General features: G+C 71.5%; 59 protein-coding genes and 1 pseudogene (1 of these 60 only partly in view). 41 read left to right on the top strand and 19 right to left on the bottom strand.

Annotated elements, in window-relative coordinates:
• Positions 1-89 precede the first annotated feature (89 nt).
• The 11 genes from ABKW26_RS03620 (at position 90) to ABKW26_RS03570 (ending at position 12,951) form a co-directional block, all read left to right on the top strand.
• Positions 90-1,238 carry an ROK family transcriptional regulator gene (locus ABKW26_RS03620; RefSeq protein WP_348591069.1) on the top strand — a complete coding sequence of 383 codons (1,149 nt, stop codon included), beginning with the start codon at positions 90-92 and terminating at the stop codon, positions 1,236-1,238.
• Positions 1,239-1,331: 93 nt separating this feature from the next.
• A complete protein-coding gene (locus ABKW26_RS03615; protein ID WP_348591068.1) occupies positions 1,332-2,591 on the top strand; it encodes an extracellular solute-binding protein in 1,260 nt (419 codons plus the stop codon).
• Positions 2,592-2,692: 101 nt separating this feature from the next.
• A complete protein-coding gene (locus tag ABKW26_RS03610) occupies positions 2,693-3,544 on the top strand; it encodes a sugar ABC transporter permease (protein ID WP_348591067.1) in 852 nt (283 codons plus the stop codon).
• Positions 3,541-4,362, top strand: a complete 822-nt coding sequence (locus tag ABKW26_RS03605; protein ID WP_348591066.1) for a carbohydrate ABC transporter permease — start codon at positions 3,541-3,543, stop codon at positions 4,360-4,362. The genes ABKW26_RS03610 and ABKW26_RS03605 overlap by 4 nt, the downstream gene beginning before the upstream one ends.
• A 64-nt stretch (positions 4,363-4,426) precedes the next feature.
• Positions 4,427-5,206: a glucosamine-6-phosphate deaminase gene (gene nagB, locus ABKW26_RS03600; protein WP_348591065.1), complete on the top strand. Its 780-nt coding sequence runs from the start codon at positions 4,427-4,429 to the stop codon at positions 5,204-5,206.
• Positions 5,191-6,144: an ROK family protein gene (locus ABKW26_RS03595; RefSeq protein WP_348591064.1), complete on the top strand. Its 954-nt coding sequence runs from the start codon at positions 5,191-5,193 to the stop codon at positions 6,142-6,144. Before nagB ends, ABKW26_RS03595 begins: the two co-directional genes overlap by 16 nt.
• Before the next feature lie 243 nt (positions 6,145-6,387).
• Positions 6,388-7,593: a LacI family DNA-binding transcriptional regulator gene (locus tag ABKW26_RS03590; protein ID WP_348591063.1), complete on the top strand. Its 1,206-nt coding sequence runs from the start codon at positions 6,388-6,390 to the stop codon at positions 7,591-7,593.
• 1 nt (position 7,594) lies between these two features.
• Positions 7,595-8,923 (top strand): extracellular solute-binding protein, encoded by a 1,329-nt coding sequence (locus ABKW26_RS03585; RefSeq protein WP_348591062.1) that lies wholly within the window; start codon positions 7,595-7,597, stop codon positions 8,921-8,923.
• Between the two features lie 8 nt (positions 8,924-8,931).
• Positions 8,932-9,873 carry a sugar ABC transporter permease gene (locus tag ABKW26_RS03580; RefSeq protein WP_348591061.1) on the top strand — a complete coding sequence of 314 codons (942 nt, stop codon included), beginning with the start codon at positions 8,932-8,934 and terminating at the stop codon, positions 9,871-9,873.
• Entirely contained in the window at positions 9,870-10,769 is a 900-nt protein-coding gene (locus tag ABKW26_RS03575; RefSeq protein WP_348591060.1) for a carbohydrate ABC transporter permease, read from the top strand. The genes ABKW26_RS03580 and ABKW26_RS03575 overlap by 4 nt, the downstream gene beginning before the upstream one ends.
• Before the next feature lie 70 nt (positions 10,770-10,839).
• The gene (locus ABKW26_RS03570; protein ID WP_348591059.1) at positions 10,840-12,951 is read left to right on the top strand and encodes a beta-galactosidase; all 2,112 of its coding nucleotides are present in this window, start codon (positions 10,840-10,842) and stop codon (positions 12,949-12,951) included.
• A gap of 21 nt (positions 12,952-12,972) precedes the next feature.
• On the opposite strand, the gene ABKW26_RS03565 is transcribed toward ABKW26_RS03570, so the two are convergent.
• Positions 12,973-13,260: a DUF1905 domain-containing protein gene (locus ABKW26_RS03565; protein WP_348591058.1), complete on the bottom strand. Its 288-nt coding sequence runs from the start codon at positions 13,258-13,260 to the stop codon at positions 12,973-12,975.
• Between the two features lie 161 nt (positions 13,261-13,421).
• On the opposite strand from ABKW26_RS03565, the gene ABKW26_RS03560 reads away from it, so the two are divergent.
• Together ABKW26_RS03560 and ABKW26_RS03555 are read left to right on the top strand one after the other, a co-directional pair.
• Entirely contained in the window at positions 13,422-14,090 is a 669-nt protein-coding gene (locus tag ABKW26_RS03560) for a hypothetical protein (protein ID WP_348591057.1), read from the top strand.
• The gene (locus ABKW26_RS03555; RefSeq protein WP_348591056.1) at positions 14,080-14,322 is read left to right on the top strand and encodes a helix-turn-helix transcriptional regulator; all 243 of its coding nucleotides are present in this window, start codon (positions 14,080-14,082) and stop codon (positions 14,320-14,322) included. Before ABKW26_RS03560 ends, ABKW26_RS03555 begins: the two co-directional genes overlap by 11 nt.
• A gap of 34 nt (positions 14,323-14,356) precedes the next feature.
• On the opposite strand, the gene ABKW26_RS03550 is transcribed toward ABKW26_RS03555, so the two are convergent.
• Positions 14,357-14,890 carry a VanZ family protein gene (locus ABKW26_RS03550; RefSeq protein WP_348591055.1) on the bottom strand — a complete coding sequence of 178 codons (534 nt, stop codon included), beginning with the start codon at positions 14,888-14,890 and terminating at the stop codon, positions 14,357-14,359.
• 315 nt (positions 14,891-15,205) lie between these two features.
• Between ABKW26_RS03550 and ABKW26_RS03545 the strand changes: the two genes are divergently transcribed.
• The 5 genes from ABKW26_RS03545 to ABKW26_RS03525 are packed head-to-tail and all read left to right on the top strand — an operon-like array spanning position 15,206 to position 19,926.
• The gene (locus ABKW26_RS03545) at positions 15,206-16,174 is read left to right on the top strand and encodes an ATP-binding cassette domain-containing protein (protein ID WP_348591054.1); all 969 of its coding nucleotides are present in this window, start codon (positions 15,206-15,208) and stop codon (positions 16,172-16,174) included.
• A complete protein-coding gene (locus ABKW26_RS03540; protein WP_348591053.1) occupies positions 16,171-17,058 on the top strand; it encodes an ABC transporter permease subunit in 888 nt (295 codons plus the stop codon). Before ABKW26_RS03545 ends, ABKW26_RS03540 begins: the two co-directional genes overlap by 4 nt.
• Complete coding sequence (locus ABKW26_RS03535) at positions 17,055-17,858, top strand: hypothetical protein (RefSeq protein ID WP_348591052.1); 804 nt, start codon at positions 17,055-17,057, stop codon at positions 17,856-17,858. The genes ABKW26_RS03540 and ABKW26_RS03535 overlap by 4 nt, the downstream gene beginning before the upstream one ends.
• A gap of 32 nt (positions 17,859-17,890) precedes the next feature.
• Positions 17,891-19,231, top strand: a complete 1,341-nt coding sequence (locus tag ABKW26_RS03530) for a histidine kinase (protein WP_348591051.1) — start codon at positions 17,891-17,893, stop codon at positions 19,229-19,231.
• Entirely contained in the window at positions 19,228-19,926 is a 699-nt protein-coding gene (locus ABKW26_RS03525) for a response regulator transcription factor (RefSeq protein WP_348591050.1), read from the top strand. Before ABKW26_RS03530 ends, ABKW26_RS03525 begins: the two co-directional genes overlap by 4 nt.
• Positions 19,927-19,980: 54 nt before the next feature.
• Here the strand turns inward: ABKW26_RS03525 and ABKW26_RS03520 are convergent, their stop codons facing one another.
• Positions 19,981-20,604: a helix-turn-helix domain-containing protein gene (locus ABKW26_RS03520; protein ID WP_348591049.1), complete on the bottom strand. Its 624-nt coding sequence runs from the start codon at positions 20,602-20,604 to the stop codon at positions 19,981-19,983.
• Here ABKW26_RS03520 and ABKW26_RS03515 point away from each other — a divergent pair.
• A pseudogene (locus ABKW26_RS03515) lies at positions 20,603-21,463 on the top strand (DMT family transporter); the annotation flags it as partial. The gene ABKW26_RS03520 and the pseudogene ABKW26_RS03515 overlap by 2 nt on opposite strands.
• 171 nt (positions 21,464-21,634) lie before the next feature.
• On the opposite strand, the gene ABKW26_RS03510 reads toward ABKW26_RS03515, so the two are convergent.
• Positions 21,635-22,483 (bottom strand): alpha/beta hydrolase, encoded by an 849-nt coding sequence (locus ABKW26_RS03510; RefSeq protein ID WP_348591048.1) that lies wholly within the window; start codon positions 22,481-22,483, stop codon positions 21,635-21,637.
• Positions 22,484-22,599: 116 nt separating this feature from the next.
• On the opposite strand from ABKW26_RS03510, the gene ABKW26_RS03505 reads away from it, so the two are divergent.
• Complete coding sequence (locus ABKW26_RS03505) at positions 22,600-23,175, top strand: TetR/AcrR family transcriptional regulator (protein WP_348591047.1); 576 nt, start codon at positions 22,600-22,602, stop codon at positions 23,173-23,175.
• On the opposite strand, the gene ABKW26_RS03500 is transcribed toward ABKW26_RS03505, so the two are convergent.
• The 5 genes from ABKW26_RS03500 to ABKW26_RS03480 form a co-directional block, all read right to left on the bottom strand.
• A complete protein-coding gene (locus tag ABKW26_RS03500; protein ID WP_348591046.1) occupies positions 23,135-23,806 on the bottom strand; it encodes a DUF6226 family protein in 672 nt (223 codons plus the stop codon). The two genes, ABKW26_RS03505 and ABKW26_RS03500, sit on opposite strands and share 41 nt — an antisense overlap.
• A 25-nt stretch (positions 23,807-23,831) precedes the next feature.
• Positions 23,832-24,362, bottom strand: coding sequence for an SRPBCC domain-containing protein (locus ABKW26_RS03495; protein ID WP_348591045.1), 531 nt, complete (start codon positions 24,360-24,362; stop codon positions 23,832-23,834).
• Between the two features lie 674 nt (positions 24,363-25,036).
• Positions 25,037-25,573: a DUF305 domain-containing protein gene (locus ABKW26_RS03490; RefSeq protein ID WP_348591044.1), complete on the bottom strand. Its 537-nt coding sequence runs from the start codon at positions 25,571-25,573 to the stop codon at positions 25,037-25,039.
• A 228-nt stretch (positions 25,574-25,801) separates the two neighbouring features.
• A complete protein-coding gene (locus ABKW26_RS03485; protein WP_348591043.1) occupies positions 25,802-27,010 on the bottom strand; it encodes a cation:proton antiporter in 1,209 nt (402 codons plus the stop codon).
• Between the two features lie 159 nt (positions 27,011-27,169).
• Complete coding sequence (locus ABKW26_RS03480; protein ID WP_348591042.1) at positions 27,170-27,664, bottom strand: GNAT family N-acetyltransferase; 495 nt, start codon at positions 27,662-27,664, stop codon at positions 27,170-27,172.
• Positions 27,665-27,721: 57 nt separating this feature from the next.
• Here ABKW26_RS03480 and ABKW26_RS03475 point away from each other — a divergent pair, with 57 nt between their 5' ends.
• Entirely contained in the window at positions 27,722-28,606 is an 885-nt protein-coding gene (locus ABKW26_RS03475) for an alpha/beta fold hydrolase (RefSeq protein ID WP_348591041.1), read from the top strand.
• Between the two features lie 19 nt (positions 28,607-28,625).
• On the opposite strand, the gene ABKW26_RS03470 is transcribed toward ABKW26_RS03475, so the two are convergent.
• The 5 genes from ABKW26_RS03470 to ABKW26_RS03450 form a co-directional block, all read right to left on the bottom strand.
• Complete coding sequence (locus tag ABKW26_RS03470; protein ID WP_348591040.1) at positions 28,626-29,453, bottom strand: alpha/beta fold hydrolase; 828 nt, start codon at positions 29,451-29,453, stop codon at positions 28,626-28,628.
• Between the two features lie 76 nt (positions 29,454-29,529).
• Positions 29,530-29,997, bottom strand: a complete 468-nt coding sequence (locus ABKW26_RS03465) for a hypothetical protein (RefSeq protein ID WP_348591039.1) — start codon at positions 29,995-29,997, stop codon at positions 29,530-29,532.
• Positions 29,997-30,377 carry a hypothetical protein gene (locus ABKW26_RS03460; protein ID WP_348591038.1) on the bottom strand — a complete coding sequence of 127 codons (381 nt, stop codon included), beginning with the start codon at positions 30,375-30,377 and terminating at the stop codon, positions 29,997-29,999. Before ABKW26_RS03460 ends, ABKW26_RS03465 begins: the two co-directional genes overlap by 1 nt.
• 47 nt (positions 30,378-30,424) lie before the next feature.
• Positions 30,425-30,655, bottom strand: a complete 231-nt coding sequence (locus ABKW26_RS03455) for a hypothetical protein (protein WP_348591037.1) — start codon at positions 30,653-30,655, stop codon at positions 30,425-30,427.
• Positions 30,655-31,314 (bottom strand): hypothetical protein, encoded by a 660-nt coding sequence (locus tag ABKW26_RS03450; protein ID WP_348591036.1) that lies wholly within the window; start codon positions 31,312-31,314, stop codon positions 30,655-30,657. The genes ABKW26_RS03455 and ABKW26_RS03450 overlap by 1 nt, the downstream gene beginning before the upstream one ends.
• Before the next feature lie 346 nt (positions 31,315-31,660).
• Between ABKW26_RS03450 and ABKW26_RS03445 the strand changes: the two genes are divergently transcribed.
• Positions 31,661-32,872 (top strand): hypothetical protein, encoded by a 1,212-nt coding sequence (locus ABKW26_RS03445; protein ID WP_348591035.1) that lies wholly within the window; start codon positions 31,661-31,663, stop codon positions 32,870-32,872.
• Between the two features lie 449 nt (positions 32,873-33,321).
• Positions 33,322-33,663 carry a CPBP family intramembrane glutamic endopeptidase gene (locus ABKW26_RS03440; RefSeq protein WP_348591034.1) on the top strand — a complete coding sequence of 114 codons (342 nt, stop codon included), beginning with the start codon at positions 33,322-33,324 and terminating at the stop codon, positions 33,661-33,663.
• Here ABKW26_RS03440 and bla read toward each other — a convergent pair.
• Entirely contained in the window at positions 33,653-34,612 is a 960-nt protein-coding gene (bla, locus tag ABKW26_RS03435; protein WP_348591033.1) for a class A beta-lactamase, read from the bottom strand. The two genes, ABKW26_RS03440 and bla, sit on opposite strands and share 11 nt — an antisense overlap.
• Positions 34,613-34,729: 117 nt before the next feature.
• Here bla and ABKW26_RS03430 point away from each other — a divergent pair, with 117 nt between their 5' ends.
• From ABKW26_RS03430 to ABKW26_RS03420, 3 genes are all read left to right on the top strand, one after another.
• Entirely contained in the window at positions 34,730-35,818 is a 1,089-nt protein-coding gene (locus ABKW26_RS03430) for an alkene reductase (RefSeq protein ID WP_348591032.1), read from the top strand.
• 96 nt (positions 35,819-35,914) lie between these two features.
• Positions 35,915-36,751 (top strand): aldo/keto reductase, encoded by an 837-nt coding sequence (locus ABKW26_RS03425; protein ID WP_348591031.1) that lies wholly within the window; start codon positions 35,915-35,917, stop codon positions 36,749-36,751.
• Between the two features lie 2 nt (positions 36,752-36,753).
• The gene (locus ABKW26_RS03420; protein ID WP_348591030.1) at positions 36,754-37,353 is read left to right on the top strand and encodes a DUF4334 domain-containing protein; all 600 of its coding nucleotides are present in this window, start codon (positions 36,754-36,756) and stop codon (positions 37,351-37,353) included.
• 52 nt (positions 37,354-37,405) lie between these two features.
• Here ABKW26_RS03420 and ABKW26_RS03415 read toward each other — a convergent pair whose 3' ends face one another.
• Both ABKW26_RS03415 and ABKW26_RS03410 read right to left on the bottom strand, forming a co-directional pair.
• Positions 37,406-38,683 carry a type II toxin-antitoxin system HipA family toxin gene (locus ABKW26_RS03415; protein ID WP_348591029.1) on the bottom strand — a complete coding sequence of 426 codons (1,278 nt, stop codon included), beginning with the start codon at positions 38,681-38,683 and terminating at the stop codon, positions 37,406-37,408.
• Positions 38,673-38,921: a helix-turn-helix domain-containing protein gene (locus tag ABKW26_RS03410; protein WP_348591028.1), complete on the bottom strand. Its 249-nt coding sequence runs from the start codon at positions 38,919-38,921 to the stop codon at positions 38,673-38,675. Before ABKW26_RS03410 ends, ABKW26_RS03415 begins: the two co-directional genes overlap by 11 nt.
• A gap of 86 nt (positions 38,922-39,007) precedes the next feature.
• On the opposite strand from ABKW26_RS03410, the gene ABKW26_RS03405 reads away from it, so the two are divergent.
• The 7 genes from ABKW26_RS03405 (at position 39,008) to ABKW26_RS03375 (ending at position 49,244) form a co-directional block, all read left to right on the top strand.
• Positions 39,008-39,520 carry a DUF1877 family protein gene (locus ABKW26_RS03405; protein WP_348591027.1) on the top strand — a complete coding sequence of 171 codons (513 nt, stop codon included), beginning with the start codon at positions 39,008-39,010 and terminating at the stop codon, positions 39,518-39,520.
• A gap of 46 nt (positions 39,521-39,566) precedes the next feature.
• A complete protein-coding gene (locus ABKW26_RS03400; protein WP_348591026.1) occupies positions 39,567-40,055 on the top strand; it encodes a GNAT family N-acetyltransferase in 489 nt (162 codons plus the stop codon).
• An 83-nt stretch (positions 40,056-40,138) separates the two neighbouring features.
• Entirely contained in the window at positions 40,139-41,413 is a 1,275-nt protein-coding gene (locus ABKW26_RS03395; RefSeq protein ID WP_348591025.1) for an endo-1,4-beta-xylanase, read from the top strand.
• A 122-nt stretch (positions 41,414-41,535) separates the two neighbouring features.
• The gene (locus ABKW26_RS03390; RefSeq protein ID WP_348591024.1) at positions 41,536-42,471 is read left to right on the top strand and encodes an ATP-binding cassette domain-containing protein; all 936 of its coding nucleotides are present in this window, start codon (positions 41,536-41,538) and stop codon (positions 42,469-42,471) included.
• Positions 42,468-43,175 carry an ABC transporter ATP-binding protein gene (locus tag ABKW26_RS03385; RefSeq protein ID WP_348591023.1) on the top strand — a complete coding sequence of 236 codons (708 nt, stop codon included), beginning with the start codon at positions 42,468-42,470 and terminating at the stop codon, positions 43,173-43,175. The genes ABKW26_RS03390 and ABKW26_RS03385 overlap by 4 nt, the downstream gene beginning before the upstream one ends.
• A gap of 10 nt (positions 43,176-43,185) precedes the next feature.
• Positions 43,186-46,503: an FtsX-like permease family protein gene (locus tag ABKW26_RS03380; RefSeq protein WP_348591022.1), complete on the top strand. Its 3,318-nt coding sequence runs from the start codon at positions 43,186-43,188 to the stop codon at positions 46,501-46,503.
• Entirely contained in the window at positions 46,500-49,244 is a 2,745-nt protein-coding gene (locus ABKW26_RS03375; protein ID WP_348591021.1) for an FtsX-like permease family protein, read from the top strand. The genes ABKW26_RS03380 and ABKW26_RS03375 overlap by 4 nt, the downstream gene beginning before the upstream one ends.
• A gap of 9 nt (positions 49,245-49,253) precedes the next feature.
• On the opposite strand, the gene ABKW26_RS03370 is transcribed toward ABKW26_RS03375, so the two are convergent.
• Both ABKW26_RS03370 and ABKW26_RS03365 read right to left on the bottom strand, forming a co-directional pair.
• Positions 49,254-49,772: an SRPBCC family protein gene (locus ABKW26_RS03370; protein WP_348591020.1), complete on the bottom strand. Its 519-nt coding sequence runs from the start codon at positions 49,770-49,772 to the stop codon at positions 49,254-49,256.
• 12 nt (positions 49,773-49,784) lie between these two features.
• Positions 49,785-50,300 (bottom strand): hypothetical protein, encoded by a 516-nt coding sequence (locus ABKW26_RS03365; protein ID WP_348591019.1) that lies wholly within the window; start codon positions 50,298-50,300, stop codon positions 49,785-49,787.
• 150 nt (positions 50,301-50,450) lie between these two features.
• On the opposite strand from ABKW26_RS03365, the gene ABKW26_RS03360 reads away from it, so the two are divergent.
• The 8 genes from ABKW26_RS03360 to ABKW26_RS03325 all read left to right on the top strand — a co-directional run.
• Positions 50,451-50,753, top strand: coding sequence for an SAV_915 family protein (locus ABKW26_RS03360; RefSeq protein WP_348591018.1), 303 nt, complete (start codon positions 50,451-50,453; stop codon positions 50,751-50,753).
• Entirely contained in the window at positions 50,750-51,040 is a 291-nt protein-coding gene (locus ABKW26_RS03355; protein WP_348591017.1) for a hypothetical protein, read from the top strand. The genes ABKW26_RS03360 and ABKW26_RS03355 overlap by 4 nt, the downstream gene beginning before the upstream one ends.
• Positions 51,040-52,206 (top strand): hypothetical protein, encoded by a 1,167-nt coding sequence (locus ABKW26_RS03350; protein ID WP_348591016.1) that lies wholly within the window; start codon positions 51,040-51,042, stop codon positions 52,204-52,206. The genes ABKW26_RS03355 and ABKW26_RS03350 overlap by 1 nt, the downstream gene beginning before the upstream one ends.
• A gap of 350 nt (positions 52,207-52,556) precedes the next feature.
• The gene (locus tag ABKW26_RS03345; RefSeq protein ID WP_348591015.1) at positions 52,557-53,141 is read left to right on the top strand and encodes a hypothetical protein; all 585 of its coding nucleotides are present in this window, start codon (positions 52,557-52,559) and stop codon (positions 53,139-53,141) included.
• A gap of 34 nt (positions 53,142-53,175) precedes the next feature.
• Positions 53,176-53,757 carry a GNAT family N-acetyltransferase gene (locus tag ABKW26_RS03340; RefSeq protein WP_348591014.1) on the top strand — a complete coding sequence of 194 codons (582 nt, stop codon included), beginning with the start codon at positions 53,176-53,178 and terminating at the stop codon, positions 53,755-53,757.
• Positions 53,754-54,149, top strand: coding sequence for an MmcQ/YjbR family DNA-binding protein (locus ABKW26_RS03335; RefSeq protein WP_348591013.1), 396 nt, complete (start codon positions 53,754-53,756; stop codon positions 54,147-54,149). The genes ABKW26_RS03340 and ABKW26_RS03335 overlap by 4 nt, the downstream gene beginning before the upstream one ends.
• Positions 54,150-54,163: 14 nt before the next feature.
• Entirely contained in the window at positions 54,164-54,601 is a 438-nt protein-coding gene (locus ABKW26_RS03330) for a hypothetical protein (protein WP_348591012.1), read from the top strand.
• Between the two features lie 92 nt (positions 54,602-54,693).
• On the top strand, positions 54,694-55,052 hold the 5' portion of the coding sequence (locus tag ABKW26_RS03325; protein WP_348591011.1) for a hypothetical protein. It continues 262 nt past the right edge of the window; only the first 359 of its 621 coding nucleotides appear in the window; it begins with the start codon at positions 54,694-54,696; its stop codon lies beyond the right edge, outside the window.

Genomic DNA, 55,052 nt, shown 5'->3' with positions numbered 1-55,052 from the left:
CACCGAGTATGTATGTACGCTGTACTTACTATATGGCACGCAAAACACCCAGCACAGACATGCGGAGGACCGCCCTGCGAGGCGGCCCCGTGGCATCGAAGATCCTCCCCTCCGACGCCCGTGTCCACCACCGTGCCCTCATCCTCCAGCACCTCTTCGACGGCGGACCCGTGAGCCGCGCCGACCTCGCCCGGCTCACCGCCCTCACCCGCGTCACCGTCTCCGACGTCGTCGCCGACCTCATCGAGGACGGGCTCGTCGTCGAGCTCGGCCTGCGCCCCGGCTCCCACGTGGGCAAGCCCGCCACCCTCGTCGGCGTCAACGCCTCCGGCGCCCACGTCGTCTGCCTCGACCTCTCCGGCGACAGCGTCCTGCGCGGGGCGCTCTACGACCTCGACGGGACCGTCGTCAAGACCTCCCAGATCACGCTCAGCGGCGACACCGGCGAAGCCGCCGTCTACAAGACGCTCACCCTCGCGAAGCGCCTCGTCAAGGCAGCGCCCGGACGCGTCCTCGGCGTCGGCGTCGGCACCCCCGGCGTCGTCAGCCTCGACGGAGTCGTGCGCCGCGCGCCCAACCTCGGGTGGACCGACCTCGGGCTGCGCGAGCGCCTCCAGGAAGAGCTCGGCTTCCCCACCTACGTCGCGAACGACGCAGACACCGCCGCGCTCGCCGAGGACACCTTCGGCAAAGGCTCCGGCTCCGGCCTCATCCTCGTCGAGATCAGCCACGGAGTCGGCGCCGGCATCCTCCTCGACGGCGCCCTCCTGCGCGGGCCCGACGGCACCGCCGGCGAGATCGGCCACGTCAACGTCATGGCCGCCGCCGCGCTCGCGGCCGCTGCGGCCGGCACCGAGCCGAGCACCGACGAGGGCCCGGAGTGCTCCTGCGGCCGTCGCGGCTGCCTCGAGGCGTTCCTCTCCGTCCCGCGCCTGCGCGCCCGGATCCGCGGGCTCGACGAGGCCGACGCCGACGCCGAGCTCGCCGTCGCCGGCCGACAGCTCGGCCGGATCCTCGCCCCCGTCACGCAGGCGCTCGGTCTGCGCGACGTGGTCCTGTCCGGTCCCGACGAGCTCCTCAGCGGGGCCTTCCTCGAGTCGGCCGAGGCCACGGTCGTCGCGCTCACGCGACCGTTCGGCGACGAGCACGTCCGCCTGCGGATGTCCGCGCTCGGTCACGACGGCGTCCTCGCAGGCGCCGCCGCACACGTCCTCGCCGGAGAGCTCGGGCTCTCCTGACGGGGCGCACACCCCAGACTGCCCCACCGCCCGTTCATCACTCAGCTGGTCCCCACCCCCGGCCCTCCCGGCCACCTCGAAAGGACAGGAACGATGAAGATGAAGCTCATCCCCATCGCAGTGTTCGGCACCGTCGCCGCACTGGCACTCGGTGCCTGCAGCAGTGACGGCTCGACCACAGGAACCGACGGCAACGACGCCGGCGGAGACACGGAGATCACCCTCTGGCTCGCCGGCGAGGACACGCCCGTCGAGCTCACCGACTGGCTCACGACCGAGTTCGAGGCCACCACGGACGCCACGCTCACCGTCGAGCGCGTCGACTGGGGCGAGCTCCTCCCGCGGCTCCAGACCTCGCTCGGCAACACCGACGAGACCCCGGACGTCGTCGAGATCGGCAACACCCAGGCACCCACGTTCGCCTCGGTCGGGGCCTTCACCGACCTCACCGGCGAGCTGGAGAACCTCGGCGGCGACGCCATCGGCCCGCAGGGCTTCGTCGAGGCCGGCACGGTCGACGACAAGGTCTACGCCGTCCCGTACTACTGGGGCTCGCGCTACGTCTTCTACCGCACCGACGTGCTCGAGGCGGCAGGCATCGCCGTGCCGACCACGCTCGACGAGTTCAACGCCGCCGCGGCCGCACTGACCACCGACACCCAGTCGGGCTTCTGGCTCCCCGGCCAGGACTGGCGCAACGGCATCAGCTGGATCTTCGCCAACGGCGGCGACATCGCCGTCCAGGAAGACGGCCAGTGGGTCGGCAAGCTTTCCAGCCCCGAGTCCATCGAAGGCCTCACACAGCTCAAGGCGATCTACGACGGCGCGTCGAAGGCCCCCAAGGACGGCGAGGACGCCGAACCGTGGACAGCCTTCAACAACGGTGACGCCGCCATGTTCATGGCACCGGGCTGGGCCCGCTGGAGCGTCGCCGAAGAGCTCACCGAGACCACCGGCGCGCTCGCGCTGCCCGGCGTCGACGGCGGGGCAGCACCGGTCTTCGCCGGCGGCTCGAACATCGCCATCTCCAAGGCGTCGCCCAACCAGGAGCTCTCGCTCGAGCTGCTCCAGCTCATCTACAGCGACGAGTACCAGACGATGCTCGCCGAGAACGGCCTCGGCCCGGCGAACTCCGCGTTCAACGACCTCATGGGCGGCGGCGAGCAGGACCAGTTCACGGTCGCTGCCCTCGCTGCCGCGGAGAACGCCAAGCTCACGCCGGCAGCCGCGAACTGGGCCGCCGTCGAGCAGTCCAAGGTCATGGAGGAGTTCTTCGCCAAGATCGCCCAGGGTGGCGACATCGCCACCGAGGCGGCAGCAGCGGACGCCGCTCTCGAAGAGGCGTTGAACTGACCAGTACCCTCGGCGTCGCTCGCTCGACCGAGGCTCGCACGACGACGGCGGCCGCCAACCGCCGTCGTCGTGCCCTGGCGCCGTACCTGTTCCTCCTCCCCGTGGCGCTCGTCCTCCTGCTCGCGCTCGGCTACCCGCTCGTGCGCCAGCTCGTCATGTCCTTCCAGGAGTTCGGGCTCGCGCAGCAGTTCGGCGTGGCCGCCCCCGAGTGGGTGGGGCTCGCCAACTACCAGGCGCTCTTCGCCGACCCGGTCGTGTGGGGCGTCATCGCCCGCTCCATCGCCTTCTGCGCGGTCAACGCCGGGCTGACGATGATCCTCGGGACCGCCGTCGCGGTCCTCATGACCAAGCTCAGCGGACCCGTGCGGCTCATGCTCCAGACCGGCCTGCTCCTCGCGTGGGCGATGCCCGTCATCGCCGCCATGACCGTGTGGCAGTGGCTGTTCGACACCCAGTACGGCGTCATCAACTGGGCGCTCGTCCAGTCCGGCTTCGAGGGCTTCGCCGGCCACTCGTGGCTCCTCAACCCGCTGTCCTTCTACTTCGTCGCGACCGTCATCGTCGTGTGGATGAGCGTGCCCTTCGTCGCGTTCTCCCTCTACGCCGCCCTCACCCAGGTCTCCGACGAGGTCCTCGAGGCCGCACAGCTCGACGGTGCCGGCGGATGGCAGCGCTTCCGCCACATCCTCATCCCGACGATCATGCCGATCATCTACGTCGTCAGCCTCCTGCAGATCATCTGGGACCTGCGCGTCTTCGCGCAGATCTACTACCTCCAGGGCGCCGGCGGCCTGCGCAGCGAGACCGACCTCCTCGGCACGTACATCTACAACCTCGGCATCGGGCAGTCCAACTACGGCATGGCGTCCGCCGTCGCGACGTTCATGCTCCTGCTCACCCTCGCCCTGACCATCGGGTACGTCCGCAAGCTCGCCAACGAGGAGGACGCGTGACGCGCCATCGCTCGCTCTTCAACGTCCTCGGGGTGCTCGTCTGCCTCGTGTGGGTGTTCCCCGTCTACTGGATGGTCAACTCGGCCTTCCTGTCGCCCGAGCAGGTGCGCGCGTCGACGCCGACATTCGTGCCCTTCGGCGGCGACTTCTCAGCCTTCGGCCGCGTGTTCGACGCGAGCTTCGTCAGCTCGATGCGCCTGAGCCTCGTCGTGACGTTCCTCGTCGTGGCGATCGCGCTCGTCTTCGCGTTCCTCGCCGCGCTCGCCGTGAGCCGGTTCCGCTTCGCCGGGCGACGCGGCTTCATCCTCACGGTGCTCATCGTCCAGATGATCCCCGCCGAGGGGCTCTTCATCTCCCAGTACAAGATGCTGGAGTCATGGTCGCTCCTCAACTCCATCGCGGGCCTCTCGCTCGTGTACGTCGCGATGGTCCTCCCCTTCACGGTGTGGATGCTCCGCGGCTTCGTCGAGGGCATCCCGGTCGAGCTCGAGCAGGCTGCGATGATCGATGGTTGCGGCCGGACCAGGGCGTTCTTCGCCGTGACGTTCCCGCTGCTCGCACCGGGTCTCGTCGCGTCGGGCGTGTACGCGTTCCTCCAGTCGTGGAACGAGTTCACACTGGCCACGGTGGTCATGAGCCCGTCGAACCGGACCGTGCCGCTCTGGCTGCGCGGGCTCACCACGCAGTCGAACGCGGCCATCGACTGGCCGGGAGTCATGGCGGGCGCCCTGCTCGTCGCCGTGCCGGTCATCGTGTTCTTCGTCATCGTGCAGAACAAGATGACGTCCGGGCTCGTGGCCGGCGCGGTCAAGGGCTGAGCGGTCAGGGGTTGAGCGGCATGTCACGCGTGCACATCATCGAGTCGATCGGAAGGACAGCATCATGGAGGTCGTGATCAGGGGCACGACGGCGGAGCTCGGCGCGCTGGCAGCCGACTCGGTCGAGCACCTCGTCAGGACGCACGACGCGCCGGTCCTCGGGCTGGCGACGGGCTCGTCGCCCCTGCCGATCTATGCCGAGCTCATCCGCCGGCACGAGGCCGGGTTGAGCTTCGCGCACGTCCGCGCGTTCTCGCTCGACGAGTACGTGGGCCTGCCGCTCGGCCACCCCGAGTCGTACCGGGAGGTGATCCGGCGCGAGCTCACCGCGCAGCTCGACATCCTCGACGAGAACGTCCAGGGCCCCGACGGCGCGAGCGACGACATCGCCGGCGCTGGTCCGCGGTACGACGCGGCGATCCGCGACGCCGGAGGGGTGGACCTGCAGATCCTCGGGATCGGCAGCGACGGGCACCTCGCGTTCAACGAGCCGGGCTCGTCCCTCGCGTCGCGCACCCGCGTGAAGACCCTCACGCAGCAGACGCGCGAGGACAACGCGCGCTTCTTCGACTCAGCCGACGAGGTGCCGCACCACGTCCTCACCCAGGGCCTCGGGACGGTCCTCGAGGCCCGGCACCTCGTGCTCATCGCCGCCGGCGAGAGCAAGGCCGAGGCGGTCGCCGCGATGATCGAGGGACCGCTGAGCTCCTTCTGCCCCGCGTCGGTGGTCCAGCTCCACCCGCACGTCACCGTGCTGCTCGACGACGCGGCCGCGTCCCGTCTGCGCCTCGCCGACTACTACCGGTACGCGTACGACAACAAGCCCGCGTGGCAGGGTCTGTGAGCGGGGCTCTCGTCCTCGCGCTCGACGTCGGGGGGACGAACATGCGCGGCGAGGTGCTCGACTCGCGCCTCGGCGCACCCGTGGCGAGCCTCTCGCTCCCCACCCCGGAGCGCGACGGCGAGGCGACCCTCTCGGCCATCGAGATCCTCTGCCGCCGGTTGCTCGACGAGCTGACGCCCGCGCAGCGCGACCGCGTCGAGGTCGTGGGGCTCGGCGTGCCCGGGATCGTCGACCCCGTCAAGGGCGTGGTGCGGCTCGCGGGGAACCTCGGCTGGGTCAACATGCCGGTGGCCGCGCGGCTCACCGAGCGGCTCGACCTGCCCGTCCTCGTCCACCACGACGTCACCGCAGCCGGGCTCGCCGAGCAGGTGCTCGGAGCCGGGTCCGGGGTCGAGGACCTGCTCGCCGTCTTCATCGGGACGGGGATCGCCGCGACCATCGTCGTCGGCGGGAAGGCCGTGGCCGGCGGGTTGCACCAGGCCGGGGAGATCGGGCACGTGCCCATCACGCCCGACGGGCTGCTCTGCCCGTGCGGACAGCGCGGCTGCCTCGAGATGTACTCCTCGGCGCGCGCGATCGGGCGGGCGTACGGCGAGGTGACCGGGAACCCGGACGCGACGTCGCTCGACGTGGTCAACGCTCTCGGTTCTGATTCGCGTGCCGATGCCGTGTGGTCCGACGCGCTCGACGCCCTCGCGCACGGGCTGCTCGGGGCGATCACCCTGCTGTCGCCGTCCCGGGTGGTCGTCGGTGGCGGGCTCTCGGGGGCCGGGTCCGTTCTCGTGGAACCGCTCCGGGCTCGGCTGGTGGCGCGTGCGCGGGTCGCCGCGATCCCCCCGATCGTCACCGCCCGGCTCGGTCAGCGCGCCGGAGTGCTCGGGGCGGCGCTCGCGACGTTCCGCCAGCTCGCCGTGACCCCGGAGCGCCTCCCGGCCTGAGCCGTCTGCTCCGGAGTCCGGTGTGGGCTGCCCACCGGCCCACCGGCCCACCGGCTCGACGGGGCGTGCGCTCGAGGATGGAACGTCGGCTCCGGCGCACGCTCCGTCCTCAAGAGCACGCCTCGTCCTCCCGGTGTGCGTGCGCGGTGCTGTTCGGGGGACGGACTCGCTCTTGACTACGTAGTCAGGGTGTGTGACTCTCGTCTCCTGACTACGTAGTCAACGGGTGGCAAAGGAGCCAGGATGACCGAGAGAGCATCGTCTCAGGGCGTACAGCCTGAGAGTGCGCAGCCCCAGAGCGCGCAGGCACCGGGTGAGCAGGTTCCGAGCACGCCGGCACAGCGCACGCAGCGTGGCGCACCGCGCCCCCCGGCGATGACCGACGTGGCCCGCGCCGCCAACGTCTCCCAGAAGACGGTCTCGCGCGTCGTCAACGGCGAGCCCAACGTCTCCGACGAGGTCCGCGCCCGCGTGCAGGCCGCGATCGACGAGCTCGGCTTCCGGCCGAACGGCGCTGCCCGCGCCCTCGTCACCGCGCGGAGCCGCGTCATCGGCTTCGTCTCCACCGGCAGCACCCTCTTCGGTCCCACCTCGATGGCGGTCGGCGTCGAGCAGGCCGCTCGGGATGCCGGGTACACCGTCGCCGTGGTCCACACCCGCAGCGGTGACCCGCTCGACATCGGCGAGGCGCTCGACGAGCTCGCCTCGCGCGGGGTCGACGGCATCGTCGTCTCCGAGCCGGCCGACTCCCTCCGACCCGTGCGGCACACGCCGCCGGGCGTGCCCGTCCTCGCGCTCGAGCACCGCCCCGAGGCGAACGACGACTGGATCCTCGTCGGAGCCGACGACCGCCAGGGTGCGCGCGCCGCGACAGAGCACCTGCTCGCGCTCGGCCACCGGACGGTCTGGCACGTCGGCGGCCCCGAGGGCTGGGGAACCACCCACAACCGGCGCAGCGGCTGGCAGGACGCCCTCGAGGAGTCCGGCTGCGCGGTCCCGGAGGTCGTCCACGGTGACTGGACGGTCGGCTCCGGCTACGAGGCCGGCGTGCTCCTCGCGTCGCGCCCCGACGTCACCGCCGTCTTCGTCGCGAACGACGACATGGCGATCGGCCTCGTCCGCGCCTTCGAGCGCGGGGGGCTCGACGTGCCCGGTGACGTGAGCGTCGTCGGCTTCGACGACATCGCCGTCGCGTCCTACCTCCACGTCCCGCTCACCACTGTGCGCCAGGACTTCGGCGAGATCGCCCGTCAAGGGATGCGCCGCCTGCTCGCAGAGATCGAGGGGCGTCCCGTGGCGTCCCGCCGCTCGGCCGTGCAGGTCACCCTCGTCGTGCGCGAGTCCACGGCGCCTCCGCACCCGGACCGAACGCCCGTGCACCGGGCGCCCCAGGCGCCCACCCCGGTACCCGACCTCGACCCGGTCCCCGACCACGACGAGGAGAGCTGACATGGCACTGACCCGCCGCGAGCTGCTCCGCGGAGCGCTCCTCCTCGGTTCCGCCGCTGCCATCGGCACGACGGCCGGCTGCGCCCCGGGCGCCTCGACCACTCCGATCACGTCCGGACCCGTCGACCTGCTCCTGTGGACGCACGACGAGGGCTACATGAAGTTCTTCGAGGGCTCCCTCGACCTCGCCGCGTCCCTCACGCCCTACGAGTACTCGCTGCGCTCCACACGCATCGGGGCCACCGACCTCGTGACCAAGCTCATCGCGCAGGCTGTCGCCGGCCAGGGAACGCCCGACATCGCGGGCCTCGAGCTCGGCAACTTCGCACGCCTCCTGCGCGGCGAGCTCGCCCCCGAGCTCCTCGCCCCGCTCGACGACGCGGTCGCCGACGTCCGCGACGACCTCATCGAGGCGCGCTTGGCCCCCTTCACGCACGACGGGTCGCTCTACGCGCTCGACTCGGACGTGCCGATGGTCGTCTACTACCGCCGCGACGATCTCTTCGCCGAGCTCGGCGTCCCCACGGAAGCGGACTCCTGGGAGGACTTCGCGTCCTTCGGCAAGGGCTTCTACGAGAAGACCGGCCGGTCCCTCGGCGCGGTGGCGACAGGGACGGACCTCGGCCAGGTCATGCAGATCTTCTGGATGCTCCTCCTCCAGCGCGGCGGAGGCCTCTTCGACGCCGACGGCGAGCTCGCCATCGAGACGCCCGAGGCGGAAGAGGTCCTCACCTTCCTCGTCGACGGCGTGCAGTCCGGCTTCCTCACGACGGTGTCCGACTTCTACGGTCCCTCGATGCAGACCGCCCTCAAGGACGGCACCGTCATCGGCTTGTGGATGGCCAACTGGTACGAGGCCTACGGGCTCAAGCCCAACGTGCCCGAGCAGGCCGGGTCGTGGCGCATCGGCCCCCTGCCCCCGTTTCAGGGCGGCGGCGGACGCACGAGCGTCGGCGGCGGCACGGGTTTCGCCGCGATCAGCGGCTCGGTGAAGACCGACGCCGCGACGGGCCTCGTCACGGCCGCGTACCTCGAGCCGGAGCAGCAGGTCCGCCGCTTCACCGAGCTCGGGTACCTCCCGACCCGCCGGTCGGTCTACGCCGACGAGCGGCTGCTCGCCTCCGAGGACGAGTACCTCGGTGGCCAGCGCGCCTTCGAGGTCTTCGCGTCCCTCGTCGACGACGCCCCGCCCGTCTACCTCAGCGCGGACATCCTCATCCTCCAGACGGCGCTCTCGGGCGCCCTCGTCGACGCGTACCGCGGACGCAAGCGCCCCTCCGAGGCGCTGTCCGACGCCGCCGCGACCTTCCGCAGCCAGGCCTCTCGATAGGTATCGACATGACCACCACGACCACCAGCGGCGCCGTCGCCGCACCACCGCAGGCTGCCCGTGCCCGCACGGGCGGCGTCTCCGCCGCCACGCAGCGCGCGCCGTACCTCTTCATCGCGCCGTTCTACGTCCTCTACGTCCTGTTCATGATCGTGCCCGTGGGCGCCGCCATCTACCTCAGCCTCACCTCGTGGGTGGGGCTCGGGACGCCGACGTTCGTGGGCCTCGACAACTACTCCGGGCTGCTCACGGACTCGAGCTTCTGGACCGCTGCCGGAAACTCCGGCATCTACGTGGCGTTCTCGCTCCTGGTCATCGTGCCGTGCTCCCTGCTCATCGCGCAGGCGCTCAACACCAAGGGCCTGCGCGCCAGGGATCTCTTCCGGGTGACCTTCTTCGTTCCTATGGTCGTCTCGCCGATCGTCGTCGCGCTGATCTTCTCGATGATGCTCGACCGCGAGTACGGGCTGGTCAACAGCATGCTCTACTCGCTCTTCGGGGTTCCCGGCATCGACTGGCTCTCCGACCCCGAGTGGGCCAAGGTCTCCGTGAGCTTCGTGCTCCTGTGGCGTTGGGTCGGGTACCTGACGATCTTCTTCCTCGCAGGCCTGCAGGCTGTGCCGCGCGAGCTCTACGAGGCCGCCGAGCTCGACGGCGCCGGGGCGGTCCGGAAGTTCACCACCGTGACGCTCCCGTCCATCAAGCCCGTCACCGCGTTCGTCGTCGTCACGTCGTTCATCTCCGCCGCCCAGCTCTTCGACGAGCCGTACCTGCTCACCAAGGGTGGACCCGGGGAGGCGACCCTGTCGGTCGCGATGTTCATCTACCGCGCCGCCTTCGAGCGGCAGCAGTTCGGGTACGCCGCCGCCGCGGGTGTCTTCCTCTTCGTCATCGTGTTCGCCGTCAGCCAGCTGCTCAACCGGGCGCTGCAGATCGGGAGGGCCTCATGAGCGCCACGACCGTCACCACGCCGTCCGCCGGCGCTCCTGCCGCACCCCGTGGCCGCACGACCAAGGCTCCGAGCCGCCTCACCCCGAGCCGGGCGGCGCTCTACTGCCTCCTCGTCGTGCTTCTCGCGATCTTCGTCCTCCCGATGCTCTTCGCGGTCTCCGGCTCGTTCAAGCCGCGGGCTGACATCTTCGGCGAGCCGCTCCGGCTCATCCCGTCGACGGCGACGCTCGAGAACTACCGCAGCCTGCTCTCGAGCCAGCCGTTCTGGAGCTGGTTCGGCATGAGCGTCGGCGTCGCGACGGTGGCCACGGTCGTCTCCGTGTTCGTCTGCGCGCTCGCCGGCTTCGCGTTCGCCAAGTACCGCTTCCGGGGCAAGCAGCTGCTCTTCACCATCATGTTCAGCTCGCTGTCGGTGCCGTTCGCGGTGATCCTCGTCCCGCTCTTCGTCCTCCTCGTCAAGACGGGCCTCGGCTCGCCGTACTTCGCGCTCATCATCCCGTGGGTGGCGCCCGCGTTCGGGATCTTCATGATGCAGCAGTACATCGTCCAGTCGATCCCGGACGAGATCCTCGAGGCGGCCCGCATCGACGGCTGCACCGAGTTCGGCATCTTCCTGCGCGTGGTCCTGCCGCTCCTGCGTCCCTCGCTCGGCGCGCTCGGCGTGTGGAGCTTCCTCCAGTCGTACAACAGCTTCCTCTGGCCGCTCGTCATCGTCTCCGACGTCACCAACTACACGCTCCCGCTGGGCCTCAACATCCTCTACGCCTCGGAGAACCGCGCGTTCGACCTCGTCCTGCCGGGCGCTGTCCTCGCGTCGGTGCCGATGCTCATCGTCTTCCTCGTGCTGCGCAAGCAGCTCCTCGAGGGACTCTCCGCCGGGGCCGTCAAGGGTTGACCAGCCCGCCCCCAGATCTCGCGGCCGGTCGCCGCACCGCACCTGAGCCACCTGCAACCCGAAGGACACCATGACCCACCAGCACACCGACCGCGTCCTGTTCGGCGCCGCCTACTACCTCGAGTACCAGCGCTCGCCGCGTCTCGACGTCGACCTCGACCGCATGGTCGAGGCCGGGTTCACCCTCATCCGGGTGGGCGAGTCGGTGTGGTCGACGTGGGAGCCGGAGGACGGGGTCTTCGACCTCGACTGGCTCCAGCCGGTCCTCGACGGCGCCCACGCGCGGGGGATCTCGGTGATCCTCGGGACGCCCACGTACGCGGTGCCGATGTGGCTCGCACGCAAGCACCCGGAGATCGCCGGCGAGCGGAAGACGGGCCAGCCGTCCGGCTGGGGCGCGCGCCAGGAGGCCGACTTCAGCCACCCCACGTTCCGGTTCTACGCCGAGCGCGTGGTGCGCCGCGTCGTCGAGCGCTACGCGGACCACCCCGCCGTCGTGGGCTTCCAGGTCGACAACGAGCCCGGCAACGAGCTCTTCCACAACCACAGCGTGTTCCAGCGCTTCGTCGACGAGCTGCGCCACGAGTACGGCACGGTCGAGCGCCTCAACGCCGAGTGGGGACTGACCTACTGGTCGCACCGCCTCTCCACGTGGGCGGACCTCTGGACGTCCGACAACAACGCGCAGCCGCAGTACGACCTCGCGTGGCGCCGCTTCCAGGCACGCCTGACGACGGAGATGATCGGCTGGCAGGCCGACGTCGTGCGGGAGTACGCGCGCCCCGACCAGCTCGTCACCACGTGCATGGCCTACGACCGTCCTGCCCTCGAGGACGACGCGGTCGCCGCCGTCCTCGACGTCACGGCCGGCAACCCGTACTACCGGATGCAGGACCACCTCGCGCTGCCCGACCAGGCCGACCCGGACACCACCCAGCAGTGGTTCACCACCGGCACGTGGAGCGTCTACCGCACGGCGGACCGCATGTACTCCTCGCGCCAGGAGCCGTTCCTCGTCACGGAGACCGCCGCGTCCTCCATCTGGGGATCGAGCCTCAACGAGACGCCGTACGACGGCCAGATCCGTCAGGCCGCCTGGGCCCTCGTCTCCCGCGGGGCGAGCGCCATCGAGTACTGGCACTGGCACTCCCTGCCCTACGGCACGGAGACCTACTGGGGCGGCGTCCTGCCGCACAGCAACGAGCCCGGCCGCGTCTACCGCCAGGTCGCCGCGCTCGGGGCCGACCTCGCGGCCGCCGGCGAGGCCGTCGTCGGCCTCGTCCCCGAGGCGGACCTCGGCATCCTCTACGCCAACGACTCCAAGTGGGCCCTGGCCTTCCAGCCGCCCTTCGGCGGCACCCAGCCGGACGACCGCTCCTACGAGAAGATCGTCGACGCCTGGTACCGGGCCGCCTTCGACGCCCGCCGCCAGGCCCGCGTCATCCACCCACGCCACCTCTTCGCCCGCACGCCCGCCGACGTGGTCGCCGAGCTTCCCGCGCTCGTCGTCCCCGGCTTCTACGTCGCGTCCGACGAGCAGCTCGACTGGCTCCGCGACTACGCCGCCGCGGGCGGGCACCTCGTCCTCGGCATCCGCTCCGCGTACGCCGACACCGAGGCCCGCGCGCGCGACGACCGCCAGCCCGCCCGCCTCGCCGAGGCCGCCGGCGTCTCCTACGACGAGTTCTCGACCGTCGGAGCCCTGCCCGTGCGTGGCTCGGACGGCCTCTCGCTGCCCGACGGCGCGACCGCCACGCGCTGGGTCGACGGCCTCGTCGCCGACGACGGCACCGACGTCCTCGCCACCTACGACCACCCGCACTTCGGCCGCTGGCCGCTCGCGACCACGCGCGTGCACGGCGACGGACGGATCACCGTCGTCGGCACGCAGCCCTCGCCCGCGCTCGGCGAGGCGCTCGTGCGCTGGGTCGTGCCGGTCGCGCTCGCGGACCCGTGGATCGCCGGGGTCGACCGCCCGGAGTCGGTGACGGTCACCGGTGGGAACGGGGCCGAGGGGCGCGGGACGGTGCGCTTCGTCCACAACTGGTCGTGGGAGCCCGCGACGCTCACGCTCCCGGTCGCGGCCGAGGACCTGCTCGCGGACGGTCGCCCGGTGCTCGGGGCCGGGACCGAGATCGCCCTCGGACCGTGGGACGTGCGGGTGCTGCGCGAGCAGGGCTAGCGGACGGGGTGGGTGGTCGCATCAGGTCAGCCGCTCGGTCAGGTGGACGGTGACGTCGTCGCCGACATCCTTGCCGAGCTTCTTCCGGAGCTTCGCGCTGATCGAGAGCATGTGACCGCCCGCCCCAGTCGGCATGAGCCCGAGGGTCAGCGGCTCGTCGTCGACCGTCGCGACGACCTTGATCGCCTTGCCGGTGCCGAACAGCTCCACCGAGCCCGGGACCTCGACGCAGGACCACACGTCACCCTTGACCTCGAGCCCGATGGGGGCGGTAAACCTGACGTCGATCGGACCTGGACCGGTGCTCATGACGACGACCTCTCGCGGGGTGGTGGTGAGTGTGGCGGCGATCCGACTCAACCACACACGCGACGTCCGTGTCTCCGGCGCGAGCCCTTGCGTGTCGAGGTGATCGACCTCTAGGTTTATCGATCTCGATAACATCGGCATCGATAAGCCAGGGGGAAGCCATGGAGACGACCATCGACACGGACGAGGACGTCCGCGCGACCCCACGGCGGAGTATGCGGATCGCGCTCAGATCGGCGTCGGTCGCTCTGGTCGCGGCCGGCAGCATCGCCCTGGCGGACGGGCTGGCGCAGATGTGGTCCCGCGGGATCACGGCCCGTTACCTCCTCACGATCGGCGGAGGGGACCCGCGTCAACCGGCTGACGCCCTTCCGCAGTTCCTCCAGCTCATCAACCTGAACGAGGACGTCCTCTACCTCGAGGACCTCCCTCTCGGGGTCCGGCTGCTGTGCATGTCGCCCGCGCTGGTCGCAGGGAGCACGGCGTTCGTCGCGTCGCTGTTCGTCGTCCGGCTCGTGCGCGCCGTCGCTCGAGGCGATGCCTTCGGGCGCCGGCCGCGTCGCGCGCTCGGCGTCGCGGGGATCACCTGCCTGGCCGGCGGGCTGCTCCAGGGCCTGCTCGACACGGCGGCGGTCGCGCGCCTCGTCGCGCTCACCGGGCAGAGCCTCGATGCCGACGGCACGATGCTGTCCGACGTCTACCGGGTCGTGAGCCTCGAGGTCCCGCACTGGCCCGTCCAGACCATCCTCGTCGGGGCCGTCGGCTGCATCCTGCTCCTCGCCTTCCGGGCGGGCGCCGAGCTCCAGGAGGAGGCCGCGGGTGTCGTCTGACCCACCCGCCGACGTGGTGTGCCGGCTCGACGCGCTCCTCACCGAGCGGGGGATGACCCTGACCGAGCTCTCCCGGCGCACCGGGATCACCATGGCGAACCTGTCGATCCTCAAGAACAACAAGGCGAAAGCCGTCCGGATCTCGACGCTCCGGGCTTTGTGCGACGTGCTCGACGTGACTCCGGGGGACATCTTCGTCGTCGCGGACGGGACGGGGCGGCGCGGCGCCTAGGTCGGAGCTCGTCGCGCAGCTGCATCGTCGCGGGCTACGACGGACGCCGACCTGCCCGCTCGGCATCGCGGGGCGCGTCTCCACCGTCACGCCCCGCCCGTCGGTCAGCCAGCAACAGCCCGAGCGACGCGAGCGCCGCACCGAGCCCGGCGCCGACCGTGTTCGCCACCCAGTCGGTCGACGTGCAGGAACGGCCGATCATCGGGAGACCGAGCTGGAGCAGCTCGATGAGCAGGGACGCACCGGTGCCGATGGCGAACGCCGACCACGGCCGCCGGGTCGCGGCGGTCAGGGCGAGGGTCAGGGGGACGAACAGGATGATGTTGGCCAGCGGCTCCACCCGGAGGAGATCCCGCGGTGCGAAGGCGAGCTCGCACATCATGTCGGCTCTCGGCGCAGCGGGCAGAAGGGTGAGCGCTGCCAGCAGGACGCCGGACACGAGCACGAGCCCCCACGCGGCGCGGGGCCGCGTCCGCAGCCAGCCCGCCGTCGTGGGGGCGGCGAGCAGCAGGACGACGATGCAGGCTCGGGCGAGCTCGGGGTACTGAGCGAGGAGGGAGGCGGCCATCCCCGGCTACTCCGCCGGAGCGGCGTCACGAGATCGCCAGCGGAGCAGGAGCCCTGCGGATGCCCTCGGCAGGTCCGACGCCTGCTCTCGCGTCTGGGAGTGTCTCATCCCTCGACTGTACCGAGGGCGCCCGTCGCGGCGAGAACGCCCTCGCAGCGCGCAGCACCTACGGCTGACCGGCTCATCCTCGAGGAGGAGGCGAACCCACCGCGGATCTCGGCCGCCGGGAGGTCCTCGCGCCCGGGTGCTCTCCGTAGCGTCGACGGCGGACGGGTCGGCACCATGTGACGGCCCGCCGCCGACGACGGGAGAGTCATGATCGAGGTAGAAGCGTTGACGAAGCGCTACGGGACCACCACGGCGGTGGACGGGCTGAGCTTCACGGCCCGCCCCGGCACCGTGACCGGGTTCCTCGGCCCCAACGGTGCCGGGAAGTCGACGACGATGCGCGTGATCGTGGGGCTCGAGCGCCCCACGGCGGGCACCGCGACCGTCGGTGGGATGCGCTACGCCGACCTGCCCGCGCCGCTGCACGCGGTGGGCGTCATGCTCGACGCCCGCTCCGTGCACCCAGGGCGCACGGCGGTCAAGCACCTCCTCGCCCACGCGCGGACACACGGCATCGGGCGCGCCCGCGTCGACGAGGTCATCGCGATGACCGGCCTGGAGTCGGTCGCCCGCCGCCGGGCCGGGACCTTCTCGCTCGGCATGGGACAGCGGCTCGGCATCGCGACGGCGCTGCTCGGCGACCCTGAGACGCTCATCCTCGACGAGCCGGTCAACGGCCTCGACCCGGACGGCGTGCTCTGGGTCCGCAGGCTCGTCCGCGACCTCGCGGCCGAGGGACGGACGGTCCTCCTCTCGTCCCACCTCATGCACGAGCTCGCGCTGTGCGCCGACAGGGTCGTCATCATCGGCCGCGGCCGCCTGCTGGCCGACGCGACGGTGCAGGAGATCGTGGACCGCTCCGAGCGCGCCGGCACCGTCCGCGTGAGGACGGCGAGCCCGGAGGTGCTCGCGCGGGCGCTGCTCGCGCTCGGCGCCGACGTCGCGCCGCAGGGTCCCGGCGTGCTCCACGTGCGTGGGACGACGGTCGACGAGGTCGGCGCCGCCGCCGGACGCTGCGGGGCCACCGTGCTCGAGCTCTCGACCGAGGGCGGATCCCTCGAGGAGGCCTACCTCCAGCTCACCGCGGACTCCGTCGAGTACCACGGCCGCGCCGGCGACCAGCACCACGGCCGCTCCACCGCCGACGTCTCGGCCCCCATCGGAGGCTCCCGATGACGGCTCCCGCCGCACTCTCCGCCCGCGCACGAGGCCGTGACGCTGCCGCCGTGCACCGTGGTCCGACGTTCCCTCGCGTCGTCGCCTCGGAGTGGACCAAGGTGCTCAGCCTGCGCTCGACCGCCTGGATCGCGATCGTCACCGTCGTGGTGTCGTGGGTCGTCACGTACCTCTCCGCGAACGCCTCGTCCGGGGACCCGGGCTTCGACCCGTCGGCCTCGCTGCCCGACGGGCTCGCACTCTCCCAGATCGGCACCCTCGTCCTCGGTGTCCTCGTCGGGACGGGTGAGTTCCGCACCGGGGCGTTCCGGACGACGTTCACGGCGGTCCCGCGCCGGCTGTCCGTCCTCGCCGCCCGGACTGTCGTGGTGGCGGTCGTCGGTGCGCTCGTCGCGGCTCTGGCCCTCGTCGCCGCCGTCCTCGGCGTCCTGCCCGCGGCACGCTCCCGAGACATCCCGCTCGACCTCACCGCGGACTGGACGCCCCAGATGCTCCTCGGGTCCGCCCTCATGCTCCTCGGCATGGCGGTGCTCGGCCTCGCGATCGGGTCGCTCCTGCGGCGCACCGTGCCGGCGATGACGCTCGCGCTCGCGCTCGTCTTCGTCGTGCCAGTCGCGCTCAGCCTGGCGTCCGAGCTCGTCGCGGGACCGCCGACGGGGCCGGCGCCCGTCGAGACGGACGTGGTCGAGCTCGACCCGGTGAGCACCGCCGTCGCGCTCCTGCCCGGCGACGCCGCGTTCCGCATGACGACGGACCCCGAGGCCGGCGGCGTCGACGGTGCTCCTGACCTCGGTCCGGTCGGCGGCGGGCTCGTCTTCGGCGCGTGGATCCTCCTACCGCTCGTCGCGGCCGGCGTCCGCCTGCGCACCCGGGACGTGACGTGAGGCCGGCCCGGGCGGTCAGCCTCCCGCGGGTCCTCGCGTCGGAGTGGACCAAGGTCACGAGCGTCGGCTCCACGGTGTGGACGGCTCTCGGTGTGGTGCTCACGGCTGCGGGCGTCGCGGTCGGGCTCGGGATGTTCGTGCGCGTCGGAGACGGCACGAGCGGGGTGTCGCTCGTCGTCTCCGGGGTGGTCGTCGCCCAGCTCGCGGCCCTCGTGCTCGGTGTGCTCGTCGGGACCGCCGACTACGCGACGGGCTCGTCGACCACCACCTACACGGCCGTCCCGCGGCGCCTGCCCGTGCTCGCCGCGCAGACGCTGCTCACGGCCGCCGTCGCGGTCGTCACCGCGGTCGTCGCTCTCGGAGCGGCCGTCCTCGTGACCGTCGCGCAGCGGGACGCCACCGGCCTCGCGCTCCTCGAGACGGACGGCTCGTCGCGAGCCCTCGTGGGGTTCGTGGCGTACCTGACGGCCGTCGCTCTGCTCGGTCTCGCAGCGGGTGCGCTCCTGCGCAGCCCGGCCGCGGCGCTCGTCGGCGGCGTGGTGCTCCTCGTCGTGCTCGACCAGGTCCTCGCCGCCAACCCGGGACGCGTCGCCGACACGGCACGCGCGCTCCTGCCCGGGGTCGGCGCCCGCCTGGTGCGCGACGACGCCCAGCTTGCCTCAGTCGAGGCGGCGAGCCTCGGCCCGCACCTCGGGGCGTGGGGCGCGGGCCTCGTCCTCGCGGCCTGGGTGCTCGGGCTGCTCGTCGTCGCCGCGGTCCGGCTGCGCACCGACGACGTGCTCACGGGGGTGCGCCGGTGAGGGGAGCCGTCGACGGTGAGAGGGTAGGCCACATGCCCGCGCACCCTTCCGGCCGCCGTCGCCCGTGGATGGTCCACGCCGTGACCGGTGCGGTCGTCCTGCTGCTCGGCTGCGTCACGGCGGCGCTCGCGTGGTCGACCGTCGACGGCATCATCCGCCTCGGCATGTTCCCTCCCGGTGCGTCGCAGCTGTGGACGGTGCCCACGGCGTGGCTCGTCGGGACCGTGCTCGGAGCCGCTCTGCTGACGGCTCGGCGGGCACGGCCCCTCGCGGTCGTCGTGGCGCTCACCGTCCTCGGTATCCTCTCGATCGTCCTCACGGGCGTCCTCGGGATCCTCGGCGTCTGCCTCGCGATCGCCCTCTACTCCGTCGCGACCGAACGCTCCGCGCCCGTCACGTGGGGGACGGGGGCGGTCGTGCTCTGCGTGCTCGCGTTCGTGTCCTGGAACTGGCAGGACATCGGTGTCGGCGAGATCCTCCTCTGGGGCAACATGCCGCTGCCGGCCGACGCCGAGCCTGCTCGCCAGCTTGCCGAGCCGGAGTTCTCCCCGGGCCGGCGGTCCGCGTCGGCGACGCTCCTCCTCGTGCTCCTCCTCGGCGCGGTCGCCGCCGGCTCGGCCGTGCGGGCCAGGCGGCTCGACGCGCAGGCGGGCGTGGACCGCGAGGCGGCGGCGGCGCGGGACCACGAGGCGAGCGCCGCGCTCGGCCGCGCCTCGGAGCGAGGCCGCATCGCCCGCGAGATGCACGACATCGTCGCGCACAGCGTGTCCGTGATGATCGCCCTGTCCGACGGGGCGGGCGCCGCGCTGGACCGTGCTCCCGACCGCTCGCGCGAGGCGCTCCTCGAGCTCTCCCGGACCGGGCGGGCGGCGCTGGCCGACATGCAGCGGGTCCTCGGGGTGTTCGACCCCTCGGACGAGGACGCATCGGGGGCCGAACGGACGACGCCGACGGAGACCGACCTGCGGACGATCGTCGACCGGTACCGCGCCGCGGGTCTCCCGCTCACCGCGACCGGCCTCGACGTGGTGCTCCCGGCGGACACCTCGGTGCGCCTCGCGCTCGTGCGCATCGTCTCCGAGGCGCTGACGAACGTCCTCCGGCACGCCCCCGGCACCGCATCCGTCGAGGTCCGCGTCCGGCGCACCGCGTCCGTCGTCGAGGTCGAGGTGCTCGACGACGGCGGCACGCGACCGGTGGTGGGCGGTGGGACGGGTCGAGGTGTCTCCGGCATGCGTGAGCGCGCCGCGCTCCTCGGCGGCCGGGTCGACGTGGGCCCCCGGCACGACGGAGGATGGCGCGTGCACGTCGTGCTGCCCTGCGACGGCGACCTCGACGAACGCGACGACGACGGAGACGGAGGCGACCGATGACGACCGTGCTCCTCGTGGACGACCAGGCGCTCCTGCGCATGGGCCTGCGCCTCGTCATCGAGTCCGAGACCGATCTCGAGGTCGTCGGGGAGGCGTCCGACGGGGCGGTCGCGGTGGAACAGGTCGCCGCGCTGCACCCGGACGTCGTGCTCATGGACATCCGCATGCCTGGCACGGACGGCATCGAGGCCACCCGGCGCGTCGTCGCGGAGCACCCCGCGACGCGGGTGCTCGTGCTGACCACGTTCGACGTCGACGAGGCGGCCTTCGCAGCGCTGCGCGCGGGAGCCAGCGGCTTCCTCCTCAAGAACTCCCGGCCGGAGGAGCTCGTCGAGGCGATCCGGACCGTGGCGTCGGGGAGCTCGGTCGTCGCGCCGCGGATCGTGCGCCGCATGCTCGACCTGTTCGCCCCGCACCTGCCCGACGGCGCGGCCACCGACGGCGCGGCCACCGACGCCGACGGTCCGGACGTGCTCGACCCGCTCCTGCGCACGCTCACCCCGCGTGAGCTCGACGTGCTGCGCTGTGTCGCGGAAGGGCTGTCGAACGCCGAGATCGCGGAACGTCTCGTGCTGTCCTCGACGACGGTGAAGACCCATGTGGGCAACATGCTGGCCAAGCTCGGCGTGCGGGACCGGGTGCAGGCCGTGATCCTCGCGTACGAGAGAGGTCTCGTCGGGTCGCGTCGGGCGTGAGGCTGGAGCTCCGGCCGTGCGCGCCCTCCTCTTCCGTCACCCGACGACGGCCGCTCACGAGGTCGGGGAGCTCCTGGCGATCGTCGCTCCCGACGCCGCGAGCAGCGACGACGCCGCGTCCCGCGCGGCGGCGAACGGTTCGGCGAAGGTGTCCATCCCGACCGTCACGAGGCCGCCTTCGTAGAGGAGCATGAGCGTCCTGGCCGCCCGGTCGGCACCGGCGACGCCCGCCTCCAGGCAGAGCTGCTCGAAGACGTCGTGCATCCATCGCTTCTGGCGGGTGGTCTCGACGGCGACCGGATCGTCGGGGTCGCTCGTCTCCGCGTGGGCGTTGATGGCGCTGCAGCCCTTGGCGCTGTTCTCGACGGCCCACCGACCGGAGACGTCGAACACCGCGAGGATGCGGTCCACGCTGCCCTCCTGCTCGCGCTCGAGCTCGCGCTCCAGGTGCTCGCGCCAGCGGGCGTCACGCCTGCGGAGGTAGGCGACGGCCAGCGCCTCCTTCGACCCGAAGCGGTCGTAGAGCGTCTTCTTGGTGACCCCCGCGGCGGCGGCGATGGCGTCGACGCCGACCGCGTGGATCCCCTCGCGGTAGAAGAGGTCGGACGCCGCGGCCAGGAGCTGCTCGGCACCGGGCGTGTAGCGCGGCATCTCCTCGGGCTGGTTCGTGGTCCGCATGCGATCGACTATACCGCTCTGTATAGTCGACGTCATGAGTACACCGATCGGTATACCCCAGCGTCTGCTGCTCGTCGGCGCGTCGGTCGCCTTCGTCCTGACCTGGAGCTCCGGATTCGTCATCGCGAAGGTCGGCACGGACACCGCACCGGTCCTCACCGTGCTCTTCTGGCGGTACGTCGTCGGGGCGATCCTCCTGGCCTGCACGGTGGCGCTCAGGCGCCGGGCGCAGCCCGTCCGCATGCCGCTCTGGCACGACGTGCGACCGCACCTCGGCATCGGCCTCTTCGCCCAGCTCGGCTACGTCCTGCCGATCTACATGGCGGTCGGCGCCGGGGTCGCCGTCGGCACGACCGCGCTCATCGACGCTGTCCAGCCGCTGCTCGTCGCGACGTTGGTCGGCCCCCTCCTCGGGCTGCGGGTCCGGGCGCTGCAGTGGGTCGGCCTGGTGCTCGGAGCTGTCGGGGTCGTCCTCGTCGTCATGGCGGACGCCTCGGCGTCCGTGTCGCCGACCCCCGCCTACCTGCTGCCGGCGGCCGCGCTGGCCAGCCTCGTCACCGCGACGTTCCTCGACCGCCGGACCAGCGCCCGGCTCGGCGTCTTCGCGACGCTCGCCACCCATGCCGCCGTCACGCTGCTGGCCGTGACGGTCCTCGCGGCGGCCGCCGGGGCCCTCGTCCCGCCGACCACCGTGAGCTTCTGGGCCTCGACCGTGCTCATCGCCGTGTTCCCGACGCTCGTCGCCTACGCGCTCTACTGGTACCTGCTGCGCCGCCTCGGTATCACGGTGCTCAACGCGCTGCTCTACCTCGTGGCCCCGACCACCGCGGTCGCCGGCGCCCTGCTCTTCGGGGACCCGTTCACGCCGGCCACGGTCGCGGGCCTCCTGCTCGGCGCGGTCGCGGTAGGGCTGGTCGTCGCGCCGCCGCGTTCGACAGGGCGTGCTCTCGAGGGCGGGGCGTCGGCTGCAGAGCACGTCCCGTCCGCAAGAGCACGCCCTGCACGCCCCGTCGGGCGACGGGCGGTTGGGTCAGCGGGCCAGCAGGGCCTTCAGGGCGGCGTTGACCTCGTCGGCGTGGGTCCACAGGAGGCCGTGCGGGGCGCCCTCGACCTCGACGTACGTCGCCTCGGGGAAGTACTCGGCGAACGGGCGTCCGGTCGAGTCGATCGGGAGGATGCGGTCGCCCGTGCCGTGGAGGATGAGCGTGGGCAGCCCGGCCGTGCGGACGGCCGCGACGTCGGCCCGGAAGTCCGTGAGCCACGAGGGGACCACGGCGTAGGCGGCATCGGGGGCGCTCGCGGCTGCGGTGGCCCAGCTCGCACGGACGGCCTCCTCGCTGATGCGGGACCCGAGGTTCTCGTCGAGGTTGTAGAAGTCGGCGAAGAAGTTCGTGAACCAGGCGAAGCGGTCGGCGCGGGCCGTCTGGGCGATGCCGTCGAAGACGGACTGCGGGACGCCGGTGGGGTTGTCGTCCGTCTGGAGCAGGAAGGGCTCGAGGGAGGCGAGGAAGCCGAGCCGGCTCAGGCGCTCGGTGCCGTAGGTGCCGACGTAGCGGGCGACCTCGCCGGTGCCCATCGAGAACCCGACGAGGGTGACGTCATGGAGGTCGAGGGTCTCGAGGAGCGCGTGGAGGTCCGCGGCGAACGTGTCGTAGTCGTAACCGGTGGCCGGGTGGCTGGACTTCCCGAAGCCGCGGCGGTCGTAGGCGACGACACGGTGGCCGGCGTCGAGGAGTGCGCGCGTCTGACGCTCCCAGGATCGACCGTCGAGCGGGTAGCCGTGGATGAGGACGACGGGGGCGGCGTCGGCGGGGCCGTGGTCCTCGTAGTAGATGTCGATGCTGGCGGAGTTCTCGGTCCCGGTGGTGACGTACGGCATGTGTCTGCTCCTGTCCGATCGAGAGGAGAGCGGTCGTTCTCCCCGATGTCGACTACACTAGAGAACGAGCGTTCTCCCCGCAACCCCCAGTTTGGTGAATGGTGAAAGAAGTCCTCATGACCGAGCCGAGCATCCGCGACACCGTCGTCGCGACAGCCGACGACCTCTTCTACTCCCGCGGTGTCCAGGCGGTGGGCATGGACGAGCTCCGCACCGGAGCCGGGGTCTCCCTCAAGCGTCTCTACCGCGAGTTCCCGTCCAAGGACGCGATCGTCCTCGCCGTCCTCGAGCGGCGCGCGCACTCCTGGCAGGAGTGCCTCTCCCGCGAGGTAGACGCGGCACCGACGCCCCGCGAGAAGCTCCTCGCCATCTACGACTACCTCGTCGGATGGACCGGCGAGGACACGTTCCGTGGCTGCGGCTTCATCAACACCTTCGGCGAGCTCGGCTCCGTGAACCCGGACGTCGCCGAGGCGGTGCGTGCCCACAAGGAGGGCTTCGCCGACTACGTCGCAGGCCTCGCGGCCGACGTGGGTCTCGATCCGGGCGTCGCACCGCAGCTCGTCCTCCTCGCCGAGGGCGTCCAGACCATGGCCGCCATCACGCACGACGCCACCTGGGCGGCGACCGCGCGCGCGGGCGCCACCACGCTCATCGACGCCGGGCTGGCCACGGCTTCCAGCCGTCGCTGAGCCGCGCGAGCCGGCGACGCGCAGCGCGGGCGCGGCGGACGGGGTCCGGGCCACCGACGAATCCGCCGCCGCCGTTCTCCGCGCCGTCGGCGGAGAGGACGCGGTAGGTCACCGCCGTCCGGACCCACGGCGGGCCCGGCATCCAGCGCCGCGCGACGGTCTCGACGAACCGTCCCTCGACGACCGCGAGCACGTCGCTCTCCATCTCGCCCGCGAGGAGGAGGACGTCGTCGTCGCACGCGTCGCAGCCGCAGTCCGGGTAGGGGAAGTCCTGCAGCGCACCGGCGTGGACGACGACGTGCGGGAAGCTCGTCAGCACCACGGTGAGCGGCGCGGCGTCCGGGTCCGAGGGTGTGATCCGGACGGCTCGCACGGCGTCGGCCTGCGAATGGAGCAGGTCGGCGGCGTGCGCGAGATCGTCGCTCGCCTCTGCGTCGTACTCGCTCACGAGGTGGTCGACGAGCGCCTGCGCCACCTCGTGCAGCGGGGCGAACCGCTCCGGGTGCATCGTCGTGCTGTACGCCTCGCCCGGTGCCTCGTCCTCCCACCGGTCCCCGTAGGGGATCGGAGCCCCGGCCGCGTCGCGATAGACCGGTGCCGGGGTCAGTGCGGGTCGGGAGTAGGGCGTCATCGCGCCACTCTAGGGGGTGTGCGCCTCAGGCGAGCGAGGCCTCGTATCGAGCCTTGAGGGCTTCCCAGCCGTAGTCCAGCGCCCGGGAGCCGACGACCCGCTCGACGTCGTGCCCGTCGAGAACCGCGTCGAGGACCGCGAGGCAGATGTGCCAGCCCGCTGCGAGGGCACCGTCGTCGGCGCGCTTGTCGAACGTGTGCTCCAGGGCGAGGCGCGCGCCGCCCGCGGCGGGCTCGAGCGTCCAGCGCAGGATCTGGTCCCCGCACCGGTGGACGAGCTCCCTCGGCGCGTCGCAGACGAGGACCTCCGCGTCGACGCCTGGGTCGGTCGGGTGCTGGCGGCACGTCGCGGGCCCGGTGGAGGTGAGCGGTCGGTCGGGGACGACCGGTGACCAGCGGTCCACGTGCTCCGGGTCGACGAGCATCGGCCAGACGGCGTCGACCGGCTGCGGCAGCACGCGGTGCATGAACAGCACCCAGCGACCTCCCTCGTTCGTGAGCGTCGCCTCGACGGGCGTCGACTCGATCCGGTCCGTGATGAGCGGCGATTCGTCCATGCATCCAGCATGCCTTCTCTGCGAGACTTGGCGAGCGCGCTCGCGGCAGTCAGGAGAGTCGTGGCGTCGGCGTCGGCGTCAGCCATCGGAGAGGACCTGACCATGGACGACCCTGGCGTGCGGCCGACGCCGAGCTCCCCGCCCCGGCAGTTCCCGCCCCGGCAGTTCCCGCCCGGACGGCACCCGACCGAACAGCCCGCGAGCGGTGGCGTGCCCTGCACATCGTGTGGAAGTGGGTCGTCGTCGGGGCTGTCGTGCCGAGCGCACTGTGGGCCGGGGTCGTCGTCGTCGGCGCCTTTGTCACCGGCCTCGAGGCGATGGTCCAGGGGATCGGCTACCTGTTCCTCCTCGTCATCATGGTCGGCCCGCCCGGTGCGCTGGTCGGCCTTGTGCTCGGGCTCGTGGACCACCGTCTCGGGCACGCCGTCGAGCGGCGTCCGCGGAGCCGGCGCGCGGTTGCAGGCGCGACCGTCGCGATGTTCCTCGTCATCGCCGCCGCCATCCGGGTGCTCATGCTGTTCACGACCTCCGGGGTCGGCGAGGTGGCCCTCGTCACCACCTGCCTGGCGTACGCGGCGCTCCCCGCACTCGTCACGCTGCGCCGCTACCGGCGGCTCTCTTCCACTCCGTGGGCCGGACGGCGCCGGGCCGCGCCCACGGCGCGGCCGAGCGCGTCAGCCCGTGGCGCAGTCTCGATCGGCAGACGCCTCGAACGTCGGGACGGGGCGCGCTTCGGCCTCCTCGGGCGTCGTGGCCAGACCGTTGCGGTCGATGTCCTCGATCAGCCAGTCCATCTCGTCGATCTCGCGCCGCTGGGCTTCGCTGATCGAGGCGGCGAGCTCGCACACGCGCACGTCGGCGATCTCGGCCCGCTCGGAGCGCGTGATCGCCAGCGAGTGGTGAGGGATCATCGCGCTCATCCAGCTCGAGTCCTGCACCGTCGTCTGGCTACGGTCGAGGAACACCCCGCCCGCGAGCAGCACGACGCCCGCGGTCACGATGGCGATGTTGGCCTTGGCGCTCTTGTACATGTTGAGCATCCAGCCGAGCATCACGAGAGCCATCGCCCCACCCATGGTCAGTGCCATGAACACCCGGCTCTGGCTGAAGCGCACGTGGCTCCACTCCCAGGAGCCCACGAACATCACGAAGTACATGACGACCATCCCCGTGAGGATCATCGCCGCGAAACGGAGATACATACCTCTCATCTGGTGCGACTTCTCGTCGCTACGCTGGCCGTCTGTCTCCCGCTCGTCATGCATGGTCATCGGACCGCTCCCTTCGCCGTCGCGTCGCCCGTTCCCGCTGACGCACGGCCTGCTGGTCCGACCGACGGAGCCGTCGTGGTCATCGGTCCCGGCGGCGGCGGGTGAGGCGCACACTGTGCAGAGACATCTCCACGGTAGGCACGGACGACGCGACACGCACCGCGACGGTCACTCGTCGTGAGAGGCCCGTGAGTAGGCGTGGCGTCCTGGGGCGGCTGTCACGCCGAACGCGACGACGCTCGTCGCGATCGCGAGCGTGCCGGCTGCGAAGAATCGGGAGTCGTGGATCCCCTGGTCGAGGCTGTGGGCCACGTAGAAGATCGCACTCACCCCGATCGGGCCGAACCAGCCCGCGAAGGCAGCGTCGCGCCGGCTCAGACCGAGAGGCCGGCGCAGCGCGAGCACGACCGGCAGCCGGCGCAGCAGCAGGACGGCGGCGACGAACGCTACGGCCGGCAGCCCGAGCGCGCCCCACTCCTGCCACGGCAGGACGGCGCCGAGCACGACGAAGAGCGGGATGACGGCGAACCGGTTGATCGCCTCGTCCACGTGGTCCTGGACACCACGCTCACCCGAGCCGATGGCGCGGTTGTAGGCGAGGCCGGCGACGAACACGGCAAAGACCCCGTCGGTGTGCGCAACCCGTGCCACTCCGAGCGCGGCGACCGCGAGCAGCAGAGTGAGCACCAGATCGGGCCCGGAGTCGAGGTCGTCGTGCCGGGTGGCCCACCGCACCCCCAGACCGGTCAGGGCACCGACCGCCACGCCGACCAGCGCTCCACCGACGACCTCCCAGACGATCCTGCCCGTGACCCCGAGCGCGCTGGTCCCGGGCACGGCCACGGTGAGGGCGATCGCGACCAGCGGTAGCGCCAGCCCGTCGTTCGCACCGCTCTCCGTGGTGAGCAGCTTGCGCAACCTCGACGGGAGGTCGCGCTCGGCGGGACCTCCCGTCACGACCGACGCGGCGAGCACCGGGTCCGTCGGGCACAGGCACGCGCCGACCACGGCGGCCAGCGCGAGGGGGAGTCCGAGCAGAAGAGCCGCCGCTCCCGACAGCAGGGCCGTCGCCGGCATGACCACGCCCAGGAGCAGGAGGACGGGAGCGATCAGGCTGCGGAGCTCGGTCGACGGGTATCGCAGCGCCGCGGCCATCACCGACCAGGACAGGAGCAGCCTCGAACCCTCGAGCAGCAGGACGTCGCGCGTCGCGGGCTCGAGCGCGACGAGCCCGAGCACGGCGGGTCCGACGAGCACGCCGAGGACCAGCCCGACGAGCGGCTCGCTCAGCGGCAGCTCACGCAACCGGCGGCTGGTGAGAGCCAGCACGACCGCGACCGCACCGACGCAGGCGTACATCAGGTGCAGACCGTCCATCCTCACAACCCTCCCAGCGGCGCGCAGCTCCACCCCATGAGAAGCCGTCGACGCCGGCGGTGCAACCAGGACGCACGAAGACGGGGCGAGGGATGCGCCGCGCAGCCTCCGCCGATGCAAGTGCTGGGTGTGGTGGACGTCGAGACCGGCGACCCCGCACTACGTCGCAGGCCTGCCGGGGACGACGGTCGCGCGGTCGGGACGACCGATCAGGCGCCCGAGGCACACGTTCTCGGGGCTGTCGCTGTAGTACCCGAACGCCGGGATGGGCTCGTAGCCGTGCGAGCGGTAGAGGCCGAGGGCGGCGGGGTGCTTCTGGTTGGACTCGAGGATCATCTCCGTCATCCCGGCGTCGACCGCCGAGGCTTCCAGCCATGCGAGGACCTGCCGCGACAGGCCGCGACCGCGCTGCTCGCCGACGACGTACATGCGCTTGAGCTCGGCGCGACCGTCGTCGCACAGCCGCCAGCCGCCCATCGCGACCGGCACGTCGTCCTCGTAGCCGAGCGCGAAGGCGCCGCGGGGCGGGGCGAACTGTCCCGGGTCGGCGGGGGCGAGGTCCGGGGTGCCGTAGATGCCGACGTACTCCGCCTGGAGCCGCCCGACGAGCGCCTGGACGTGCGGGTGGTCGTACGGGCGGCGCTCGATCTGCATGCGCACAGCCTAGTGAGCGATCGATACGATCGAGGGCACCACCGACGGAGGAGCCGCATGCCCAGCGAACGCACCGAGATCCGCTCGCTCCTGGGGATCGGAGCCCCTGACGAGCGCCACCCGAGCGACGTCGTCCGGGGCGAGCGCGAGCGGCACGGCGACGTCGGCATCGAGCGGCTCGTCCTCGCGTCCCCGGACGGCCACGACGTCCCGTGCCTGTTCCTCACGCCGTGGGAGGGGGCGCCGTCGAGCGCGGTCGTCGCCGTCCACCAGCACGGTGACGACTACGTGCACGGCAAGAGCGAGGTGGCGGGCATCGCCGGCGATCCCCAGCTGGCCTACGGCGCGGCTCTCGCGCGGGCGGGCGCGGCGACGATCGTGCCCGACCTCCTCGGCTTCGAGGAGCGTCGGCGGCCGGGCACCGACCCGCGTCGGGCAGAGCAGATGGACGCCTGGTACCGCGTGACGCGCGGCGCCACGCTCCAGGGGCAGCACACGCTGGACGTCGCCCTCGCGACCTCCTGGCTGCTCCAGGAGGTGGGGGTGCCGCGTGCGGGCATCGTCGGTCACTCGCTCGGTGGGCAGGTCGCGCTGTTCGGCCTCGCGTGCGACCCGCGCCTCGCGGCGGGCGTCGTCAGCTGCGGGGTCGGGACGCTCGCGGGGCTGGAGCGCGACGCGATCGCGCACAACCCCGCATGGTTCGTCCCCGGGCTGCAGAGCGCCGGCGACGTCCACCTGCTGGCACGGGCCCTCGACGGTCAGCGGGCCCGCGTCCTCGCGGGCCGGGACGACGCCCTCTTCCCGGTCGCCGACGTCGAGGCAGTCGCCGGTCCGTTCGCCCCGGGAGTCTGCGAGCTCGTGGTCTTCGACGGCGGCCACACCTTCCTCGACCCCCTCCGGGCCGAGAGCCTCGCCTGGCTGCTGGAGACGTTGCGGGCTTGATCCGGAAGGCGATGCACGGTCACGGACCGGCGAGGATCTCCTGCGCGAGCCGCTCCGGCGCCACCTCGGGGATCCAGTGCCCCTCGTCGAGCTCGACGAAGCGGTACGGCGCCGAGACGTAGCGTCGCGTCAGCTCGGCGGCGCGCCGGCCCAACGCCTCGTCGTGACGGCCCCACACGTACGTGGTGGGGACCCGGACAGCCGGGTCGTTCGCGGGCATCGGGGAGCCGCCGGGCAGCCATGCCCCGCGGTACCAGTCCAGCGCGGCGGTCAGCGCGCCGGGCTCCGACATCGTCTCGGCATACCGGCTCGCGAGCGCGGGTGGGACCCCGCCTGCTCTCACGAGGCCCGCCACCCGGCCTTCGAGGAACCGCTCGGGAAGCACGGGCAGCTGGAAGAACGCCATGTACCAGGACTTGAGGACCTGGGTGGACGTCACCATCGCGGTCCGCAAGGCCGAGGGGTGCGGGGTCGAGACGGCTGTCAGACGGGTGAGCCGCTGCGGAGCGACGAGCGCGAGGTGCCAGGCGACCGCGCCGCCCCAGTCGTGGCCGACCACGTGGAACCGGTCGGCGCCGGCCGCGTCGGCCACGGCGAGCGCGTCGCGGACGAGCTCGGCGATGCGGAACGCGCCGCGGCCCTGGGGGCGGGCGCCGGGCGAGTAGCCGCGCTGGTCCGGGGCGAGCGTGCGGAACCCGGCCGCATGGAGGTGCGGCACCACACCGTCCCAGCTCGTGCGGTTCGCCGGGAAGCCGTGGAGGAGCAGGACGACCGGACCGTCCAGCGGGCCGGCGTCGGTGACGTCGAACGTGAGACCCGCGCGGGTGACGTGCGTGATGCGGTTCATCCGTTCGATGCTGGCACAGGGGTCGGCAGGCGGCGAGCCGGACAACCGTCCACCGAAGGAGGAGGCCCGAGGTTCCTCATTCTGGCCGACGCGGCGCGACCGCTCCGTTCCCTAGCGTCGGAGCATGACCACCACCGCACGCCCCGCGTCCGTGACCCGAGCCGACGCTCCCCGCCGCCCCGTGCGGTGGGGAGCGGTGGCCCTCTTCGTCCTCCTCTCCTTCGGCATCGCGTGGCTCATCAGCCTCCCGCTGTGGCTCGGCGACGGGCTGGAGAGCTCCCTCGCGATGCCTGTCGCCGCCGTCGTCCTCGGGACCCGCACGGCAGCCCCAGCCGCGTACCTCGGCCTGACGGGAGGCGTCGGATGGCGCAGGACGAAGCCGACCGCGCAGCGTGTTGCCGGAGATCACGGGCACCAGCACGCGGTCGTCGTTGGGGGTGGTGACGAGCTCGCGGCGCAGCAGCGTCGTGGTGCCGCGGGTTTCCTCACCGTGGGCGATGGAGGACAGCGCGGTGATGGTTCCCGTCCAGGTGATGGTGCGCATCAGACGCCAGCTACCGCTTCGACGGGGACGGCGCGCGCGGAGCGCACGGCGTCGGCCACGATGCGTGTTCGCAGGAGCAGGGCTTCGGTCTCGTACCTCAGGACCTCGAGCACGGGCAGCGCTTCGGCGCGCAGCAGCTCCTCGAGCTCGGCCCTCTCGTCCGTGGTGCGGGGTGTCGATCCCACGTCGCCGGCGACGTCACGCCACCACCGCCGCAGCGTGCCCGCACGGTAGGTCGCGATGATGATGCGGTCGGGCAGGAGGCTGCTCCAGTACGTCTTGCGGTACTGCGTGACCCATCCCCCGGACCAGTCGATGCCGTAGTGCACCAGGAGCAGCAGTCGCTCGGCCGTGCCTGCAGGTCCCTCGAGCGCCGGCATGTGATCCCCCACGGCTGCCAGCCATCTCGAGGTCGGAGTCAGGTCGCTCACAAGGACACCGCATAGGTCGGGAGCGCCATGAACGCTGGCGCCCGCAGCAGGCATCGCGGGCACTGCACGTCTGCGACGTTGGTGTCCGCTGGCCCGTCGACGACCTGGCCGCACAGCGTTGCCGGGGGCAGCTCGTCGGGCCCAGTGCGCGGCAGTGCTGGGCTGGTGGCAACGAGATGCGTGATCGGGGTGCCGGTCGCGGTGACGGTACGGAACGGGGTGGTCATCAGGACTCCTTCGAGATCGAGGCGGAAGTGGTCAGGTGCAGCGCCAGAACAAGCCACGGGTTCGCAGGCGCGCGCCAGGGACTCAGCTGCTCCCAGGTGTAGAGGACGAGGGCCCACACGGACGTGTCCAGCTGAGAGAGGACCTGGTAGGGCGGCGCCGGCTCGCCGATCATGCGAGACCCGAATCCGAGCCGTCGCAGCCGCACGACGAGCCCCAACAACTGCGCATCGCGGTCGGTCCACGGCAGGTGTGCGTCGTCGACGCTGACGCGGCCCCAGGCCGCGCTCGGCAGGATGTGCTTGCGCCCAGGGCGAAGCGGGACGACAACAGCGCTGCCCGCTTCGAGCGCGCCCTCAGCGAGCAGCTCGCGAACCGCGGCTCGGGTGAGCTCACGCATGCTGGCGGGGTCCCGGGAGATCAGGTGCGGGACAGCGCGCAGGGCCTTGTTGGAGTAGCCCCAGGAGCAGGCCGCGCACAACCCACGACCGCCAGGATGGAACCAGCCCTCAAAGCAGGTGAAGACCTTCGAGAGCACCTCACGCACCGGAGTGAGATTTCCATCGGTGGCGCACCGGGCACACCGGCCCACGTTGCCTACGTGGGCGGTATCGCGGTCGGGAGCGCCGGCGGACTTCCACGCCGCGTTCAGAACGTTCATCAGGACCCTGCCCACCTTCCTGTCGTGGCTCTCGCCTACTCCAGGAAGGTGCACAACATCCCGAGTGGTGACACCTCTCGTGAAGATCCGTCGACGCCTCCCTCCGGCACGACGGCGCGCCGAGCGCGGCTCACAGCTCGGGTGAGCGATCAGCAACTGCCATTGAGCGGAGGTAGTTCAGGCACCTCCGCCACCCATCGCCGATAATGCTTCGAACTCAATTGATCCCAGGATTGTGAAACCTTTGAACTAACCTGCGCTTCCACGGCAAGTCCTGCGGCGCTACGATGCTGCTCATCGAGGTGAGATCATCTCCTCGCACAAGAAAGGGGGCACCATGAGAAGAGTGTTAGCCATCAGCCTTATTTCGACCCTGAGCATCACCGCGCCAGCCTTTACTGGCAAGAGTCAGGCGAGCGACGCCGTGGACGACCCATATCTCTCCACGTCTGAAGCGTCAACGCTTTCATCCGGAGAGACCCAACCAGCATATGTGGAACTTCCGTACGCGATCGACGTCGCCTCAGCAGAAAAGGTCGCGACTGACGCATCCGTCGCCGTGATGGGCTTCGTGTTTTCACAGGACACGATATATGGCGAGTTCTTCCCGACCGACGACTACACGTTTGACGAATTTTCCCATGATTTCGAAAACCAGTACGGTACCCAGGCTGAGATCACTTCGGTCATCACCCTAGGTCCGTCTGCCGCCTCAAACTCAAAGGGACTCAACCGCTTGGCAGATTCCACATCGACCGACGAGGTGATCGATGCGGTGGAGAAGGCGCCAAAGTTTGACGCACCTCCAATCACCCGCCAGGGACCGTTTGACGAGCAAATAGCGTCTGCCCAGGCGGCTATGGCATCCGCCCCGGAAACTGACAGCATCGCGGCACGGGTGAACGGCGGAACCGACTGGCCCGGCACCTACGTTGACATCTACGCTATGAGCGACTTTGATTCCGAATCAGAGATGATCGGGACCTGGACGGCATGGTCCTCAGGCCTTGGCAGCTCCCCGCGAAACCTTCCTGAGGATTGGGGCCTGGAGTTCAACGCGTACACCTACGACGGTGCGGCCATCGGAACGCGCCCAGCCTGCCTCTCCGGTCTGGGGTTCTGGCAGGGCAGCGACGTCGAACAATGGTCGATCAATCTACTCAGCGGTGGCACGCAGTCAGCAACGCAACCATATCTCGACAGTGCGACAGCTCTCGACTCGTGCACGAGGCAGGACACCACCGTAGGACTTGGAGCGCCAAGAAACATTGGCATGGCCTCAGACGGATCGTCGCAGGTCGCGACATTGATTCAGACGTCAGCGGGAGCTCCGATTAGCAGCCCTGCAGGGTTCTACTGGCAGGCCGTGTCACACGATTGCCCCGGGGGCGCGGCATCCTGGTGCATGGGCTTGAATACCGCTCGCGACCTTCCGCTGCCAGATTCGAGACAAAGTCGCGTCGTGTTCTCCTATGAGGATGGGCGCAGATTCCCGGCGTGCTACCGATGGGCCAGGTGGATTCCGTTCAATAGTATCAACTGCGCCACGGGCGAGTAGTTCAGCGAGCGGGGAGGAGCCCTCTAGCCCTCCCCGCTCCTAACTCGCCTGACCATGCGGATTATCACGACGGCCATAATCAACAAACCACCGTAGAAAACAACTGCGGCGAACGGGTCGAAGTAGGTTGTCATCTCACCCTCGCCTATCCCCGGCCACGAACATTCCCAGCGCAGTGGGAAGTAGCGGAGATTCTGGACGTATTCTGGGTCAACCTGTGTCCGCGCCGTTGGGTGCATCGCCTCAACGACGCATACAGCGTCGTGACGAGAAATTGCGTATAGCCCGAGCAAAGTTGCAAAGACCCCCCCGAGTAAGCTTGTGCATAAACCTAACCACCTGTTCAAAATTCCCCCCACATCGTCTCTCTTCTCGTCCCAACACCTTGGAGCGGAACCGCTCCAACACTCACTGCTCTGAGCATAGGTTGATGCACTCGGGCATCGGACATGGCATGCGCGCGTGTCCTCGGCTACAACTACGGCTCGACCGACCCGCTCGTGCTGATCCCCATGGTCGTCACCACCATCCTCATGGGAGTCCTCATCGGGTGGCTGCGGATGCGCACCGACTCGATCTACCCCGGTGCGCTCGCCCACGGTGCCCTCAACGCCTCCACCTCCGTGCTGCCCCTCGGCATCGTCGTCGGGGGAGCGGTCGACCTCTCCGGGACCGTCCTCGGGTGGGGCGGATGGCTCGTGGTGCTGGTCGTCATCGCCGTGCTCGTCGCGTCGAGGTCGTTCCGCTGGGCACGCGCCCCGCGTGCGCTCGGCCCGGCGGTCACGCGGTGACGAACGCCTGGGTCGCGACCTCGGCCGCACGCGCGACGAGCGCGTCGTCGTGAGCGGCGTCGGCCGTGGACCGGGACGTGAGGATCGACAGCGTGAAGGCCTCGCCCTGCGGCGGCCGCAGCACCGCGATGTCGTTGCGCGTGCCGTACCCGCCGGAACCGGTCTTGTCGCCGACGACCCAGCTCGGGCGCACCGCCGCCCTGATGAGCGCGTCTCCGGTCGTGTTCCCGACGAGCCACCCGTCGAGGACCGTCCGCTCCGGCTCGGGCAGGACGTCGCCGAGCACGAGGCGGTGGAGCGTGCTCCCGAGCGCTCGCGGGGTGCTCGTGTCGCGCTCGTCGCCGGGGACGGCCGTGTTGAGCTCGGTCTCCGTGCGGTCGCTGCGCGTCACGTCGTCGCCGATCTCCCGGAGCCAGGCCGTGAACCCGGCCGGGCCACCGAGCTCGGCGAGCATGAGGTTGGCCGCGGTGTTGTCGCTGTACCGGACGGCCGCGTCGCAGAGCTCGCTCAGGCTGAGCCCGGCACCCACGTGCTGCTCGGTCACCGGGGAGTGCGAGACGAGGTCTGCCGCCGTGAACGGCACGACGACGTCGAGCCCGGCGACCGAATGTCGGTGCAGGAGCGCCCCGGCGGCCAGCGCCTTGATCGTCGAGCAGAACGCGAAGCGCTCGTCGGCCCGGTGCTCGAGCGTGCGGCCCGACGCGCTCGTCGCGAAGAGGCCGACCCGGGCGTCGTACTCGACCTCGAGGGCGTTGATCTCTGCGGTGATCGACGCAGGTGCGGGGACGACCTCCTCGGAACCGGCGGGCGGGGCCTCGGTCTCGACGGTCACCGTGCCGCCCGACGGTGCGGGCCGAGCGGCCTCGCCCGCGCACGCTGCCAGGGGCACGAGCGCGCCGAGCGCGAGGAAGGACCGGCGGGTGAGGCGGGAGGCCTGGGACGAGGTCACGCACCCAGTCTGCCGTGGGGTGCGTCACAGAGCGGAATACCCTCCCGTGGCACGGGTTGACGCAAGAGGCTCCGCGCAGAACAAGGGGCCGCGTCCCCGACCACGAACGGAACACCTGTGACCGACCTCTTCACGCCCACCTCCCTCGGATCCCTCACCTTGAGCAACCGCGTCGTCATGGCGCCGCTCACGCGCATGCGCTCCGGCTCCGAGGGTGTGCCGGGCGACATCGTCGTCGAGCACTACGCGCAGCGCGCGTCGGTGGGCCTCATCGTCAGCGAGGGGACGTACCCGTCGCACGAGGGCCAGGGCTTCGTCGGGCAGCCGGGTCTCGTCACTGCGGAGCAGCTCGCGGGCTGGCGCCGCGTCACGGATGCCGTGCACGCAGCGGGCGGCCAGATCGTCGCGCAGGTCATGCACGCAGGCCGCGTGAGCCACTCGGACATCAACGGCGGTCGCCCCGTCGTGGGCCCGAGCGCCATCGCGATCGACGGCGAGACCCACACGCCGCAGGGCAAGGTCGCCTACCCCGTGCCGCACGCGCTGACGACCGACGAGGTCCGCGACATCGTCACGACCTTCGTCACCGCCTCGCGGAACGCGATCGACGCGGGCTTCGACGGCGTCGAGCTGCACTCCGCCAACGGCTACCTCCTCCACGAGTTCCTCGCACCGACGTCGAACCAGCGCGACGACCTCTACGGCGGCTCGCCCGAGAACCGTGCGCGCCTCGTCATCGAGGTCGCCCAGGCCGTCGCCGCCGAGATCGGCGCCGACCGCGTGGGCATCCGCGTCTCGCCCTCGCACAACATCCAGGGCGTCCTCGAGACCGACGAGGCCGACCGCGACGCCGTGTACGGCACGCTCGTCGACGCGCTCGCACCCCTCGGCCTCGCGTACCTCAGCGTCCTGCACGCCGAGCCCACCGGTGAGTTCGTCCAGGGCCTGCGCGCCCGCTTCGGCGGACCCTTCGTCGTGAACTCCGGCTTCGGCGCGATCACCACGCGCGAGGAGGCGCACGAGATCATCGCCGACAACCACGGCGACGCCGTGGCCGTCGGACGCCTCGTCATCGCCAACCCGGACCTCGTGCGCCGGTGGCGCGAGGACCGCGAGCTCAACGAGCTCGACCCGGCCACGATCTACGCGGCGGGCGCCAAGGGCTACACCGACTACCCGATGCTCGACGCGGTCCCGGCTCTCTGAGCTGTTCGGAAACTCTCCCGCCGCCCAGCACGCCCCCGCCGCCCAGCACGCCCCCGCCGCCCGGCGCGGCGGCGGGAGCGTGCCTAGCATCGAGGGATGACCGTCCCCACGTACCTCCTGCACGACAGCACCTCCCTCCCCGCGATCGGCTTCGGCACCGCGATGCTCAACGGTCCGGGCGGCGTCGACGCGATCGTCAGCGCGCTCGGCGAGGGCTACCGCCTCCTCGACACCGCGTTCAACTATGAGAACGAGGGGGCGGTCGGCGAGGCCGTCCGGCGGTCGTCCGTGCCGCGCGAGGACATCGTCGTCTCCACGAAGCTCGCCGGCCGCCACCACGCGCACGACACCGCGGTCGACGCCGTCCACGAGTCCCTCTACCGGACAGGTCTCGACTACCTCGACCTCGTCCTCGTCCACTGGCCGAACCCGAGCAAGGACCTCTACGTCGAGGCGTGGGAGTCGCTCGTCGAGCTGCAGCTGCTCGGCGTGGTGCGGTCGATCGGGGTGAGCAACTTCCTCCCCGAGCACCTCGACCGGCTCGTGGACGAGACGGGCGTGACGCCCGTGGTCAACCAGATCGAGCTGCACCCGTACTTCCCGCAGGCCGAGCAGCGCGCAGCCGACGCGCGGCTCGACGTGCGGACCGAGTCCTGGAGCCCTCTCGGCCGCGCCAGCGACGTGCTCGACGAGCCCGTGATCCGCGAGATCGCCGACGCCCACGGCAGGACCGTGCCGCAGGTGATCCTCCGCTGGCACGTCCAGCTCGGGTCGATCCCGCTGCCGAAGGCCACGAGCCCGGAACGCCAGCGGGAGAACATCTCCATCTTCGATTTCGCGCTCAGCGACGACGAGATGGGGCGCATCACCGCGCTCGGCCGGCCCGACGGCCGCAACAACGACCAGGACCCCGCCGTCTACGAGGGGTTCTGACCGTGCCACCCGGCGGGCTCGAACGGACCGGTGCAGCCGAACCGGCGGGTGCCCCTGAGCGCCTGCGCCTTCTCGAGGCCGGGACGACGGCCGCCGTCGCCCTGGACTTCTTCGACACCCTCCCTGCTGTCGACCCGTCGGCGCTCGTCGGGCTGGGCACGGCCGGATCCTGGCGCGGGTCGGAGATCCCGACGAGACACCCGCTCGACGGCGTGCTCGAACGCCTCGGCTGGCACGGCAAGCGGTTCGACACCGAGGAGGACGTCCACCCGCTCGTCTTCCGGGGTCGCGACGACCGCCTCGTGTGCGTCGACCCGCGCTTCCTCCCGCTCGGCCTCGCGCTGCGGGTCGCGCGCCTCCTGCGGACCGCGCCCGCGGCCCGGGCGTTCGCGCTCGTGCGCCCCGCCCTCGCGACGACTCGGCCGCAGGCCCGGCTCCGCGCTGTCGAGTACCGCGGGACGGTGTCGGCCGCGATGGTCTACGACCGTCAGCCCATCATCGACGCGTTCCGCCGCGTGGACGAGCACACCGTCCTCGGCGTCATGGACCTGCGCGGGATGCGTATGCCCTACGTGTTCGTCCTGCGGCGCGAGGCCGGGTGAAGCCGCACTCGTGCCCGCCGTTGAGGGCGGTCTCCTGTGGGACGCTCGACCGCTACGAGACCGCTGCGAGAGACCTGGCACGCTCCTGTGCAGCAGGGAGCAGGCGCGCGGCGAGCTGTGACGCCGAACCGTCCCAGTCGTCGACCTCGGCCAGGACGCTCCCCATGGCCTCGGGGGCCAGCCCGGCGACCTCGGCAACCCGGCTGACGACCGCTGCGTCGTCGAGCGCGTTCTCGTCGGCGAACCGCTTCCACGCCTCTGTGTCGATCTGCTCGGTGTCGAAGACGCCGCCGATGCTCATCGACAGCGTGTGTGACCCTCTGCCCGTCGCGGTGTAGGCCAGCCCGGACGCGACGTCGAACAGAGGTGCCAGCTGGACGCTGTCACCATCGAGGAGCACGGCGTAGTTGCGTGCGTGCGCGTCCGGACCGGCGATGACCACGTTATAGATCAGCCCATCGACGAACTGTGTGACGTTCTTCTGCGCCTCGCTGGATGTGGACGAGGCGTCGCGCAGAAGCTGGATGATCTCTCGTGCTCCGGGCCCGCCTTCGCTCTCGGATTTCTCGCTGACCCCGAGGGCCTGGCACAGATCCTCCTGGTGCAGCCGCCTGAGGCCCCCGTCGCGGGCCGGTGCGCGGTCGAACCTCGTGATGACGATCGCGTCCTCGCTCTTGAAGGACGTGTACTCCGTGGCGGCGGTGGAGATGCCGCATCGATCAGCGGCTCGCATGCTCACATGCTCGACGAGCGCCTGGGACGTGAGCTTGTAGATCCCTGGCTTGATGATGTGGCTGGTCGGTTCTGAGCCGGTTGCCTCGAACCAGGTCTCGCCCTGACGGCGGAGGGCGAACTTCTGCTGGCTCCCGCCGAGGGACCAGTGCTCGCCAGGCATCGTCCAGCCCGCGTCTTCGTCCGTCTTGAAGCCGGCAAGGCGCATCTCGATGTCGCTCGTCGAGACAGGGATGAGGTCGCCTTCCCTTCCCAGGGTGGCCTCGACGTCGTCTGGCCGGCAGAGCTGGACGGAGCCCGCACAGTCCTTGCCGACGGCTCCGAGCAGACTGAGGACGTCGTTCGGGTCGGCACCGTACGTGCGGGCGATGGCCCTGCGTGCCGCCTCGCTGTCCGGGAGCAGGCCTTGGAGGAACCACTCCACCTTCTGACCTGTGACCGCCCCTGTGGCAGAGGGCAGTGACAGCGACAGGGGTGTTCGCCCCGCTGACCGTGCGGGGTCCGTGAAGGTGAGTCTCATGACACCGGCGCGTGTGCGTCCCACCTCGGCAACCACCTGACCGTCGAGCAGGACGGTCAGGGGTGGGCTAGTCACCATCGGTCGTGCGGTCGTCTCGCACCACGAGAGAGGCATCGAGCGTGTCGAGAAGGTGCATGACGAGGCCGATCTCCACGCCGCTCTTCGTCCCGCTCTCCACCGCGACCACCCATTGGCGGGAGACGCCTGCCGCGTCGGCAAGCTGAGCCTGGGTGAGTCCCCTGTCCGTGCGCAGGCGCTTGATCGCGGTGCCCAGCTTGGGCATCGAGCGGGCGAGCATGAGGGAAGGGTCGGACATGGAGTCACCGTACGACGACATTGCAGCAGAGTCAACGTACGACGACATCGCTGCAATGTCGTCGTACGGTGACTAGTCTCGACGCCATGGGTCTCTCCGCCAGCTACGTCGCCGTGAGCGACGACGAGCTCTCGTCCCTCGAACGTCTCGATCGCGACGCGGTCGGCGACGCCGTCGCGGAGGGGATGTGGACGGGGTGGTCGGAGAACCCCTCGGCAGGGATCGAGACGCAGTGGCACGGCCTCCACTTCGTCCTCACCGGGCGGGACGACAGCATCTCGCTCAGCGGCGTCCCGCTGAGCGAGGCGGTGCTCGGGACGTTCGACTTCGACGCCGGTCACGACGGGTATGCGACGATCATCCGCTCCGCCCGCGTCCCGGAGCTCCTTGCTGCGCTCCACGCCGTCGACCGTGAGGCGCTCGTCGACGGCTTCGAGCCCGCGCGTCTCGCGGAGCAGGACATCTACCCGGCAAACATCTGGCTGCGCGACCCGCCGAAGGCGCTCGTCCTCGCGCTCCTCGATGCGCTCGACACCCTGACCGCCTTCTACGAGGCGACCCGCTCGCGCGGACTGGGCGTGCTCGTCCAGGTCAGGTAGGTCGGGAGCGGGCGTCAGCGCGATGGCACGGTGACACGATGAGGACATGACGATGCCCTCCCGCGTCCTGTCGGTCACGATCGCGAGCGGTCCCGCTGCCGAGCGCACCGCCGCCGGGATCTGGGCCCGCGCCACGGCCCTGCGCGACTCCCTCCCGGAGGTCGCGCCGGTCGAGGACAAGCTCCTCGGGATCCAGCACGCCCTGCACGCCGAGGGTGGGTCGCTCCACCTCGCGACGTCGGGCACCCGCGCCGGCGGCTTCGCGGTCGTCGTCCCGCACGGCGAGACCTCGGAGATCCGTTACCTCGCGACGGATCCCTCGCTCTGGGGAGGCGGGATCGCGACGGCTCTCCTCGACCACGTCCGTGCGCACGCGCTCGCGACCGGCGCCTCGGCGATGGAGCTCTGGGTCATCGCGGACAACGAGCGGGCGGTCCAGACCTACGAGCGCGCAGGGTGGACGGCGACGGCAGAGGTCGAGGTGCGCCACGCCGGGGGTCGGCCCGAGCGGCGCTACGTGCGAGCTGCGGACTAGCGGCGACGACGAGCTGCCTGGCTGGGCGAGCCAGGCGGCACAGCGTGTGTATCGTTATCGAACGCACCCGTCAAGGAGGACCGATGCACGCCAGCCCCACCCCAGACCCGTCGATGAGCCACCGTCAGACCCGCTCGACCGTCACGGTCCTGCGCCCGGACGGGACGCCCCTCGCCGACACCGAGGTCACCGTCGCGCAGACGGGTCACGCCTTCGGCTTCGGCAACATCGGCTTCGACATGGTCGCGCTCGCGAACGGTGAGACGTCGAGCAGCGGAGCGTTCGGCGGTGCGACAGCACGGCTCGAGGAGCTGGCGGAGCAGTGGCTCGCCCTCTACAACTCCGCGACGCTGCCGTTCTACTGGGGCGGCTTCGAGCCCGAGCGAGGACGGCCGGACACCGAGCGCATGCGGCGCACAGCCCAGTGGTTCGCCGACCGCGGCGTCCGCGTCAAGGGGCACCCGCTCGTCTGGCACACGGTCCAGCCCGACTGGCTCCTCGACCTCCCGGTCGACGAGGTCGAGAAGGTGCAGCGCGAGCGCATCCGGCGCGACGTCGGCGACTTCGCCGGTCTCGTCGACACGTGGGACGCCATCAACGAGGTCGTCATCATGCCCGTGTTCGCCAACGGGGAGAACGGGATCACGCGGCTCGCCCGGGAGGTCGGGCGCATCGCGATGATCCGGATGGCGTTCGACGAGGCGCGCGCGACGAACCCGCGCGCGACCCTCCTGCTCAACGACTTCGACATGTCGACGGCGTACGAGTGCCTCATCGAGGGCGTGCTCGAGGCCGGGATCCAGGTCGACGCGATCGGCCTGCAGAGCCACATGCACCAGGGCTACTGGGGCGAGGAGCGCACGCTCGAGGTCCTCGACCGGTTCTCGCGCTACGGCCTGCCCCTGCACATGACGGAGACGACGCTCCTGTCCGGTGACGTCATGCCGCCGGAGATCGACGACCTCAACGACTTCCAGCCCGACACCTGGCCGTCGACCCCGGAGGGCGAGGAGCGTCAGGCCGACGAGATGGTGCGGCACTACCGCACGCTCGCGTCCCACCCGTCCGTGCAGTCGACGACGTACTGGGGCCTGACGGACGACGGCATGTGGCTCGGCGCGCCAGGCGGCCTGGTGCGCACGGACGGCACCGCCAAGCCCGCCTACGACGCCCTCCTCGGCCTCGTCAAGGGCGAGTGGTGGCACGCGCCGACGACGATGCGGACCGACGAGCGCGGCCAGGTCGAGGTCGCGGGCTGGCTCGGGAGCTACGACGTCACCGCCGGGGACGTGTCCGCGAGCGTCGAGCTCGACGTCCCCGGCACCACCGCCGCGGTCGTCCGGCTCCCGCGCTCGTAGGTTCCGTGCCAGGTCAGCGGCTCAAGGGCTAGCATTCGTAGCGCGCACGCCCCCGGCGCCGGGGAGCGTGACGGAATCCGACGGGGGATCGAGGGTCGAGTGGCACCGCAGCTGGCACACGCATGAGCGACACCCTGGTGCAGGCCCTCGGGTCGCGTGCACCCCGGCCCGCCGAGTTCGGCCACGGGTCCCTGGTCGTGTGCGACAACCTCGTGCGCATCTACCAGACCGGCAGCATCGAGGTGCAGGCGCTCCAGGGCCTCGACCTGCTCGTCGCCGACGGTGAGATGGTCGCGATCGTCGGCGCCTCCGGCTCCGGGAAGTCCACACTCCTGGCAGTGTTGTCCGGTATCGACGCGCCGACGGCCGGCCGGGTGCGCGTGGGGCGGTGGGACCTGCTGTCCATGTCACCGCGGGAGCGCGTCGAGTACCGGCGCAGCACCGTCGGGTTCGTCTGGCAGCAGGCCGCACGCAACCTCGTGCCGTACCTCAGCGTGGCGCAGAACGTCGCCCTGCCGATGACCCTGGCGGGCGTCCGGCGCCGCGAGCGCTCGGTGCGTGTGCACGAGCTGCTGACGCTCCTCGGTGTCGCGGACTGCGCCGACCGTCGCCCCCACCAGATGTCCGGCGGCCAGCAGCAGAGGACCGCGATCGCCGTCGCGCTCGCCAACGAGCCCCGGCTCCTCCTCGCGGACGAGCCGACCGGCGAGCTCGACACCGAGACCTCGCACGAGGTCTTCGATGCGTTGCGCACCGCGAACCGCGAGCTCGGCACGTGCGTCGTCGTCGTCACGCACGACCCCGAGGTGAGCGGACAGGTCGAGCGCACGGTCGCCATCCGCGACGGACGGACGAGCAGCGAGGTGCTGCGCCGCACCGAGGCGACCGACGACGGGCAGTCCCAGGTCGTCGCCGAGGAGTTCGCCGTCATGGACCGGGCAGGCCGCGTCCAGGTGCCCCAGGAGTACCGGGAGGCGCTCGACCTCACGCGCCGGGTCCGGCTCGCTCTCGAGGCGGACCACGTGTCCCTCTGGTCGGACGGTCAGGCGCCCCGATGAGCGGGAGGCACGCGGCTCCCGTCGCGCCCGAGCCCATGGTCACCGTCGCCGGCGTGCGGCGGACGTACGGCACCGGCGCACGGACCGTGCACGCCCTGCGCGACGTGTCCCTCGAGGTCGCCCCGGGCGAGCTGGTCGCCCTCGTCGGACGCTCGGGCTCGGGCAAGACGACCCTCCTCAACGTCGTCGGCGGCCTCGACCGGCCGGACGCCGGCACGGTCACCGTCGCCGGGACCGACGTCACGACGCTCGACGACGCCGGGCTCGTGCGGTTGCGACGAGACGTCGTGTCCTTCGTCTTCCAGAGCTTCGGCCTCGTGCCGGTGCTCTCCGCCGCGGAGAACGTCGGCATCCCCTTGCGTCTTCGGGCGATGCCCGTCGCCGAGCGCGAGCACCGTGTGGCCCTCCTGCTCGACCTCGTCGGCCTCGCCGACCACGCCCAGCAGCGCCCGGACGAGCTCTCCGGCGGTCAGCAGCAGCGCGTCGCCATCGCGCGAGCGATCGCCGGATCGCCCCGACTGCTCGTCGCCGACGAACCCACCGGGCAGCTCGACTCCGCCAGCGGTCTGGCTGTCATGGCCCTCATCCGGGCGGTCGTGGAGACCGAGGGCACCACGGCGATCGTCTCGACGCACGACCCCGTCATGGTGGCCCTCGCGGACCGTGCCGTGCGGATCGTCGACGGCCACGTGACCGACGCGTGAGCACCGACGCGTGACGTCCGTGCCCTGGGGCCTCCTCGTGCGCCGCGCCGTCCACCAGCGAGTCCTCCTGGCGGCGGTGCTCGCTGTCGTCGTCGCCGGGACGGTCTTCCTCGGCACGTGCGTGCTCCTGGTCACCGACGGTCAGCAGGACGCGCTGCGGGCGAGCCTCGCCCGCAGCCCTGCGTCCGGGCTCAGCGTCGAGACGACCGCACGGCTCACGGAGGACGGCGCGCCGTCCGAGGTCGTCGGCGTCGTGCAGGACAGCACCGCGACGGCGCTCGCCGACCTCGACCCGGAGGTCTCCACGTGGTCGACGTCGCAGGTGCGGTACCTCCGACCTGCGCCGCCCGGTGCACCCGCGGACGTCCCCCTGGCGACGTACGTGAGCAGCGTCGACGACCTCCCCGACCGGGCGAGCCTCGACGAGGGACGGTGGCCCACGGCCCCGACGGGCGGACCGACCGAGGTGGCGCTGCCGTCCTCGACCGCGGCGCTGCTCGGCGTCCACCCCGGCAGCGAGCTCGTCCTCCACGCGAGCCAGCGCGACGACGCCGCGGAGACGACGACCACCCTGGACGACGGACCGCCCATCGCCGTCGTGATCGTCGGGACGTTCACCCCGGTCCTCGACGAGGGTGCCTGGGACCGAGACCTCCTGCGCGGTGCCGGCCACGACCCGCAGTGGCAACGACCAGAGACCCTCGCCACCGTGCCCGTGGCCGCGTACGGTCCCTTCGTGGTCGACCAGGGCGCCTTCCTCGACGGGAGCGTCCCGCTCGACTCGGTGAACGTCCAGGCCCAGCCCCGACTCTCGGGCGAGGTTCCGCAGTCTGCCGGTGACGTCCGCGCCGTGCTCGACGCCCTCGAGACCGCCGTGCAGACGGAGGTCGGTGACGGGGCCACGGACGTGCGGGTGCGCAGCGAGCTGGTCTCCACGCTCCGCACGGCTCTCACCCGTCAGCAGGTCAGCGGGGCGGTCGTCCTCGTCGTCGCCGTCGTCGGCAGCGTGCTCGCCGCTGCGGCTCTCGCGCTCGCTGCGCTCCTCCTCACGGGTCGGCGCACCGTCGAGGCCGCGCTCGTCGCAGCGCGCGGTGCCGGTCGCGCCCAGCTCGCCGCCCAGGCGTTCGTCGAGGGTCTCGTCCTCGTGGTGCTCGCCGCCGTGATCGCCCTCCCGCTGACACTCGCCCTCTACGGATGGCTCGCCCGGTCGCCCGTCCTCGCCGCAGCAGGCCTGCGCGCCCCGACGACGCCCGGACCGACGCTCGTCCTCACCGTCGCCGCAGGATGCATCCTGCTCGTCGCCGTGCTCGTCCTGCCCGCCCTGCGCCGGCCCGACCACCACCGTCGCACACGGTCCGGTGGTCGCGGGGCCGTCGCCCGGTCGAGCGCCGACCTCGTGCTCCTCGCGCTCGCGGTCGTCGGGTTCTTCCAGCTCCGCTCCCACACGGTGGCGCCCGGCGCCGGCCCGGATGCGGTCCTCGTCGCCGCACCTGTGCTGTGCCTCCTGGCAGGCGCTGCGCTCGCACTGCGCCTCGTGCCCCTCGTCGCGCGCGTGGGCGAGCGAGGGGCAGCACGGTCCCGACGCCTCGTCGGCCCGCTCGCCGCATGGGAGGTCGCACGACGCTCCCAGGCGAGCGGCACCGCGTTCCTCATCGTCCTCGCCACGGCCGCCGGGACCTTCGGCGTCGCGCTCGCCAGCACGTGGACGTACTCCCAGCAGGACCAGGCGGACGCGTTCGTGGGCGCAGACCTCAGCGTCGTCGCGGACGGACCGTCCGTCCTTGCACATGCCGCCGCGCTCGGGGCCGCTGCGGGAGGAGACCCCACGCCCGTCACCGACCGTGACGTCATCCTCGGTGCGAGCTCGAGCGTCGGCGCGCGCACCGAGCTGAGCATGCAGGGCGCAGGTCCGCGCCTCGTCGCCGTCGACACCCGTACGGCCGCCGGAGCGCTCCGGGGGCGGTTGCCTGAGGGCGCGTCCTGGTCCGCTCTCACCGCCGACCTCGCCCCCACCGAGCCGACGGCCCCGATCCACGTGTCAGGCACCGCGTCCGAGCTCGTCCTGGTCGTCACCGGGTCCGTCACGGGAGGAGCCCAGATGACCGACGTCGTCCCTACCGTCGTCGTCGAAGGACCCAGCGGGCACCGTGAGGCGCTCGCAGGCACCAGCGTCCCGCTCGACGGTCAGCCGCACAGCGTGTCGATCGCGCTGCCGTCCGCGACCGCGGGCGCACCCGACCTCCGGGTCGTCGCCGTCAGCCTGCGGATCGCCGTCGGCGCGGACGACGCGCTGCCGCCCCATATCCTCACCACCGCGCAGACGACCGTCGCCGTCTCCCTGCCGGGCGACGGCACCACGCCTGGCCCGGACGGGCTGCCCGACGACGCTTCCTGGTCGACCGCCACCTCCCAGAGCCTCGTGGGCACGGTCGAGTCGACGAGCACCCGCCTCACCCACGACGCCGCAGGGACCACCATCACGAGCGAGACCGCCCTCGTGCTGCCCAACATCGCGAGCCCCGTCGACCTGCAGCTCCAGTCCTTCGCGGCGCCCGAGGCCGTCCCCCTGCTCCTCACGCAGGAGCTCGCCGACGCGATCGCCGCCGCGCCCGGCACCGAGATCAGCCTCGGACTCGGGCAGCACACCGTCGCCGGCCGCGTCGTGGGCACGGTCCCCTACGTCCCCTCGGCCCCCCGCAGCCCCGCCGTCCTCGTCGACTACGACGCCCTGTCCCGCGCACTCCTCACGCAGGGGATGCAGGAGAGCCTGACCGACCGGTGGATGATCTCCTCGACGGACCCTGCCGATGTCGCCGCCCGCATCACCGACGCCGGCCTCGGGACGACGGTCACGGCGACAGGCGTCGGAGCCGACCTCCGGGAAGGTCTGTCGCAGGTGATCGTCCCGGCCGCGCTGCGCATCCTCGTGGCCGCCGCGTTCCTCCTCGCCCTCGCGGGCACCGCCCTGCACACCGCGGCGACCGTCCAGGCCCGGGGGATCGAGGTCGCCCGCCTCCAAGGAGTGGGTGTGCCGCGACGCTCGGTGGCCGCCGCGCTCGTCCTCGAGCGCGCAGTGGTGTCGCTCGTGTCGATCACGGCGGGCGCGGTCGTCGGTGCGGTCGTCGGCCGGGCCGTCGGGCCGTCCCTCGTCGTCGCCGACGACGCGCTCCCACCCGTCCCGTCCGTGCTCGCCCGCTGGCCCTGGCCGGAGCAGGGGCTCCTCCTCGGCGCGCTCGTCCTCGGGATCGCTGCAGTCGTCGTGCCCGTCGCGCGCCATCTCGTCCGCCGCGCCACGACGGCGCACCTGCGGATGGACAGCGCCTCGTGAGGCCCCGGCTCCCGCGCCCGCGGGGCGCTGGACGGCTGCAGCGGCCCCGGGCCTCTCTCCCGAGCGTCCTCGGACGCGCCCGTGCCGACGCCTGGCCTCTCCTCCTCGTCGGGCTCGTCGTCGCGCTGACCGTCTTCGTCGTGTGCGCCGTCCCCCGCCTGGAGGAGCGCAGCGCCGACGACGCGGTGCGTGAGGCGGTCGAGAACGCGGGCACGGCCGCGGGGGTCACCCTCGTCGCGCCACTCCTCGAGGACGACTGGGACGGCCGCACACTCATCGATCCCGCGCGCGAGACGGGAGAGCTCGGACCACAGGTGGAGAGATTCCTCCCGCCGGAGCTCGACGAGGCTCTCGCCAACCCCGTCGGCACGCTCCTGAGCACCCCGTTCGCGATCGCGTCCGCGCCGGCTGAGCTCGGCAGCGCGTCGCTCCGGCTCGGATACGTCGCCGACCCCGACGCGCCAGAGGTCGAGTGGCTCGAGGGCGGACCCGCCGCGACCACGCGCACCCCCACCGAGGTCGAGGCTGCACCGCCCACGGTCGAGTGGACGGTCGAGGTCGGGCTCTCGGAAGAGGCTGCGCGGCTCCTCGGGGTGCACACCGGTGACCAGGTGAAGGTCGGCAACCGGAAGGTCAAGCTCGACGTGCTCGTCAGCGGGGTGTTCCGACCGGTGGACCCGTCCGCCGACGCGTGGTCCCACGTGCCCGGCCTCGTCGACCCGGCCGTGCTGGGTTCGGGCGAGCACACGCGCACGCCGGTCGTCGGCCTCGTGTCCGCGGAGGCGCTCCCGGCCACGGTCCTCTCCCTGCCCGTCGGCACGATGGCCCGCACCGTCACGTTCGACGCCGTCCCCGGAGCCGTCGACCACGCGAGCGCCGAGCTCGTCGCCACCCAGGTCGAGCGCCTGCGCGCATCGGCCCACTCGCTCCCCGGCCCCACGACGGCCGTACGCAGCACTCTCGACGCGGTCCTGCTCGACACGGTGGCGTCCGTCCGTGCGACGCGAGCCCAGGCGTCGGTGCTGCTCGCCGGTGCCGGGGGCGTCGCAGCGCTGACGATCGTCCTGACCGCGCACCTCCTCGCCCGTCGACGGGCCGGCGTCCTCGCGACGCTCCGTGCGCGCGGTGCGTCGCTCGCCGACGTCGCTGCGGAGCACGCGATCGAGTCCGTGACGGTCACGCTCCTGGGCGCGGGCGTCGGCATCCTCGCCGCGGACGTCGTGGTCCCGGGCGCCGCACCCTGGGCGTGGTTGGTGCCCGCCCTCGCCTTCGCTGCGCTGGTCGGGCCGGTGCTCGCCGTGCGTGCTGTCGCCGGTCCGGCCGCGGGCCGCGGGCCCCGGCAGCGGCACGAGCGACGCAGGGCCACGATCGACCGCCGGGTGCGGCGCGCGGTCCTCGAGGGCGGGGTGGTCGCGGCAGGGGTCGGCGCCGTCGTCGCACTGCGGGCCCGGGGTCTCACGGACGGCTCCACCGGCACCGACCCGCTCCTCGCCGCCGCCCCCACCCTCCTGGCGCTCTCGGTCGCGCTCGTCCTCGTGCGCACCCTCCCGCTGGTCGTGGGCGTAGCGCTGCGCAGGTCGCTGCGGTCCCGGCACGTCGTCCCCGTGCTCGCCGCCGCACGGGCTCGGGCGACGGCGACACAGGTGGTGCCCTTCCTCGCCCTGAGCCTCGCGTGCACGCTCGCCGTGCTCGGTGCCGTGCTCCTGACGACCGTCCGGGACGGCCAGGTCGCCGGGTCGTGGGGTGCCGTCGGCGGAGACGTCCGGGTCACCTCGGAGACCGACACCACGCTCGACGCCGCGGCCACCCGGCTCGGCGCGGACGGGACGGGTCTCACCGCCACGACCGGGCTCGTCATCGACGAGGTCCAGCTCTCGGGTGCCTGGGGAGGGCTGCGGGTACGGCTCGTCGCCGTCGACGCAGACGCCTTCGCCCGCTACCTCGCGCACGTCCCGGTCGAGGGCGCCGACGAACCGGGTCGCCTCCTGGAGGAGACCGGCTCGGACGCCCTGCCCGTGCTCCTCAGCGCGGACCTCGCTGCGAAGGGCGGGCCGGACGCGGAGCTGCTCTGGGGTCGCGACCCGTTCCCGGTCGTGACCGTGGGGCGCACCCCCGGGACCGAGGAGCTCGCGGAGCGCACCGTCGTCGTCGACCGCGCCGCCCTCGCCGCCGTGACCGGCACCGACACGGCGCCGTCGGTCCTGTGGGTCGCCGGCCCGGGAGCCGACGAGGCCGTGACGGCCGCACCCGAGCTCGACGGCGCGGAGCTGGACAGCCGCGCCGAGTGGTTGACCGACCTGCGCGCCTCGTCCTCGAACCGGCACCTCACTGTCGTCGTCGTCGGCACCATCACCCTTCTCGCCGTGGCCGCGATGCTCGTCGTCCTCTTCGCCGCATCCGCCGGCGCCCCGCAGCGCGGCTCGACGCTCGCCGCGCTGCGCACCCTCGGCCTCACCGGCGTGGCCGCTCGGAGGATCACCCTGGGGGAGCTGGCCCCGCCCGTGCTCGTCGCGTCCCTCGCCGCGATCGCCACCGGGACAGGGCTCGCTGCGCTCGTCGCCGGGCCGTCGTCCCTGCGTCTGATCACCCGGCAGGCGGTGGAACCTACCCTCGCGGTGCCCTGGTGGACCGGTCTGCTGCCCGTCGTGCTCCTCGTGACCGTCGTTCTCGTCGTCGCCGCAGAGTCCTCACTGCGACGACGGGAACGGCTCGGCGAGGTCCTGCGCGCCGGCGGCCAGTGACGCGCGGACCTAAGAGCGCTTGGCCGACCGCGCCTGCGACGCGAAGTGCTCGACCTGGTACGGGTAGTAGTCGCTGAACTCCGGCAGCGGCAGACCGTCGCGCGAGGCGATGAGCATGTCGAGGTAGTACTCCCACCCGGGGCCGCTGTTCTCGGCGACGGTCGGGTCGTCGAGGTGCTGGATGAGCTCGAGGAGCGTGCCGCCGTGCTCGCCGGCGGACAGCATGACCTCGAGGTTCCACTCGCCGGAGTCGTCGATGAGGGAGACGAGGAGGCGGCGGGGCGGCTGGCAGGCGTCGATGCGGACGTCGCTCCAGGGGACGTTCTCCTCGAAGCCCATCTGGACCTGCACGGTGCTGCCGGCACGGGCGTCGCCGCGCCACGGGCCGAACCAGCCGGCCGTGCGGTCGGACTCGGTGAGGCTCGCCCAGACGTCCTCGACCGGTGCCGAGAAGGTGCGGGTGAGGGTCATCTCGTAGCCGCCGTCAGGTCCGGTGCGGGTGACGCGTCCCGTTGCTCTGCGTGCCATGTACTTCCTCTCTCATGCGGCGAGCGCGAGGCGCTGTCCGACTGCCGCGAGCAGGTCCGAGACGCTGCAGCGTCGCTGCACGGCGCACGCGCAGAGCACGATGCTCGCTGCCCGCAGGAAGTACCCGAGGGCGCCGAGCGCGTGCGCGGGGTGGTCGCCGATCTCGTCGACCAGCTCAGGGTCGATGAGGGTCAATCCTCGCAGAGACAGGGCGTCGTCGAACCGGTTGGCGACGGCGACAGCGACGGGGAGGGCCGGGAGGTAGTCGCCGTCGGTCTGGGTGCGGGTCTCGCGCAGTGCCGTCTCGAGGGAGCCGCCGTACGCGCCGAGCACCGCGGCGTCGTTGGCGAAGATGTGCCACATCGTCCGGGTGGCCGCGAGGATGCACACGCGCTCCTCGACCGGGAGCGTCGCGAACTCCGCGAGGAGGACCTCGTTCGCCTCGGGCGCGAGCAGATGAGCAGTGAGCATGCCGAAGGACCGGCGTACGTGTTCTCCGTCGACGACGACGTGCAGCGCATCAGTCATGATCCTCGCCTACTTCCCCCACCCTCATCATGCGAGATGCGGGCGGGAAGCGCGCGCTGAGCCGCAGGACCGGGCCTGTGGACAACTCCCGACGGTCCGTTCCGCCGGGCTAGCCTGCCATAACGCCCGAACCGACCACCAGGGGGAGCCATGACTGCCGGAGCAGTGCACGAGACCCCGCGCCCACCGCTGCCACCGATGCTCTACGTGCCGAGCGCCGGCCCGGCCGCGGACGGCTCGCTGCTGATCGACCTCCGCCGCGTCGACGACGGACGCCTCGCGCTCCTCGTGTACACGGCGCTCGACCGCCTCCTCACCGGGTGCGGGCCGCACCAGCCGTGGGCGCTGGTCCCGACGCAGACGCTCGACGAGATCAACGACAGCCAGCCGTACGACCTCGTCCTCGTCGACGTGTCGCTCCCCGCAGACCTGCGACGGACGGCCGCCGCATGATGCTCTCCGGCGGTGTCTCCGCTGCCGAGGGCACGCTCACCGGGTTGGCGACGACAGTGACGTCCGGCTCCGACGTCCTCGAAGACCTCGCGCCGCTCGTCCCCGCGGTGCCGTCCGCGGGCGAGGCAGAGCTCCTCATCGCGGCGCTGCTGACCGACCTCGTCGCTGCAGCGTCCGTCCTCTCCGGCGACGCGCTCGAGGCCGCGGCACGGCTCACCACGTCGAGCTCCACCTACGCGGGTGCCGACCAGTGCTCTGCGGACTCGCTGCTCGTGACGGTGCCCTGATGCCCATCGACACGACCGTCCCCGGAGACCCGGTCGCCGTCCGGGCCGTCGCGACGTGGTTGCGCTCGACGTTCGCGCTCGCCGTCTCCAGCTACACGGACAACCTCACCGCGGCGCGCACCACCGCGGGTGCGGACTGGGACGGCGACGCGAGCTGGGGCTTCCAGTCCGTCATGACGACCCTCACGCGGCACGGCGACGACCTCGACACCGATGCTCAGACCGCCGCGACGGGGCTCAACGACTTTGCTGCGGCGCTCGAGACCGCGCAGAAGGACATGGCTGCCGTGCGGACGGCGGCGACGCTCGCTGGTCTCGTAGTGGTCGCCGACCAGATCCACGAGCCGGGGCCCGCGCCAGTGGCACCCCGCGGACCCCTCGTGGTCGGTGCGACCTCGTCACGAGCGGCGACACCGTTCGACCGGCACGTGGTCACGCTCGCGGAGCACGACGCGAAGGTGGCGGCGTACGCGCAGGCCGAGACGGACACCGCGACCATCGCGCAGTTCCGGGCGGACGCGATCGCCGCGATCAAGACGATCCCCGACGCGACGGCGATCCGGTGGGGACTGGTGTCGGGGACGTTCGTGGGTGCGTTCCAAGGTTTCTCGTACAGCACCCAGACAAAGAAACTTACGAAGCACACGTCGCGGCTGGCCAAGCGCGTCGAGCTCCTCGACCTCAGATATCAGGCATCTTGGACCCCGTCCGAGCGCGTCTTCCAGGAGAGCCTCAGGTCGAGCGCGGCCAGCGAGCTTCGTGTGGCGTCCGAGGAGCTCAAGCAGTCGCGCTACTCGCGAGCCGGTCGCCTGTGGGGCGGACGGCTTCCCGTCATCGGCACGGTGGTGACCCTCGTCGGCATCGGGTGGGACGTGCACAACGGCAAGGACGTGAGCACCGCCCTGGTCGGGGCGACGACCGCGACGGTGACCGGCATGGTGGTCGCGTTCGCGTTCGCGACAGGTCCGGTCGTCCTCGTGGCGATCGCTGCGACGGGTTTGGGTATCACCCTCGGTTGGACCGCAGAGTGGTTCTGGGAGAACGGGGTGTCAGACGACGTGAAGGCCAAGGTCGACGACGGTGTGGACTGGGCCGCGGACACGGTGCGTGCCACGGGGACCTGGATCGCGGACGGTGCGTCATTCATGTGGGAGCTGGTGACCTGATGCTCAGGGAGCTCATCTCCAGACGGAGCGGATCGGGTCCCAGGGGAAGGCTTCGTCACCTTCCATGGCCTGAGCAGTTCGACCAGACACGCAGGACGGAGGCATTCGTCATGCTGTTCGGGGTCGTGACGTTCAGCTCCCTGGTCGTCTGGGGAACCGCGAGTGCGCTCGCTCGGGACGATGTCGGACCCGAAGCGTACGGAGTCCTGACGATCGGAGTCCTGGTTCTGCTCGTGATCTTTCCCTTGCATCGCAACAGGATTCGTCGACGGATTCGATGGTCGCGCGGGGTACGGATCTCTACATTGGGTCCGTATCCACGAGGGTTGTTCCTTCCCTACGCGCGTGGGATGAGGGCCCTGTCGTGGTTGGGTGTTGTCGGGGGTCTGCTCGGCGCGGCCGTCATGATCCTCGTCATCCCCTTCTCGTCGGTCGGCGGCTACCGGCAAGAGGCGGCTGGTCCGCTCGGGGTCTGCGCTGCAGCGGGCGTCCTGTGGTGGGCGGTCACGTTGCTGCGCACGGGCCGGCGGAAGCGTGGGCTGCTCCTCACCGCTGACGGGGTCGTGTTCCACGGCACTCGCGGTCGGTACTCCGCCCGGTGGGACCAGGTTGCCGAGGTGAGCCCGGACGATGGACTGCCTGATCAGAGCTATGAGGGCATCGTGGTCCGCATCCGTCGTCTTGCGGGTGCGAGCACGTCTCTCGGCGACGGCCAGGACGTCCCCTTCGAGTGGCTGATCCGACGGGACCTCCTCGGCATCGACCCCGTCCTGACCAACCAGGTCCTCAACTTCTACCTGGAGAACCCTGCCGCCAGAGACGAGCTGGGTGGTCCCGCGGCTATCCAGCGCCTCAAGAAGGCGGACGTCCCGGCCTATGTCCAGCCGAGCGTCGTCATCGCGGAGGAGAAGCGCAGGCGGATGGAGACGCGCTGACCTGATGTCAGCGTCGCTCGCTACCGTTGGCTCCGTGCTCACCGCCCTGACTGCGCTCCCGCGTTCTGTGACCGAACCGGTCACCGACCGCCTCGTGCTCTCGCGACCGAGCACCGAGGACGTCGACGCGATCTGGCGGATCCACTCCGACCCGGAGACCAACCGACACAACCCGCTCCGCCCGATGCGGCATCGAGGCGAGGCGGTCGAACGGCTCGCCTGGTTCGGCGCGCACTGGGACGAGTTCGGCTTCGGCTACTGGACCGTGCGCCTGCGCGACCCCGAACGTCCGTCGGTCGACGGCCCCGGGCAAGCGATCGGCTTCGCAGGCCTGCGCTGGTCACGGTGGGTCGGCCGGGACGTCGTCAACCTCTACTACCGCTTCACGCCCGCTGTCTGGGGGTGTGGCCTCGCCGGCGAGGCAGCACGCGCAGGCGTCACGCTGTGGCGTGAGCACCTCGCCGAGTACCCGCTGATCGCCCGCACCACGGCCGACAACGTCGGCTCTCAGCGGACCGCGCTCTCCGCCGGCTTCGAACGGCGCACCGACCTCGACCGCGAGACGAACCTGGGCCTCGACATCGTTCTCGCCCTCGGGTGGGGAGACACGCCATGACGCACAGAGACCACATGGACGGGCTGACGCTCCACGAGGCGGCCATGGCCGCAGCGCGCGAGCTCCCGGACGTCTCGCACGAGTTCCCCTTCGGTCCCGAGACCGACGTCTTCAAGGTGGTCGGTCGCGTCTTTCTCCTGATGGGCGGAAGCGTCGGCGCTCCGATGATTACTCTCAAGTGCGACCCGGACGACGCGCAGGAGCTCCGGCGAGAGTTCCCCACCATCACGCCCGGCTATCACATGAACAAGAAGCACTGGATCTCCGTCACGGCCGGCCCGACCATCACGCGCAGCCTCCTCGAGGAGCTCGTCACCGACTCCTACCTCCTCGTGATCGAGGGCCTGCCCCGCGCTCGGCGGCCCGTCCTGCCTGATCACCTCCGACGCTGAGCTAGAGTCCCGCCATGCCGACTGACAACGAGAGTGCGTCCCGCTCCGCTCGCGCGCGTACGGGCCGCTTCGCCCTGATCGCGCTCCTGGCCGTCCTCGCGGCCGGGACCTGGTTCGCCTGGCTCGGCTGGGACACCACGTACGACACCGACGCCGACGGGAACCAGACCGGCCCCTACGAGGCGTGGCAGGTCATCGGCGCCGCGGTGACGTTGCTCGTCCTCACGGTCCTCGGCGCGCTGCGCCTGGGCGCCCTGCCGACCGCGCTCGGGGTGGGGATCGGCTTCACGGCCGGGTGGGTCGCGACGTCTGCGGCGACGGACGACTCAGGTCTCTGGGTCATCGGCGCTGTGCTCGTCGCGTTCGGTGTCTTCCTCGGTGCCTATGGAGCGGCGGCTGCTGTCGAGGCACTGACGAAGCGCCGCACCAGCCGTGTCGAGCGTTCCGAGTGATTCGGAGCCCATGGAGAATTGCCGCTGAACGTCGGCACGCGCTCGAGCGCACGCTTGCACCGCACGTGGACGTGGCTTGGGCTGATCCCTTCATGGTGCACCTGAGCCGCGCGGCTGTCGACGGGACTCAGACGGTGGCGGCCCTCGCCGTGGTCGAGGCGCACTGCGCGGAGACGGGGGACAGTCCGTACGCCGCGTTCGGGGAGCCGATCACCTACGCCAACAGCCTCGGCATGGCCTCCGTCCCAGGGATCGTCCGTGCCCGCCGGCTCCTGGTCGTCTATCGCTCGATCCCGATCATCGTCCGCGTCGTCGGCACGGCGCTCGTCCTCCTGGGTGTCATGGCGCTCCGGCAGGGTGGCGAGGTCGTCTTGTCGAACGGCCTGCTCGTCGCCCTCGGCCTCTTCCTGCTCGTGGTCGTCGCACTGGCTCGGTCTGCGGCACCGCTGAT

The sequence above is a fragment of the Sanguibacter sp. 25GB23B1 genome (assembly GCF_040012415.1).
Classification (GTDB): domain Bacteria; phylum Actinomycetota; class Actinomycetes; order Actinomycetales; family Cellulomonadaceae; genus Sanguibacter.
The sequence above is the reverse complement of the archived record's forward strand: the minus strand, read 5'-3'. Positions and strand labels throughout refer to the sequence as shown.

Coding starts and splice junctions, on each gene's coding strand:
- ABKW26_RS03370 (WP_348591020.1), bottom strand. CDS start 49,772: ATGGCACGCAGAGCAACGGGACGCGTCACCCGCACCGGACCTGACGGC.
- ABKW26_RS03455 (WP_348591037.1), bottom strand. CDS start 30,655: ATGACCACCCCGTTCCGTACCGTCACCGCGACCGGCACCCCGATCACG.
- ABKW26_RS03520 (WP_348591049.1), bottom strand. CDS start 20,604: ATGCGGACCACGAACCAGCCCGAGGAGATGCCGCGCTACACGCCCGGT.
- ABKW26_RS03490 (WP_348591044.1), bottom strand. CDS start 25,573: ATGAGAGGTATGTATCTCCGTTTCGCGGCGATGATCCTCACGGGGATG.
- ABKW26_RS03385 (WP_348591023.1), top strand. CDS start 42,468: ATGAGCGGGAGGCACGCGGCTCCCGTCGCGCCCGAGCCCATGGTCACC.
- ABKW26_RS03550 (WP_348591055.1), bottom strand. CDS start 14,890: ATGGCCGCCTCCCTCCTCGCTCAGTACCCCGAGCTCGCCCGAGCCTGC.
- ABKW26_RS03450 (WP_348591036.1), bottom strand. CDS start 31,314: ATGAACGTTCTGAACGCGGCGTGGAAGTCCGCCGGCGCTCCCGACCGC.
- ABKW26_RS03525 (WP_348591050.1), top strand. CDS start 19,228: ATGACGACCGTGCTCCTCGTGGACGACCAGGCGCTCCTGCGCATGGGC.
- ABKW26_RS03345 (WP_348591015.1), top strand. CDS start 52,557: ATGAGGGCCCTGTCGTGGTTGGGTGTTGTCGGGGGTCTGCTCGGCGCG.
- ABKW26_RS03355 (WP_348591017.1), top strand. CDS start 50,750: ATGATGCTCTCCGGCGGTGTCTCCGCTGCCGAGGGCACGCTCACCGGG.
- ABKW26_RS03480 (WP_348591042.1), bottom strand. CDS start 27,664: ATGCAGATCGAGCGCCGCCCGTACGACCACCCGCACGTCCAGGCGCTC.
- ABKW26_RS03565 (WP_348591058.1), bottom strand. CDS start 13,260: ATGAGCACCGGTCCAGGTCCGATCGACGTCAGGTTTACCGCCCCCATC.
- ABKW26_RS03415 (WP_348591029.1), bottom strand. CDS start 38,683: ATGGTGACTAGCCCACCCCTGACCGTCCTGCTCGACGGTCAGGTGGTT.
- ABKW26_RS03570 (WP_348591059.1), top strand. CDS start 10,840: ATGACCCACCAGCACACCGACCGCGTCCTGTTCGGCGCCGCCTACTAC.
- ABKW26_RS03495 (WP_348591045.1), bottom strand. CDS start 24,362: ATGGACGAATCGCCGCTCATCACGGACCGGATCGAGTCGACGCCCGTC.
- ABKW26_RS03510 (WP_348591048.1), bottom strand. CDS start 22,483: ATGCCGTACGTCACCACCGGGACCGAGAACTCCGCCAGCATCGACATC.
- ABKW26_RS03425 (WP_348591031.1), top strand. CDS start 35,915: ATGACCGTCCCCACGTACCTCCTGCACGACAGCACCTCCCTCCCCGCG.
- ABKW26_RS03475 (WP_348591041.1), top strand. CDS start 27,722: ATGCCCAGCGAACGCACCGAGATCCGCTCGCTCCTGGGGATCGGAGCC.
- ABKW26_RS03360 (WP_348591018.1), top strand. CDS start 50,451: ATGACTGCCGGAGCAGTGCACGAGACCCCGCGCCCACCGCTGCCACCG.
- ABKW26_RS03400 (WP_348591026.1), top strand. CDS start 39,567: ATGACGATGCCCTCCCGCGTCCTGTCGGTCACGATCGCGAGCGGTCCC.
- ABKW26_RS03545 (WP_348591054.1), top strand. CDS start 15,206: ATGATCGAGGTAGAAGCGTTGACGAAGCGCTACGGGACCACCACGGCG.
- nagB (WP_348591065.1), top strand. CDS start 4,427: ATGGAGGTCGTGATCAGGGGCACGACGGCGGAGCTCGGCGCGCTGGCA.
- ABKW26_RS03470 (WP_348591040.1), bottom strand. CDS start 29,453: ATGAACCGCATCACGCACGTCACCCGCGCGGGTCTCACGTTCGACGTC.
- ABKW26_RS03560 (WP_348591057.1), top strand. CDS start 13,422: ATGGAGACGACCATCGACACGGACGAGGACGTCCGCGCGACCCCACGG.
- ABKW26_RS03485 (WP_348591043.1), bottom strand. CDS start 27,010: ATGGACGGTCTGCACCTGATGTACGCCTGCGTCGGTGCGGTCGCGGTC.
- ABKW26_RS03405 (WP_348591027.1), top strand. CDS start 39,008: ATGGGTCTCTCCGCCAGCTACGTCGCCGTGAGCGACGACGAGCTCTCG.
- ABKW26_RS03540 (WP_348591053.1), top strand. CDS start 16,171: ATGACGGCTCCCGCCGCACTCTCCGCCCGCGCACGAGGCCGTGACGCT.
- ABKW26_RS03390 (WP_348591024.1), top strand. CDS start 41,536: ATGAGCGACACCCTGGTGCAGGCCCTCGGGTCGCGTGCACCCCGGCCC.
- ABKW26_RS03575 (WP_348591060.1), top strand. CDS start 9,870: ATGAGCGCCACGACCGTCACCACGCCGTCCGCCGGCGCTCCTGCCGCA.
- ABKW26_RS03330 (WP_348591012.1), top strand. CDS start 54,164: ATGCCGACTGACAACGAGAGTGCGTCCCGCTCCGCTCGCGCGCGTACG.
- ABKW26_RS03530 (WP_348591051.1), top strand. CDS start 17,891: ATGCCCGCGCACCCTTCCGGCCGCCGTCGCCCGTGGATGGTCCACGCC.
- ABKW26_RS03585 (WP_348591062.1), top strand. CDS start 7,595: ATGGCACTGACCCGCCGCGAGCTGCTCCGCGGAGCGCTCCTCCTCGGT.
- ABKW26_RS03440 (WP_348591034.1), top strand. CDS start 33,322: ATGGCATGCGCGCGTGTCCTCGGCTACAACTACGGCTCGACCGACCCG.
- ABKW26_RS03365 (WP_348591019.1), bottom strand. CDS start 50,300: ATGACTGATGCGCTGCACGTCGTCGTCGACGGAGAACACGTACGCCGG.
- ABKW26_RS03395 (WP_348591025.1), top strand. CDS start 40,139: ATGCACGCCAGCCCCACCCCAGACCCGTCGATGAGCCACCGTCAGACC.
- ABKW26_RS03500 (WP_348591046.1), bottom strand. CDS start 23,806: ATGACGCCCTACTCCCGACCCGCACTGACCCCGGCACCGGTCTATCGC.
- ABKW26_RS03615 (WP_348591068.1), top strand. CDS start 1,332: ATGAAGATGAAGCTCATCCCCATCGCAGTGTTCGGCACCGTCGCCGCA.
- ABKW26_RS03465 (WP_348591039.1), bottom strand. CDS start 29,997: ATGCGCACCATCACCTGGACGGGAACCATCACCGCGCTGTCCTCCATC.
- ABKW26_RS03410 (WP_348591028.1), bottom strand. CDS start 38,921: ATGTCCGACCCTTCCCTCATGCTCGCCCGCTCGATGCCCAAGCTGGGC.
- ABKW26_RS03580 (WP_348591061.1), top strand. CDS start 8,932: ATGACCACCACGACCACCAGCGGCGCCGTCGCCGCACCACCGCAGGCT.
- ABKW26_RS03590 (WP_348591063.1), top strand. CDS start 6,388: ATGACCGAGAGAGCATCGTCTCAGGGCGTACAGCCTGAGAGTGCGCAG.
- ABKW26_RS03350 (WP_348591016.1), top strand. CDS start 51,040: ATGCCCATCGACACGACCGTCCCCGGAGACCCGGTCGCCGTCCGGGCC.
- ABKW26_RS03335 (WP_348591013.1), top strand. CDS start 53,754: ATGACGCACAGAGACCACATGGACGGGCTGACGCTCCACGAGGCGGCC.
- ABKW26_RS03460 (WP_348591038.1), bottom strand. CDS start 30,377: ATGCCGGCGCTCGAGGGACCTGCAGGCACGGCCGAGCGACTGCTGCTC.
- ABKW26_RS03505 (WP_348591047.1), top strand. CDS start 22,600: ATGACCGAGCCGAGCATCCGCGACACCGTCGTCGCGACAGCCGACGAC.